Below are 41,672 nucleotides of genomic sequence, written 5' to 3' on the forward strand. Positions count from 1 at the left end.
CTTTGTCTGCCAAGATTGGATAGTTGACGTTGCAGCTTTGGGTTTCGTTGATATCACCGATCCAGCCTTGGTGGGATTCTGCATCATCCACGCTGAGCGCAATTACCTTCACATTGCGCTGGTCGAATTCGGGCTTGCGTTTCGCCACTTCACCCAATTCTGTAGTGCAAACTGGAGTGTAATCTGCTGGGTGAGAGAAGAGAACCACCCAGCTATCGCCTGCCCACTGATAAAAATCGATCGTTCCCTCAGAAGAGTCCTGAGTAAAGTTGGGAACGCTATCACCTAGTCGAAGAGCCATATCGCGTAATTTCCTTTTGAGTGTCTGTCGATCGCAAATAGTTACTGATCGATCATGCCATAAATCCCGGTTTCCCGGTCGGAGTTTAGATCTTTTAAAGATTCTATAGGTGATGAAGAACTTCGTAAAGATTTCAGACTGAAATATCAGAATTCAAGCTCAGAGCATTTACGCAGAAGTCCGATGGTACGGTACAACACTTCAGCTTCAAATTTCGAGTTTTCTCCGTACCCTCCTTGAAGATGCCGTGAAGTCCTATGGGATTTGGTTGAAATTGCGGACTCCAGAAGTGCAGGATTCTAGTTTAATCGCAGTGGTCTCGCGATCGCTAAGCTGTTCTTAACCTGTAGCAAACTTCTTAGGCGATCCGGGCGCGATACCATCGATTAGGACACCCGCAACAGATTACCCGTATGGAAACCAACACTTTTCTCACGATTGACGACGACTCACTCAGCCTGCGCGATTGCCTGCGTTATCTCCAAACCTCTGGAAAGCTCCAAGGGTTTATTGGGGATATTTTACGTCAGTACGTAATCGAGACTGAAGTAAAAAATCGCGATGACCTTGATATTAATCCAGCCGTAATCGAACAGGCGGTCGTTGACTTTCGGATTCAGCAGCAACTCACCGATCCGAAGCAGTTCCAAGAGTGGCTCAACCGCAATGGGCTGGATTACACAGCATTTCACCAGCAAATTTCAACCAACTTTAAGAACGAGAAGCTAAAGATCTTGGCGACCGAACCGCGCCTACAGGAATATTTTATTGAGCGTAAAGTATTTCTTGATCGCGTGGTGCTGTCTCGGATTATTGTCGAAAGCCAAGAATTAGCAGACGAATTGAAGCTGCAAATTAGCGAGGGAGAGCGGTTTGAGATGCTGGCACGGGAGCATTCGATCGCGGACGATCGGATCGCAAACGGCATGATGGGGCCTGTCAGTCGCGGTACAATGCCCGACGCGGTCAGAGCGGTGATCGATTCTGCCAATGTGGGGGATATTGTCGGCCCGATTGAACTCGAAAATCGATGGGCGCTTTTCCGGATTGAGGAAGTAATCCCTGCAACTTTAGATAATCAGCAATTAAAACAAATGCTGACGACGGAATTGTTCGATCGTTGGCTCGCTGAGAAAATTCAAAAGATGACCGTGAAACTGCAGGTAAACGATTAGACTGAAGAACGGCAACGCCTTTTCCGTATTTTAGCCCCCTAGTTTTCAACTGCCCCCATGCTAACGAACGACCTCGCGACAACTCTCCCCTGGGAATCGCCGCCCCTCTGTTTTCTCAGTCCTGAACAACAGGTGCAATTTAAGACCACCGCCGAAGCGCGTCGCTATAAGCTAGGCGAGGTGCTTTGGTCGAGTGAAGACGCTGGAGTGCAAATGATTGTTCTCAGCGGCAAAGTGCGCCTGGTCGGGGAAGATAACAGTTCCCGCGTTTTGCAGCCCGGAGACTGGATTGGCGATTTATTAGACTTACCCGGATGGAAAGCGAGAGCCGCTAGTGGTGATGTGCAGGCAGTACAGTGGCGCAGTGAACAGTGGATGACTGTACGTTCACCGGATGTTGATCGCTTTTGGGCAATTACGCGATCGCGATATCTGCCGCAACTGGATCAGTCGCCGCAGCCTGTGTCTGGATTTCCCTTTGTGTCAGGGATGAATAGCGCGGCAGCTTGTTTAACGATGGTTGCAAATCATCTGCAAAATCCCGTGCAGCTTGATTGGGTGCAGCGCCAATTGCGTGGACAGCGCCCGACGAATGTGGTGGATGCAGCCGAAAAGTTGGGGCTACAGTTGCGCCGAATTCAGACGACCTGGAAAGAGGCGCGGCTGCTGAATTTTCCGGCGCTGATGCTGTGGAATGATACGGCAGAGCCGCATTGGGTAGTAGCCTATGGAGTCAGGGGCGATCGCTGGATTATTTCTGATCCGCAAGATCCCATCATGACTCCGCAAGCGGTGCATCGATCTTTTATGGATCAGGTGTGGGATGGGCAACTGTGGCAGGTTGAAGCCGTTCAGAAGCAAGAGCGATTTAATTTAACCTGGTTCCTGCCTGCGGTGTGGAAATACCGCGGCTTGCTCGGAGAAGTGCTGTTCGCTTCATTTACGCTGCAACTGTTGGGACTGGCGACTCCGCTGATTACCCAGGTGGTGATCGATCGCGTCATGGTGCAGGGCAGTATTCCGACGCTGGATGTGATGGCGATCGCGCTCTTAGGGGTCGCTGTGTTTGAGGCGCTACTGGGGATTTTGCGGCTATTTATCTTTACGCATACGGCGCGACGGTTGGATTTGAGCCTTTCTGCCCAGTTGTTTCGGCATTTGATGCGGCTGCCGTTGGCTTATTTTGAGTCGCGGCGGGTTGGAGACACCGTAGCGCGGGTGCAGGAATTAGAGAATATTCGGCAATTCCTCACGGGAACGGCTTTAACCGTGATTCTCGACTCGATTTTTGCAGTCGTTTATCTAGCGTTGATGTTCTTCTACAGCATTCCGCTCACGGGTGTTGCCTTGGCGGTCTTGCCTTTGTATGCGGCTTTGACGCTGACAACCACACCGATTCTGCGGAATTGGCTGAATGAGACGTTTAACCGGAGTGCGGATAGTCAGTCCTTTTTGGTGGAGACAGTCACAGGGATTCATTCGGTGAAAGCGCACAGTGCTGAAAAGCCGTCGCGCGATCGCTGGGAGGGTCTGTTTGCTCGCTATATTCGCACCAGCTTTAAGGCTTCGACGACTTCTAATATCAGCAATAACTTGGGTGATTTTCTGACGAATTTCTCGTATCTGCTGATTCTGTGGGTTGGGGCGCACTTGGTGATCAAGCAAGAGCTAACCGTGGGTCAGTTGGTGGCGTTTCAGATGCTGTCTGGACGAGTAACGGGGCCTTTATTGCGGTTGGTGCAACTGTGGCAGAACCTACAGCAAGTGTTATTGTCGGTCGATCGGATCGGGGATATCCTCAACGTTGCGCCGGAAGCAGAACCTGGAACCGGATTGGTGTTGCCGCCCTTGAAGGGGCAGGTTTCGTTTGATCAAGTCTTTTTCCGTTATAGCCCGAACCAAGAACCTGTACTGAAGGGCATTTCGTTCGATGTGCAGCCGGGGATGCTGGTGGGCGTGGTTGGGCGCAGTGGATCGGGTAAGAGTACGCTGTCGAAATTGTTGCAGCGCTTGTATTTGCCGGAGTCGGGACAGATTACGATCGATGGCTTCGACATCAAGAGCGCAGATCTGCATTCGTTACGCAGCCAGATGGGTGTTGTGTTGCAGGAGGACTTTCTCTTTAATAGCAACATTATTGATAACATCAGTCTTGGTCGTCCGGACATTACAGCCGAACAGGTAGTTGAGGCAGCGCGAATGGCGGCGGCGCACGACTTTGTTAGCGAACTGCCTCAAGGTTACGAAACGAATGTAGGAGAACGGGGAACAGCCCTTTCTGGGGGGCAGCGCCAGCGGGTTGCGTTGGCGAGATTGTTTCTCTCGAATAGCCCGATTTTGGTATTAGATGAAGCGACGAGCGCACTCGATAGTGAGACCGAGCAACAGGTTTTACAGAATTTGCAGTCGATTTCAGACAATCGGACGGTGTTTCTGATTGCTCACCGCTTTGCACCTCTGAAGCGGGCAGATTTGATTTTGGTGATGGAGAAGGGATTGATTGCTGAGAAAGGAACACACGATGAACTGCTGCGGAAGAAGGGCTTGTATTGGTCGCTGTATCAACGTCAGCAAGCTTCGGTGTAAGCGGGATTAAACTTAGAGCACGATCGCTCAACAATCTAGGCTCACGAAAGGCGACTTTGATTCGCTGAACTTCGTGAGCTTTTTTGATCGGCTAGGATTTAGGCGTAGTGCTAGAAATGCGTGAGAGCGATCGGTTTTCTCACTGCGGTTTGGGCGGATGAATGCCCCCTAAATCCCCCACGAGTGGGGGACTTTGAAAGGTAGGGGACTTGTTTAGAGGGGGGAATTACTTGTCTCTGGAATCAGCATCGAAGCGATCACGGTGAATCGTCATTGCACAATCATGAGCAAAAATTACTCAACGTTGATCGGTAAACACGGGTGCGATGCACTGAAATAGCGATCGTGAGAGCTAAAACAGCGATCGTGAGAGCTAAAACAGCGATCGTGAGAGCTAAAACAGCGCTCCGGAGCACTGGAATAGCGATCGCGAGAACTAAAACAGCGATCGCGACCACTGATACCAAATTGATTTTTGAGTGCGACAGATCTTGGAAGCCCCCTAAATCCCCCACGAGTGGGGGACTTCAAGCCTAAATCTGTTTCGGATTCTCAAAGTCCCCCAGTATGGGGGATTTAGGGGGCGAAGGATCTATCGCATTAATAAATTGATTCGGTATGAAATAGCCCAAACCTAACCTTAAAAATGTTCGGTGTATCCTTGCGATTCTCAAAAGGTCATACCATCATATAGAGAGCCTTCTCTGAACATTTAGTGGTGTGGACGCGGTTATGAAGCTTGGATCTGAGGAACATAAGCAGCTTTTTTGCCAAGATTTTATGGCAACTCATCTGGAGTATGAGCCAGAGACAATGAGCTTTCCAGAACTCAATGAAGCCGAACTCGATCGCTTGCGGCGGATTCCGTTCTGGGGAATTGCACTCGACACCGAGCGAGAAGCGGGCATGATGGTTAGCGCCATGGCAGACACGATCGGCGATCCTGAGATTCGAGCCGCGATCGCGCTTCAAGGCGAAGAAGAATCCCGCCACGCTCGCCTAATCGAATGTCTGATTCGCCACTACGATTTACAAGTCGAAGAACCCCCCACACCCGTTCTACCGAAAAATATTACTCAAGCCTTCACAGATTTCGGATTTGGAGAATGCTTAGATTCATTTTTTGCCTTTGGAATGTTTGGCTTAGCTCGCCAAGCGAAGTATTTACCTGAGTCAATGTTTACGCTGTTTGATCCGATTCTGGATGAGGAAGCCCGGCACATTGTTTTCTTCGTCAATTGGACTACTTATGTTCAAGCGCAACAAGGACGATCGGACGTTTTACGAGGTGTGCATTCTGCTTTCCATTACGGACGTGCTTTGTTTAACTTAGGCAAAATGGTGCTGGCAAAGGATGGAAATGAAGGTTTTACGGCAACAGGCGCAAAAACTTTTGTCGATGATTTGACCTTGCCACAGTTTTTATCAGCAACCATTAGCGAAAATCAGCAGCGCATGAGCCGGTTTGACGATCGCTTACTCGAACCGAAATTATTACCGCGACTTGCCTCGATCGCGCTCCGAGCGACAACACTCCTGCCCAATCGCCCCACCGAGATGAAAGCAGAAGTGAGTCGTTAATGTTAAAGTCATCAACTCAAGTCGATCGTCGGTGGATGAGAATCAACGCCGACGATTTTGGCTTCTCAACCGGAGTCAATCAGGCAATTATCACCGCACATCAGCAGGGCGTTCTCACCAGCACCAGCATTATGGTGACGGGGGATGCCGCCGACGAAGCGATCGAGCTTGCGAAAGCCAATCCTTCTCTAGCGGTAGGATTGCATTTGGTGTTGGGAATGGGACGATCGGCATTGCCACCCGAACAGATTCCCCACTTGGTTGATGCTGAGGGGAACTTTCCTGATGATCCGGGCAGGGCAGGATTGCGATATCAATTCAGCGCCAAAGCGAGACAAGAATTACCGCTTGAAATTCGTGCCCAGCTTGAGAAATTTCGGCAAACGGGCTTAAAGCTGTCTCATGTGGATGGACATTTGCATTTACATGCTCACCCCGTTATTTTGCGGCATTTAGTTGATTTGGCAGAAGAATTCGAGATCCCAGAAATCCGCTTGCCTTCAGAAGAATTGAGCATTGCCCTAGAGATCGATCGCTCCGGTTGGATTGCAAAAACTGTAGGATCATTAGTATTTTCTGGATTGCGACGCTATGGAGAGAACCTTTTGAAGAAGCACCGGATTCAATTTGCCGATCGCGTTTATGGATTGCTCCAGACAGGACAAATCACAGAATCATATTTGCTCGAACTGATTCCAAAAATTACAGCCGATCGGGTAGAAATCTATTCTCATCCCGCCATTACTGTTCCTGGAGAGCCGAGTAATGCCCCGCTCAATCTGGGATTTATCGAGCTAGAAGCATTGCTGAGCGATCGTGTTCGCGCTGCCCTTGAAGCTCATGGATTTGAGTTAGCAGTAGGTTCTAATCCATGAATAGAACAGTCATCATGCTGCTTCTGGTTATCTGTCAGGTATTTGGAGATTTGTGGATCAGCCGGGGAATGCGCGAAATTGGGCCGATCAATTCTGTCGAAATTGGCGCACTATTGATGGTTGCAGTTAAGTTTTTGACGAGTCCTTGGATTTGGTTAGGAATTGCCTTTCTGATTTGCAGTTTATTGTTGTATCTGGCTGCGATGTCACGCTTTGATCTAAGCTATGTGATTCCGATGACTGCGTTTACTTATGTCCTCAGTACAGCAATGGCGATCCTGATTTTGCGTGAGCAAGTCTCTGCGATTCGGTTGTTAGGCACTTGTGTGATCACAGCAGGCGCGTTTGTGGTCGGTTGGGACGATCGGAAACATCAATCATAGCGGGGCATCATGGATACGAGAGTTTGGATTGCATTATTAGGGTTCGTCTTTGCAGACTCGATCGGCAATATCTTCATCAGCGCAGGCATGAAGCAGATGGGCGAGTTTCATCCATTTCCGTTGAAAACATTACCGCGCCGATTGTTGCATGTGTTCAATAACTTTCAAATTAGCTGTGGCATCTTTTCTACAGTAGTCGGCTTCTTTCTATTTATTTCTCTGTTGAGTTGGGCAAATCTGAGTTTGGTCTATCCCTCAACTTCTCTAACCTATGTGGTTAGCCTATTTGGTGCACGTTTCATTCTGCACGAAAATATCTCACGCGCTCGACTGCTTGGAACGATTTTAGTCGGTGTGGGTGTCGCGCTTGTGTCGATCGGTTAAATCCAGATGAATGACTCGCTTGTTCCAACCCTAATTCAGATTGCAGGAACTTTGCTTCTTGCAATCTTTTTTGTTCTGAGTCTATCAACCGTTATTTTTTATCTGTTTTCGATCGCGGCTGCCATACAGTTCTTTAGCGCTAAGCCCGAGCAGAATTTTGATTTTCAGCCCCCCCTTACAGTCCTCAAACCCGTCTGTGGACTTGATGAGAACACTTATGAGAATCTTGCATCATTCTGCACACAAGACTATCCGAACTATCAACTCATCTTTGGAACCCAAGATCCGAATGATCCTTGTATTGCGATCGTCCAGCAATTAATCCAAGACTTTCCCGACCAAGACATTCAATTCGTGATTGATCCAACCGCGATCGGCATCAATCCCAAAGTAAATAACTTACATAACATTGCCCTCAAAGCAAAGCATGACCTTTTAGTTCTAGCAGATAGTGATATTTGGGTTGATCCGAACTATCTCAAGCAAGTGATACAGCCATTGAGTGATCCAACTGTTGGAGTTGTCACTTGTATGTATCGATCGCGCTCTCAAAATCTCATTTCCGCATTTGAAGCCTTGAGTATTTCAACGGAATTCTTTCCGGGTGTACTTGTGGCTCGAAAGCTTGAGGGAATGGCGTTCGCGTTTGGCGCAACGATCGCACTCAGGCAATCTGTCTTAGCTGAGATTGGAGGATTTGAGGCGATCGTGAACTATATCGGAGATGATTTTCAGCTTGGCTATCTCCCAGCGAAAGCAGGTTATAAAGTTGTACTTTCAGAGTATGTCGTTGATCATGTTCTTTCAACGGCAACAATTTCAGAACTTCTAAAGCATCAAACACGCTGGTTTCGCAACACGCGATTTGCACGATCGTCGAGTTATTTTGGATTAATTTTCACTTACGGAACCATCAGCAGTTTGTTATTTTTCACAATGACACAAGCTTCTGCTCTCGGTTGGATTGTTCTAATTACAACTTGGACAGTGAGATACTGTGCGGCTTGGTTGATTGGAGTGCATTGTTTACAAGACGCGATCGCGAAACAACTTCTATTACTTGTGCCCTTGCGGGATGGTTTAAGCTTCTGTCTGTGGTGTTATAGCTTCTTTGGCAATACTGTAGAATGGCGAGGGCGGCGACTCGAACTTACAGCGGGGGGTGCGATCGTCAATGATGTACCACCCGCTATGAGCTAGTTTGCTTTCTCAATCACAGATTTAAGATTCGCTCGATCGCGATTGGACGCAAGCTCATTTGGAGCCGTTGGCACTCGTCCCCACTGATTCGCCAAGGTATTCAGCAATGATTCTTGCCCTGCCCGAAAGCCTTCTAAGTTTGCACCACCACCGTTCATGATCACAAACCAAACAATGCCTTTTTGACTGGTCGGTAATGCTCCTGCGAGTGCGCTCACTTCGTTTAAGCTACCGGATTTTGTCACTAATCCGGTTGGCAGCTTACGCCCGTCAAGAATGCCCTGATCATTACCCACGATCGCGAAAATGTCCCCGATCGTCATCTTGGCAGGCTTAAGCAACTGATCGATCGCAAGAAACATCGAACAGACCGCACGCGGAGAAATACGATTTTCAACCGCCAAACCTGAACCATTGACTAAAATGACTTCATTCTGAGGCACGCCTGCTGCTTGCGCTGCTTTGAGTGAAACAACCTTTGCACCCCCAACCGAGCTTGCAACAATTTCTGACATTGCGTTATTGCTGAAGCGATTCATCTTCTTCAATAGTTCAGCCAGCGGCAGCGATCGATGTGTCGCAATCTGTGTAAACTGCGGAGGATTCGCGGCGACTTTAACACGACCCGCGATCGCAATCTGAGGCTTCGGAGTCCCAGCAGGAAGCGTTTGATGTTGCGAGATCGCCTCACCCGACCAGGTTTTTGAATTCAATCCTTCTTTGAGCAATGTTCCTGCCTTGCCCAAATCCGTCTCGAAGTTCATAAAGAACTGTCCAGTCACTATCAGATCACCTGTGACTTGTTTAATGCCAAGCTGATTCAGCGCATTCCCCAGCGCGATCGCTTCTTCCCAAACAAAAAACGGATCACTCCCACCCCGAACAATCAAGTCTCCTTTAACAATGCCGTTTTCAACTGTTCCAGTTGTTCCAATCACCGTTTCAAACCGGTGATCCGCGCCAAAGGTTTGCAGTGCAGCCAGAGACGTTGCAACCTTGGTTAAGGAAGCAGCTGACAAAGGCTTTGTGCCCTGATGATTTGCCAGTAGGGTATCACCCGATTGAATCCAAATGCCTTGAGCCGCTTGCGAATACCCTTGAGCCGACAGCTTTGAGAGATATTGCTGAACGATCGCGCTGGTATTGGGATCAGGGGTAGTGGGTGCAAGAGCTAGCGGTGCCGTTGGCGCAGGAGGCGGAAATACAACTTTACGGCTAGCTTCTTCAGGTTTAGGGCTGTCAGCAGGGGGCGATTTTGCCGCTTCTAACTGGGTGCATCCAACCAGCAGCAGGCAAACAAGCAAAGCAGAGTGGCGCATGGAGAGAATCAGCAACAGAATCGGAATTCAGCTTAGCTTATTTTGGTGGCGTTGCTGAATTGGAGTGTGTTCTCTCTCCGTTTGCGTCGGTTGCTGCCCTTATCCCCTAACCCCTTCTCCCCCTAATTCCCCCATTCTGGGGGACTTTGAGGAAAAAAGAGGTTTCTAATGCGATGATTTCTTCAAGTTCAAAGTCCCCCAACTTGGGGGATTTAAGGGGCTGAAACCGATAACAACGAAGCGGGAAAGAGATGTGTGTATACAGTAGCGCCTCACCTATCGGGGAATCAAACGCTGCCGCCCACCCACTCCTGGATTAAACAAAGCCGCAAGCTCCGACGCAGGAAAACGATTGACCCACTCCTCCACCTCTGACTCAGTGACTGCATAACCGCGATCGTTAGCAATCTTGACAAAGGTTTCAGGATCGCTCGTTGCTTGTAACCGAACTTTGAGTACATGATCTTTTTGAACCGCTTTAAACAATTCAGCAGCATGGTGTTGCGACATAATACAGTTCCTCGCAAATATTAAACTGGCAAAATAGAGAAAGAACGTAGCGCTAAGATCTCTACCCATTCAGCCTAAAGAATCCTGAGAGGAGTGATTCAGACTGACATTAAAATTGATTAGACTGTAAATGAAGATTAACCCTATTCTTGCGTTTTTTGAACTTCACCTGTGAAAGTTATTTTGTTCGATTTTGACGGAACCATTGTTGATAGCGTTGAAATTGGGATTGCAATTACAAATCGTTTAGCGATTCGATTTGGATTTCCTCCTTTTGACGAAGAAACCTTAGAAGAACTCAAATATTTGGGATCAAGAGAAGCCCTCACGCGATCGCAGATTCCCGTCTGGCAGTTGCCTTTTCTGATTCGTCGCTTTACTCAAGAGCTGAATCAAGAAATCCCAAATTTGCAGCTCTTTCCCGGAATGCAAGAAACATTACTAGAACTAAAACAGCAAGGATGCTGTTTAGGAATTGTTTCAACCAATTCTGTTAAGAACATTCAAGAGTTTCTCAGGGTGCAAAACCTGACATCCACGTTTGATCTGATTTCTGCAAATTATGCCCTATTTGGTAAAAGTCGATTAATTCAGAAAATCATCCGACACAGAAAGTTTGATTCCAATCAGATTTATTATGTCGGCGATGAAACTCGCGATATTGAAGCCGCCAAAAAAAGCGGCGTTTACTCTGTTGCGGCAACTTGGGGATTAAATGCGGCTGAGATTTTGAGCCAGAACGATCCTGATTTTTTGATTCATCACCCGAAAGAACTCCTGCACTTATTAAACAGTTGACAGTCCCGTCGCTAAAGCAAGCGGGAGCGTCAACTGAACTCTAAAGTTGCATATCGCCTATCTAGCCAATATCGATCGCGTTCACCCATTCCCGATAGCGTTCATCCCGGTTTTCAGTTACAGCCGTTAGCACTTCGCGTAAGCGATCGGTGATCGGTCGAGTTGTGCCAAATTCAAACGTTTCAATCCGCTTCACTGGCGTAATCTTCGCGGCGGTTCCACTCAAAAAGACTTCATCGGCGATGAACAACTCTGATTTATCGACTGGGCGCTCCACAACTTTGATTCCCAAATCACGAGCGATCGTCAAAATACTGTCCCGCGTAATCCCTTCCAAAATATCTTGGTCGTATCCGGGCGTAATCAATTCCCCGTTTCGCACCACAAAAATATTCATGCCCGATGCCTCGCTCACTTTGCCTTGCGAGTTGAGCAAAATCGCTTCATCGAATCCAGAGGAAACTGCTTCAGTTTTGGCAAGCGAAGACGTGATATAAGCGCCGCTGATCTTGCCGCGTAACGGTAAACTGCGGTCTTCTTGGCGATACCAGGAACTAATTCGGCAACTCACTCCTTCTGGAGACAAGTAATCGCCTAACTCTAGCCCGTAAACAAAAAAGTCTTTCTCAATATTGTGCAGACGGGGTGCAATTCCCAGATCTGAAGTGTAGACAAACGGACGGATGTAGAACGATCGCTCCGGTCGATTCTTCTTCACAAACTCGGTGATGATGCTCTCAATCTTATCCGCAGGCAAATCGTAGCTCAAGAATTTGGCGCTGCTGCTGAGGCGTTTGCAGTGACGATCGAGCCGGAATAACAGCACTTGATTGGGATTTTCAGGATTAGGAATGCCGCGCAATCCGCCAAACGCGCCTGTTCCATAATGAAGTGCGTGCGTTGCGATCGACAAATTCGCCTCAGCAAACGGCACAAATTGATTCTTGAAATACGCAATGGGAAGAAAAGTGTGCATGGAAATTGGGTAAGACTTCAGAAAACGGCAATCGTACGCGCGATAGATTTCCTAGATTACCTTGAAATTTCAGTTCTCGACTGCCCGATCGAGCCCTAATCTAAATTATCTGCAATACGATATAACTAATTACTTGGAACTCCGGTTCTTTCTTGTCCCTCTAGTGATTTGTACGCGATCGAGATCGATATGCAGCCACCTATTCCAGCCTCCACGATTTTACAAAGCCGCTACCGCGTTCTCAGCGTCTTGGGACAGGGAGGATTTGGACGAACATACCTTGCAGAAGATCAAGGACGCTTCAACGAACTGTGTGCGATTAAGGAACTCACACCGCCGCAAGATAATCCTTACGCCCTGGAGAAATCTAAAGAACTCTTTCAGCGAGAAGCCCAAACGCTTTATCAAATTCAGCATCCCCAAATCCCGCAGTTTCGCGCCACATTTGAGCAGGATCAGCGCTTTTTTATTGTGCAAGATTACGTTGAGGGTAGTACGTATCGATCGCTCCTGGATGAACGCAAAGCGCGGGGCTATGTGTTTTCAGAAAGTGAAGTAACGCAGCTGATTCGGCAGGTTTTACCTGTGCTGGGATACATTCACGGCAAAGGCATTATTCACCGGGATATTGCACCGGATAATATTATTTTGCGCGATCGTGACAAGCTTCCCGTACTGATCGATTTTGGTGTGGTCAAAGATCTCGCCACTCGCATTCAGGCACAAGAAACCAATAAACAACATACAACGGTTGGCAAACTCGGTTATGCCCCAACCGAACAAATGCAGACCGGACGCGCTTATCCGAATAGCGATTTGTATGCGTTAGCAGTCACGGCAGTCGTGTTACTCACCGGACGAGAGCCACAAGATTTGTTTGACGAAAATACAATGACCTGGCGCTGGCAGCGATTCGTCAATCTAGAGCCAACCTTCGCGCAAGTGCTGAATCGAATGTTGAGTTATCGAGTCGGCGATCGCTTTCAGTCTGCAACCGAAGTGATTCAAGCGCTGCAATCCCCCGCAACGATCGCACCCTTGCCTGCAACTCCACCGCCCACCAACGTACCACCCACGAATATTTCTCGTGCTGAAACGGTAGCGGTTGGTCATCGCAATTCTCCCACCGTTGCGCCCACAAACTTACAAGCACGCGACTCCTCGGTTCCGACTCGCAGTTCTTTCTGGGATGATCCGTGGGCAGTGTTCGCGATCGGCACCGGATTAGTGCTGCTCACCGGATTAGGCGCTTGGACAATTACCCGCGCTTTGATGAACGCGAATCAACCGATCGCGTCTCCCACTCCGACTCCAACGATCACAACTTCTCCCACTCCGACCAAACCCCCCACGCCTCGCCCTTCACCCACTCCCACTCCCACTCCCAGTCCAGTCAGCTACAGTCAACAATTAGATTTATCGGGTGGAACGGTCAATCGGAGTGGAACTTTGCGATCGAATGAAACCTTAAACTTCATTGTTCCTGCGAATCAAGGACAGCGCTTGAATACCAGCTTGGGTAGCGAAGGCGTGTTGCTCAGTGTGTTAGCTCCGAATGGTGATCCAGTCGATAACGCTGCCAGTCGCGTTTCTAACTGGGCTGGCGAACTTCCCTTTACAGGAAGCTACACGGTACAACTCAGAACCGTTAAAGGAATTCCTAAGAGCGACTTTAAGCTGAACGTGACGCTGCAAACGCCCACGCCTCCGTCGCCCTCAGTTCCTCCATCTCCTAATCCTATTGTGACCGAAGAAGTGATTACGATTCCTCAAGGTCAAACCGGAACCCAAGTGAGTAATACGGCAGATGCGAATACAACGCGCCGTTATTTAATTAATGTTCGACCCAACCAAGCTTTATCGCTGAATATTTCTCAAGGTGCAAGGTTTACAGTAAGATACCCCAGTGGGGAGCCTGTTGAAGATGCAGTAAATCTGCGATCGTGGCAGGGTATTGTCCCGCGGGGTGGTGCTTATCAAGTGGATGTCACCAGCGATCGCGAAACTAATTTCACATTAAGTGTGGATGCGAAATGATTCCGAATGCACTTTTAATCACGGGAACGGATACTGATGCCGGTAAAACGGTATTAACGACTGCGTTGATTGCATATTGGCAAAAGTATTGTCAATCGCGTTCTCTAGGCGTAATGAAACCGTTGCAGACGGGAGTGGGCGATCGTGAACTGTATCGTCAATTATTTGAGTTGGATCAAACCCCGGAAGAGTTAAATCCACTGCATTTTGAGGCTCCACTTGCGCCCCCGATCGCAGCCGATTTGGAGGGCAAGCGAGTCGCCCTTGAGCCTGTCTGGAAAGCGTTTGAGGCGTTGCGGCGCCAGCGTGATTTTGTGCTGGTTGAGGCATTAGGCGGATTAGGATCGCCTGTGACGCATGAAACCACCGTTGCAGATTGGGCTTGGGATTGGCATTTACCCGCTGTATTAGTGGTGCCTGTGAGATTAGGCGCGATCGGGCAAGCGGTGGCGAATGTGGCACTGGCGCGACAATCAAAAGTTCACCTCAAAGGAATTGTGTTGAACTGTATTCGATCGAGTTCCGATGAAGAAATTGAAAACTGGGCATCGGTCAGCTTGATCGAACGATTAACCGGAATACCCGTTCTCGGATTGCTGCCTTATTTAAGTGATCCAACTGATGTAGAAAAATTGGCTCAAGCGGCGGCAAATTTAGATTTAGAGCGGCTCATCCCTGACATGGTTAAAGGATTCGCGTAACTGTATGTTCTGCTCCGATTTCAAGCACTAAGTCTACATCCCTCGATTGTTCCACCATCGGTGTAATAAACAATTTGGGATGCAATGCTTTCCAGAAATATTCAACAAATTGATCAATCTCTGCATCACTCATACCTGGTTTGCCCTGAGCGACCATTTGATGTTCTGCTTGTTTACGCCATTGCTTGCTGAGTTGATAGTCTGGAACATACAAAACAATTAACCGATCGAGCAATTCCCATAGGGGTACATAGTTCCTCAACTGCCGATTCATATCTCGCGCAAACTGGCGATCGTCCTCGGTGACGATCGGCGCAATCCTAAATTCAGACTCAATCGGACGCACTCCAACAAACCAGCCTTCAAACAATACGATATCTGCATGATCAATCATTTGCGGCTGAGTGCGATCGCCTTCTCCACCAAAGGCAGACTTATCAAATCGGGGCAGCGCGATCGGAAATTGACCTTGCTGAAATTGGGTCAGAATCTCGATTCCGAGTTGAACATCATGCGTTCCGGGTGGCCCTCGCCGCACCATGCGCGGATCACGAGTTCTGAGGGCAATCCGATCGACATACGGCAAATATAAATCATCGATCGACCAGCTAACCGCACGCAGTCCAAGCTGACTCAAAATCACAGTCAGCATTTGCGTTAAGGTCGTCTTTCCCGTTCCCTGCCCACCTAAAAAGCCTTGAATTAAAGCGCGATTACTCGGTTTCCAGCCGGCAATCTGCATAGCTAGGGGTAGCCATAGATTCCAGAGAGTATCGATCGCAGGAGGTAGTTTTAGTTCAGTGCAAAGCTCAACGATCGCACTATAGCTCCGATCAAACAGTGCCAAGCGCGACTGAATGCGATCGTGAACATTGCTTGCATCAATTCCAAAAGTAGGATCTTGTAGTGCAAAGGATTCTAAGCGCGATCGATCATGAGAGCGAATTAGTTCTTCTAGAGTCATAAGATGATTATCTACAGAAAATCGGGAGGCTGGCAACCAACCCCCCGATTTAAAACCCCTTAAATCAAACCCTGATTTAGAAGACAGTCATTACTCAAACTACATGCCCGCAGCTTGACGTTGAACTTCGCTCTTCTTCGCCTTGAACTCAGAGGCGATTTGCTCCAGTTGCTGATCGCTGAAGTTATCGCGCAGTGCAGCAAAGAAAGTGCTTTCTTCTTGGCGGACGTGATCCATGATTTCGTCCATCAAGCGGTTCAGCGAGGACATAAACTCATCCGACGCCATATCCATTTTTTCCATCGCATCGAGTGCGGGGAACCAGGAATTTTGCTCATCATACAGTTCTTGCAGATCGCTTTCTGCATACTTACCGCGAACTGCCGGATAAGCCACTTCGTTTTCTGCGATCGCATGAGCGCGAAGGTCGCCGCTCAATTGCATGAAGAATTCTTTGCGCTTTGCAGGATCTTGAGTGCCTTTGATTTCAGCAAACAGAACATTCACCTTTTGGTGATCCATGCGGAGCACGTCTTGAATGTTCATGTCAGACTTGTCGGTGGTTTGAGTAACCACGCTACCCACAACACCCGTCAACGCAGCAACTGAATCTTGAACTCGTGCCCACAGCCCTTGATCTGCATCCATTCCGGTGAGTTCACGCACACCCAACAGTTCGATTACGCCTTTCAATTGCTCTTGGTGAGCACGGTTTTCAAAGTTAACGGTGTTGAGCGGAGCGATTGCAGCTTCGATGTCTGCGCCAACTTTTTGAGCCGCTTTATGAATAACAATTCCCGACATCACTTGTTGGTGCTTCAGCAGTTCATGCTGGAAGACCTTTTCAAACAAGGTAAGTTCAGAACCCGACATCATTTCATCAAGCTTCTTCACCATTTCGGTGATCGTTTCTTTCGGCTCAGACTGAACGCCGTATTGCACAATTACTGTATCCAGGATGCCCAGGTTCTTCTGGTCGTCCTTCAACATATCTTGAAAACGCTTCACCAACTCAGAGTCAGTGGTTGCCGAGATGAATCTTTGTTCGTTTGCAATAAGAAATTCTTGGACAGCTTTGATGTCTGCAAGCTTCATCGCGATCGCTAGACGCTTGGTATCATCCATTGTTGCTACCATTTTGTGTTCTCCACTTGTTTAATTATTCTCAGGATCGGCATCCATTCAATTCTGAGTTTGCCGCACCCACCCGAAAGCAACATCTTTCCGTTGGTTGACTTAAAAGTGCGCTAAGTTACCTCACAAAGGACTAAAAGACTGACCTTTGGATAGTAAACTTCCCGCGCGAATTGCTGCAATTGGGCTGGATTCGTGGCGGCGCAGATAAGGCATCCCTTCATCGCCATCGTTCTTTGCAATGAAAACACCAATAGTTGTATATTGGATAAATCGAATTTACGCTCTGTTGAAGAAATAGATATAACCAACACCGCTTTCAAGTTTCTGCCAACCTATTTCATTAATTGGTATACCTGCTTCCCCTGAAAAAACAGCCTTTGCTCCTGTCTTCTCAAAGGCCTGCAAAACTTTGCTTCGGGATGCAGCATCAACCGACCAGAATCTGGTTGCATTAAGAGCGTCAGCAATAATTCGTATTCTTCCTAACCTTGCCCAGTAGCCACTCGAATTAGCATGAGCCCTACCAATTACAGCAATGGAATCCCCTGACCTTAATCCTAACTGATGTAACTCTTCTACAACCTGTGAATAAATTGGAGTTTCACTCCCAGTTATAATACGCTGAACCTGAAGAGCGGCGTTCGCAAAAATTTGTATGTTCATCACTATGAGAGCAATGCCCAGAAAACTAATGAGCAATCGTTTGGCGGTTTGTGAATAGCGCAGACATACACTTGAAAACACCCCAGCATAAATTAAGACAACAAATGGGGCAACATATCGAGAGCCAGGTGCCGCCCGCAAATCTATGACCAGTGTGTAAATCACTAAGGCTGCCAAACCTGGCAGCCATAAAAACCAACGAGCAGCTAGCTGTTGTAATGAAGTTCGGACATAGCCGCCTGCATAAACTACAAGCCAATAGCTCAAGAGCAGACCACCTAGAAATAGCCGCCAATAATAAACTAAGTTGATCCCTGCGACTTTAAGCTGTTGCAATAGATTAAAGTTGGGCTTTATTCCTTCCTGCCAATAGGACGCGTCCGTCCAAGGTGCATATGTGCCGCCAACGGGCGTGGCAAACTCATAGGCAGCCGGATCGTCGAGGATCTGCCGCACCGGATGTTTAGGGATTCCTGAATTTGGCTCTTTACCCTGCCAATGTTCGATAGAAGACGGGTTATAAAAGGTTCTCTCATGCCAATTAATAAACCAGACATAGTTCAGTCTTCCTGAATCGCCGAAAGTCAGTCGTCCTTTCGACAAGGAAAGCGCCGTTATAAAGGGTGCAACAACCAGGATGAACACGAGTATTGATGCAGTCAGCTTGAGAACAAGGGAGCGATCGATCTTTAATCGATTCTGCCAAATTCTCCATGCCTGCCTAGCACCATCCTCCTCAAACAGGCTGACCACAACGGCAACAAAAAAGAAAACAAACGCTAGTGGAAACATGACGGCTTTGGAGAGATAGCCCAAACCCAGCACCATTCCAAACAGAAGATACGTTCCCCAATTCGCCGTCCGATTTCGCATTTGCAGCATGAAACCACTAGCCGCATAAACACAAGCGACTGTTAGAGCATCTGGTGAAACTAAATGAACCGGTGTCCACTTTAACGCTGTCAATAGAAATAGAAAATAGCCCATCACAAGCCACATCCACTCTGGTATCTCAACGGCTTGCCCTGCGTTCTTTTGATGCGAATTCTGTTGCCATTTAATCATCTGTCTTAAAAAGAACTCAAAGCTGATGAATGCAACAACAAAGATGCCGAGGTTAACCAATTTAACAACAAAGAACTCCCAGTAAGGGGAGGGATGAAGAACAAAAATTGCGATGCCTAGCAACCAGGAATATAACGGACTCCAGTAAGCGTTGATGGCAGATTGCCAATCACCCCTCATGTAGGCATCCCCAATGTCCAAATATGAAACCCCATCTGGATTATTAATATTGAATCGCTGTGACCAGGCTTGCAATGAACCTAGGGACAGCCCTAGAATCCAGAATGCTGTCCTTAGTGGTATGGTTTTCCCAACTAAGCGAATTACCTTTGTAGAAAAGCTAACAGTCTTAGTCATGCTTTGGAACCTCTATCTACCGAGTCCTGTGTTTGATTGTTAGAAGAGAACGAGTACAATTCATGCCCGACAAAGCTGAGCAGCGCCACACAAGCAGAATTTGCTAAACGAGCCAGATGGGTTGCCATTGAGCTTGATTAATCAGGAGCTGCATTATTAGTCTGCTGAGGCAGACTTCCTTTGTCTAGCCCCGAATTCCACCCGGAAGGCATTCGTGCAGAAGGTCTATTGAAGAAATAGACATAGCAATTACTGTTTTTCAGTTTTTGCCAACCCGTTGCTTGAGCAGGTAGGGGTGCATCCATTTCCTGCACAACGACCTTTGCCCCTGTTTTTTCAATCGCCTGCAACACTCGATTTCGAGATGCAACATCAGATTTCCAAAACTCACTCACATTGGGGATTTGAGCGATGATTCGGATACGTGCCAATCGTGCAGAATCATCCATGACACTGCTCTCACCGAGCACAGCGATCAAATCTCCTCGCTTCACGCCGAGCCGCTGCAAGTCTTCTGCAACCTGTGCAAAAATTGGCGTTTGTTGAAACCCGATCGCAATGCGAGCCACACTAAAAGAAGTTTGTAACGCCAACTGTCCAGCCAGCGCGCTCAGCGCAGCCGCAGCTAGCCCAACAATAAGACGTTGAGTTGTGCGCACATTCCGTAAGCATACACTTGAAAGCACACCCATACAAACAAGCACCACAAATGGCGCAACATACCGAGACGACACATATGCCTTTGACATATCCATTCCCAACAGGTAGACAGCCAAACCTGCTACACCCGGGCACCACACATACCAACGCACCGCTAGCTGTTGCAACGAAGCCCGAACGTAGCCGCCTGCGTAAACCAAAAGGCAATAACTAAGAATCAAGTGACCTAAAAATAGCTGGTAGTAATACCGTAAATTTGCAGCTAAAACTTTACACTGTCGCTTCAAGTCAAATCTGACGTTCCAACCGTCATTCCAGTAGGACGGATCAAACCAGAGGGGGAGTGTGCCGCTAATCGGGGTTGCGAATTCATAGGTCGCTGGGCGATCCACAATCTGTCGTGGCGGGTGCTTAGGGATGCCTGAATTCGGCTCCTCACCCTGCCAAAGCGTGTGCTTGGGACTGGTACTACTCACGTACCAAATATAGTTCAGTTTTCCACTATCGCCAAAGGTTAAGCGCCCCTTTGTCACAGACAGTGCTGTAACAAAGGGTACAGCCACCAAGATAAATGCGAGCATTGCTGCAATCAGCTTCAACGCGCGCGATCGTCGTACTCTTAATCGCTTGCCCCACACCGTTAATCCTTGTCCTGACTCTTTATTGTCTTCAAACAGACTGACCACAATGGCAACCAAAAAGAAGACAAACGCCAGGGGAAACATGACAGCTTTAGACAGATAGCCCAATCCCAGCACCATTCCAAATAGAAGATACGTGCCCCATGTCGCTGTCCGACTGCGCATTTTTAGCAAGAAGCCACTCGTGGCATAAACACACGCGCTGGTTGCATTATCCGGTACATCTAGCTGTACCCCTGTTAGTCCCAATGCCGCCCACAGAAACAACGAGTAGCCCACTGTCAGCCATGCCCATTCTGGAATCTGAATGGAGCACTCTTCACTCAGTTGCCGCGAGTGCTGACGGCCTTCAGTCCATTGCTGCAAGAAGAATTCAAAGCTAATGAACGCGATGACAAAAATACCAAAGTTGACTAACTTAACTACAAAAAATTCCCACTCAGGCGAGGGGCGAAGCACAAGCAGTGCTATCCCCAGCAGCCACGAATACAACGGACTCCAATAGGAGTTGATAGCAGTCTGCCAAGCACCGCTGACATACGCATCGCCAATGTCGAGATATGAGACTGCATCTCCTGCAGTTAAAGCGAATCGATACGCCCATGCCTGAAATAGACCCAGAGACAACCCTAAAATCCAGAATGCCCTCTTCAACCGATTTCCTTGCTGAATCGGAGAACGAACAGTCCTTGGGGGGAAATGAACAGTTTTGATCATGCCTTATATGCCTTTTCTGTAGCGTCCTGGACTTGTTGATTGGAGGAGAACGAGTACAATTTATGCCCGACAAAACTGAGCAGCGCTACACAAGCAGAACTGGCTAAACGCGCCAGGGTAGGATGCCATTGAGCCTGATTAATCAAAAGCTGCATCAATCCGAGATGCGCCAAAAAGCTATTGAGTGCGACAGTCGTAAAGACGGCAAACTGAATCATCCAGTTATTCCAATACACCCCAAACACTAACTGTCGAGTCAGCAGGAAGTTTACAACTAAGCCGATCGAATAGCTGATACAGATCGACGGAAGATACCACAAGCCCGATGCAATCAAGAATGAGAACACCAGCAGATCCACAACCGTCGCTGAGCCTCCTGTAAATAAGTAGCCAGCAAACTGTTGAAAGACTTGAGCGACCCGTCTACGACTTGAAGAGCGTCGTCTTGTCCGAACTGGAGTTGTCACAGTATTGTCGCTTGCTTCTTCTTGATACTCGCTGTCTGCGTTGACCGCCCATAGGTCGTGCTTCCCAGGCAACAGCACGTTTTCTGCTGCCATAATTCCCATCAACAAACTGTGGTCTTGGTTATTGTATTTGAAGGCACCATAGCGACCGATCAACTGCAAATTCTCGAATCGGCTTAAGTACGATTGGATCTCTGCTAAAGCCTCCTTATACTGTCCGGCATAGATTGGATAGGTTTGGGGCAGCCGTACGACAAATCCATCAGATACCTTTTCACGTCGTAACAATCCAATTTTGCGTAATTCCTGTTCAGCCTGTAATACAAGCTGCTCTTCATCCTCAGTCCACATCGGTTCATCGGTGTTGCACCAGTATTCACAACACAATGGTGTTTGGTGGGAATTCGGCAACATTTTACTCGACCAATTGGCAAAGTTAGTGACCCGTCCAACCTGCACACTGGGTTCGTTGATATACAACCAGTTGTCAGGAAAAAGATTTTCTCCTTCAACGAGCAAATAAACTAGGACTGTGTTGCGGAACTTGAGCGATTTGGTGGCGGCAATGACCTGCTCAGGCGGAGGTGAATCCATCTGCTGCACCAATCTTGTGAGTGGGATCGAGGAGATCACACCTCCACAGGGGATGGTTTGCTCGACCTTAGTTTTACGGTCTCTCAGCGTAACATGCGTGATATCGGTTCCATCATGATGAACCTGAACGACCTCGGTGTTGAGTAGAACGGTCTGGTTGTGCTGTTCAAGATAATCCTGGATTTTGTCGTAAAGCTGTCCCGATCCCAAGCGAGGAAATTGAAACTGATCAATTAAGCTTTTGACTTTGCCATTGTTGCCCAATAGAGCATTTCGCGCTGCTTTTGAGAGCGATAAACCTTTGATTCGCTGTGCTGCCCAATCTGCACTAATTGCAGTACAGGGAATCCCCCAAAGCTTTTCTGTATAGGCTTCAAAAAATATCTCGAATAGTCGCCGACCAAAATTATTCGTCACCCATTCGGCGAAGTTTTTGGGCTTGTGATTGGGAAATGCTCGGACGGTCAGGTATGACATGATAATCCGAGCACTTTCAACAATTCCCAAAGTCAACAGTGCTTCAAATGCTTTTAAGGGGTAGCTGAAATATTTACCACCATAGTAGATTCGAGTTAAGCGATTCACTGTAACCTGATCATTGCCTAACACCTCATTCCAAAGTTTGAGCACCGGTGGAATCTTGGTGAAAAAGCGATGAGGACCGTAGTCAAGAATAAATCCTTTGTATTCAAAGCTTTTGGCTAAACCACCGACTCTAGCATCGAGTTCTACTACGACGATCGGCTGACCTTGTTTTGTCAGATGATAAGCCGCAGCTAGCCCGGCGGGACCTGCTCCAAGAATATAGATGGGCGCGGGAGTTTGAGAAGAGTTCATCGGAGATTCCTGAGAAGATGGCAATCACGTTTACACGGTCTTAAGCCGATTTTGACTGCTGTACGATAACGTCATCTTCTCCGTACAGATCTCGTATAAATACTGAATTCCTACATCTTCTTTCCCAGAGTTTTCGCTGACATATCGCTGATTTTTCGGTAGCAGCTACACAACCCTCAGGGAAAGTGCAGATTTAGCTGGATGATTAATTTATGTGATAATAACTACTTTCGGCAAGCAAAATTATCGGCTGAATCAAAAGGTTCTCGACATGGCGGACAATTCGCTCTACCGTCGTCTTATCTATATCCCAGCTTTGTTCGATGTGAAACTGGGTGCGATATTTCTGCTAGTATTTCATCGCCCTAGCTTCGATAAGACGTAGCCACCAGCCGGGGAAGATTGGCTCTTCGTACTAGAAAATTAACAATAGGCAACTTGTCGATAGATTCTTCTAAGCTAGGATCTAGCGATCGGAGAGAGCCAGGATGTCTAATTACGATGTGATCATCATTGGTGCAGGTCATAATGGTTTGGTCTGTGCTGCTTATTTGCTCAAAGCGGGCTACACAGTTCTGTTATTGGAAAAGCGTCCGGTTCCGGGAGGAGCGGCAACGACTGAAGCACTCATTCCAGAGTTGCCAGAGTTTAGGTTTAATCGATGCGCGATCGATCATGAGTTCATTCATTTAGGCCCGGTGGTTGAGGAACTAGAACTCACGAAGTATGGATTAGAGTATCTTTACTGCGATCCAGTTGTCTTTTGTCCGCATCCTGATGGAACTTATTTTCTGGCGCATCAATCCGTTGAGAAAACTTGTGCAGGAATTGCTCAATATAGTGAGCGAGACGCTAGGAAGTACGCCGAGTTTGTGGATCTATGGCAGCGCACGATCAATGCCATGATTCCGATTTTTAATGCGCCGCCAAAGTCAATTATTGATATTGCCCGGAACTATGACGTTAAGAAGGTCAAAGATTTTCTATCCGTTGTGGGTTCGACAAACAAAGCTTTAGATTTTGTCAGAACGATGCTGTCGAGTGCAGAAGATATTCTGCATGAATATTTTGATACCGAGACTGTAAAAGCTCCTCTGGCTCGGCTTGCCGCAGAAATGGGGGTTCCACCCTCGCAGAAGAATCTAGCGATCGGAGCGATGATGATGGCAATGCGACATCATCCCGGAATGGCACGTCCGAAAGGCGGAACAGGCGCACTTACCGCAGCATTGGTGCGATTGGTAAAAAGCTTGGGTGGAGAGATCTTGACGGAACAAATGGTCAAGCAGATTTTGATTGATGACGGTCGCGCAGTTGGAGTCCGAGTGGCGACAGGTCAGGAATATCGCGCAAAACATGGTGTGATCTCTAACATTGATGCCAGAAGAGTGTTCTTACAGTTGATTGATCCAAGCGAGGTCGATGCTGCTGATGAACATTTGCGAGAACGGCTTGATCGTAGAATTGTGAACAACAATGAAACGATATTGAAAATTGATTTAGCAATGACAGAACCGTTAAAGTTTATTCATCACGATCACAAAGATGAATACCTGATCGGATCAGTGCTGATTGCAGATTCAGTCAAGCACGTTGAGATTGCTCATACTGATCCGGCGATCGGTCGAATTCCCGATGCTGATCCATCGATGTACATTGTTCAACCAACAATGCTCGACCCCACAATGGCTCCCAAAGGACATCACACGGTTTGGATTGAGTTCTTTGCACCGTATCAAGTCGAAAATGCGGAAGGAACTGGATTGAATGGCACAGGTTGGACAGATGAACTCAAGAACAAAGTTGCCGATCGTGTGGTTGATAAACTAGCGGATTATGCGCCGAATGTGAAAACGGCAACGATCGGACGCGCTGTTGAAAGTCCGGCTGAACTTGGTGAACGGCTCGGATCATATAAAGGCAACTACTATCATATTGATATGACGCTAGAACAAATGGTGTTCTTTCGACCGCTGCCGGAGATTGCTAACTATAAAACGCCGATCGAGAATCTTTATCTCACAGGTGCAGGAACACATCCAGGCGGCTCGATTTCGGGGATGCCCGGAAGAAATTGCGCTCGCGTGTTTCTTCAGTCTAAGCAGTCTTTCTTGCAACCGTTTCGTGATGCTGGAAGCTTTGTGAAATCTGCGTTCAATCGATAAGAAATAAAGGATTCCGAGTCAGATCGGAATCCTTTGCTATCAATTAAGCATTCTCTTTCTTGGTGTCAGAGAACAAGCATTTGTCCGAATCACAGCCTGCTGGGCCTGCCTCGATCAAATCTCCGCCATCATGCCGCACTAACGCTGCATAAAAGTCATCGATCGATCGACGCTCTACCACTTCCGCTTGTAAACGATCAAAGGTCGCCTTATCAATCTTCTCAAACGGCAGTCTGGGGAACGGTGCATCAAATCGCGCTAACAATGCCGCACTGATATAGCCTTCATTGTTCTCGATCGCTTGATGAATCCGAGTTGCAAGACCTTCAATCTCATCTTCACGAAGTTCGATCGTCGCACTGGTATTGTGAGCCGTGTAGTATTTCTGGACTTGGAGATAGAAATCCATCTGTGCCAAAGCCGAGAATTTCTCAATCTCAATCTGATCAGCTCCTGGAAGATTTGCCCAGGGCACTTCAACCGGAATCTCAACCAGCCATTCTGTACAGCGCGGATCAAACGGATCATTTAACAGATTGCCGTTTTCATCTTTATCCGACTGCGACGGAACAATGCTGTACCCATAGTCCAAACAAGCTAGAGCAACCGGGTCATTCTTGCGGAACGTAATCCGACGAATGAAGCGTTGAGCCTTCGGAGGATGCCAGCCAGAACTTGCACCCGTTAACAGAGACTTCGTTCCCGCAGGTTGAACAGTCGTACAGCGATTCGGACGACGGATACCGTGTCGATCGCAATATTCACCCACAACCCGATGAACGATTTCTTTCCAGCGCGATAGATACTCTTGCTCTCGCGCTTTGAACTGCAATCCGGTGACAGTATCGGGTCTACCTGCCTCCCACCAGCGCAACCATTCCACACCAAACGCATGAACAAAGAAATCAAACAGTCCGGTGAACGAGACACCGACGATCGGATCAAGCTCACGCGAATATTGATAGCGCGGTTCATTAAACCGATGATTCAACAATGCTGCAACCGAGAGCGCACCTGCCGTAAACGCCTGCTCTTGAGCTTCGTAATCCAACGGATCAATTTGATTTAAGTGGACTTCAGACAAATTGCAGTGAAAGTCTGCACCTAGAATTTCCAGTGTTGTTATCCCAAAGGCTTTTTATCCTCTGGTTCTACTGCTTCTTGATTCGCAGTAGCTCCGCGTACATTTTCTACAGAGGCTCTGAGAAAAAACAGCAACTCCTTTCTGCTACAAGGCTTTCCTGTGACAGCATGGCAGATCGTTCTAATGTCGATGATGCCATGCTTTTGTGCGATCGAGTCATACAGAGGTTGGAACAACGGTTTTAATCGATTCAACCGGACTGCAAATAGCTCATCTCGGTGCTGTAGAGCAAAATCAAGTGCTGCTTGTCGAATTTCTAGTTCAGTTGTTGCCGTTTTGCCGTGTTGAGCATTTACAGAGCAAGTGTAAGAACAATACTTCTTATCTTCTCGCTTCGCCATGAAAGGCATCGTCTTGAAACTTACACCGCAAAACTGGCAAATTAATGAAACCTTTTCGACCGTCGAACCGATTTTTACTCCTCGGCGCGACTCGTGGTAGCACCGCCTCTTTTCACTGTTGATGAACTTCTCTCTAAACACAGGATCTTGAAATCTAGCTTTCGCTTTCGCAGCAATTTTCGCTTTTGTACTTTCAGATTGAGTAACACCATACCTTGGGTTTCTCTCTCCAAAACTGTGCATTCCACGAACTTTTGCTTGAGATTTCCACTCCTGTTTCAGATGCTCGAACACAAAGGGGATTGGCTTAATTAACTGCCTGAGATCTCTCTCTTGAAGAATCAAAACTTTTACGTTGTAATCAGACTCAAATTGATGGATTTTCGGCAAGTCTTGATCAAAGTTGAATGTTCCTTTAATCTCAACAAATTCCCCAGATTCTAGAAAAAAGTCTGGTTTGTACCTGACTCCATTTGACAGAGTATAGGTTTTGCTTTCGTAAGTCCACGCAATTCCCTTGTAGTCTAAATACTTTGCGTAAATGTATTCAAGACTTGACCTTAAACAGTAGCCTTTATATAAGCTGGAGTAGCCGTAAAAGGTGCTTGCCATCTGTAGCCCCGCACTCTTGGGAGATTATAGTCTGGTGTTCTAAAATCTTACAACCAAAGAAAACCAGGTTCACATCCTACGCTGTACGGTGGTAAAGGGTCTTTAATTCCTTTACTTACCTCGGTGTTAGCGTCGCAGCTTCCACCGATTTTGCGGGGTTTTTTACGTGAGGCAAAATTACTTACCACACGGGTTTAAGCCATAGCGTGAGAGCCGATGCTCTAACTCTTGTTCGATCGCATCCATATCCAGTACAGTCATGAGTTTCCTCCGGTGGTTAGGTTCAAAGTTGTGATTGCTTTTGCTGAATTAACAGCGATCGCAAGTAGTCTTTTGCTTGTTCTCTCGATTCCAAGTAGAGCGAAACAAATTTCTCTTTTTTTTCTGGAGTGTCGAGCAAGTCTGCATTCGATCGAGCAATTGCCTCCGGTGCATATTGAATTGCGCCTTCACCCGAATAGAACTGTTTACGAACCGCATCGATCGATTCTTGCAGCGTCGGTTTGTGGTGATAAACGCGAGTATGATTCGCCATCCGCAACACATCACGATCGGGATCAATCCGCCAGTTGCCTTGATCGTCTTGTTGCCACAAGTTATCTTTTGCAACCGCAAACTCAGCATCGTCACTGCTGCCCTGACGCATCCCCGCACTGCGACGAATGTTACCTGCCACCACGCAAGCCGCAGCTTCATCAATCAACAAGCAGCACTCAATCGGAGAGAGTTTACGCCCGATCGCGCGATTCAACACTTTGGCGCAGCGCTCATACAAAGCAGGCAATCGAATCGGATTCGCCACTCCGCCAAAGCCCTTCAACCGCTCACCCGCAGGACGGACGGAACCCAAGTCGATCGAAACTTCCACATCCGCGGTAAAACGATCGTCGCTCGATAGTTCCAATAAAGTCTGATACGACTTCACCCAACCTTGACGACTATCTCCAACCGCGATCGTCACCGAATTACCCTCGATTTCAACCCCGGTCTGATCGGCTCTAAGGAAATCCGGCACTTCGCCAATTTCTCGCGTGATCGTCACATGCAACCGATTGCGAATTTCGGGTAAGCGATCGGTATATTTGTGCTCCAGCACCGCACCCGTACCGCTTCCCATCATGGCGAGATCCATCATCAGACCAAACGCTCGCCAGTCGGTTAAATTCGTGCTGGTGCAGTTATAAGAGCCAGAAAAATTCTCTGAACGATTAATCCAAGCCGTGCCACCGACCCAGAGCCAACGACCCGACGGCAAACAGCGCATCGATCGCTGCATTAATTCAATCAATGCCTGCTCTTTTTCTGTAAACCGTCCAAGGTCAGCGAGTCCTTGCATGGTACGCTGGCTCACTTGCGCCCACGACTCGCGCCGAGTTTCGCTCAGCTTGCGGCTGTAGGTTCTGTAAAACACCGGATTCGCAGCAGGAGCCGAAGCCGGAAATTGACTGCTATTGTCGTCATCTGGCACACTAGAGCCAGAGAACTCTTTTGGACGGGTGATATCCTGAACCATGTGGGACTCCTTTCGTGGACTTGGCGCTAAATGAAATTTGATTTAAGAGCGCTACGAGTAGTGTTTACATAATAGCCACTACTCTACATCTGGTACGAAAAATGATCAAGTGATTTCCAGTTAGCCCGAACGTACTAAATCGTTGCTAAAGTATAGCGGTAAATTTGCACTACTCGTTTCACAATGGCAGGGAATTTACAATTCTCACTCCCCCAAAAGTTTGTTTATACGAGCAGCAGATCGCGTTTCTATTTCCAGAACCAACCCCCAATTCCGCTCACCCTGTCCTAAAATGCTGAATAACTTCGAGCGACGCACGCCTTCAGCGCAGCGAAGCTGACCGCCCAACCTCAGCTTTAACTATGTCTTCTTTTGCAAGCTTCTTTCGCACCCTGCCGGACACCCTTCAGCAACCTACTGCACTCGCAATGTTGGGATCAGTCGGGGCGCATCTTCTGATATTTGCCACCTTACCTGCCTTTACGTCCTCAAGCGAACCGCGCCCAGAAGCAGAAGTTCGACGAGTCCGCCTACTCGAACCGTCTCAAGGAAGCAACCCTCAAGCCTCGTCGCAGCTTGCCCTGCCGCCTGTGCCGAACCCGCCGAACAGCAAAACACAGCTTCCTATCACGGCACAAGGCAGATCCGCCATCCCGAATCCGCTCTACACGATTCCCGACTTAAACTCCCCGGTGACCCTGAATCCGCCGCCGCCGATTCCGACTCCCACGCAACCGCAGATCTCACAAGCCGATCGCTTTAATGAACTGCTGCGCCGACTTGCCGCCCAACAGCCGCGAATTGTACCGCCGCCTAAGCCTCCTGCACCCACACCTACGACCCAACCGTCACCGCAACCCAATATCTCGATTAGTCCTAATTCATCGATCGCGGGCTTAACTCCAGCCAATCCGAATGATGTTGCCAAAGTCACACCACCATCGACTGAAGCACCGTCCCCCGCACCCACCACAACTCAATCTCCCGCACCTGCGATAACTCAATCCCCCGCACCTGCGACAACTCAATCCCCCGCACCTACAACCTCAAACGATCAGCTTCTTGCTGCAACTCGCTACAATCCTGAAGGTACATCCCAGCAGGACAGCGTTCAAGCGGCTCAAAAGCTCACCGAAGAGTTGACGGCAAAAGATACGCCTTGGGAGTATGTTCGCCTGCGTCAGCCTCAAGAACCGCTCAAAGAGGTTGACTATCCGTTAGCATTTCCACTGAGCAACTACAAACAGCATCCCATCGCGATCGCGATCTTCATCGGCAAAGATGGCAAGCCTCTCGCTGATCGCAAACCGCAAATTCTCAACAGCACAGGCTACCCGATTCTCAACGACAAAGCGATCGAGTACGTGCAGAAAGACGCGAACCAACCAGATCGATTTCCGGCGATCGCTGAAGATAAGATTCGAGTGTTTGTTTACGAATTTCAGTTCAAAGCACCGAATACGGGAACGGCTTCGGCCCCGCAACCACGGGGTTAAGGGTTACGATCGACGCACATTCAAGCAGCACCAATCTCCCCGTTTCCAGAGTGCGGCGACGATCCAACCATTTGCTTCTAAGGTGTCCGCAACAGGCTTTGCTTGATCGAGTAAAATTCCGCTTAAGATTCCCCAACTGCTTGGTTTAACAAGCGGTTCCCATTGTGGAATTAAATCGATGATTACTTCTGCCAAAATATTGCACACTAAACCATCGACGGGCTGATCAATCATTTTCACCAATTCTTCAATGCTGCCTTGAGCCGTGATTAATCGGCTCGAATCGATGTGATTGAGTTCGATATTCTCTAGGGTTGCTTTTACTGCCAGTGGGTCAGTATCAACCGCATAGGCTTTCTTTGCTCCAAGCAACAATGCGCCGACCGAGAGAATACCCGATCCACAGCCAATGTCCACGATCGTCACATTCTCCGAATCAGCACCCACCCGCATCTCCAACGCTTCTAAGCAGAGTTGCGTGGTGGCATGATCGCCAGTTCCGAAGGCGACTCCGGGTTCGAGCTGCATTATAATTCGATCGCTCTTTTCGGGCAGGGGCAACCAAGCCGGATTAATCAAGAATCGATCGCCGACTTCCTGCGGTTTCCAGTAGGTTTTCCAGCTACTTGCCCAATCTTCTTCGTCGATGATGCGCCACTGCACGATCGGCGCTGACAACTTCATACAAAGCGCATCCTGTTTTAGCAACAATGCCAGCGCCGATAGATCTAATAGCTGTACCTGTTGCTGTGGTACATAGGCGGACACCAAGGACGATGATCCTTTGCTTTGGCTCGAAGCACCCCGACAACCAAAGTTATCAAAGCGCCAGATCACGGTTTCTTCTAATGCTGTATCACAGAGAACTTGAATTTCCCACCAACTGTTTGACATAGAGTGCGCGATTAGATGAAGGATAGGGAGGTGGGGAGTAGGGAGTAGGAGAATCAAGCCAACGATCGATTGGATGATTCCGGGCAACCGACTCCCTCTCACAATGACGATCGCTTACAGCGTGACCGTGTAAGCATCGCGAATTCCAGATACTTCCTTGATTTGATTCAGAATGTTCTCTGGTAGCGGATCATCAATGCTCAGAACCATCACGGCATCACCCCGCACAATCTTGCGTCCCACCTGCATACTGGCAATGTTGACGTTAGATTCACCCAGCAATGAGCCAATCCGCCCAATGATGCCCGGTGTATCGCGGTGTAAGGTGAACAACATATAGCGATTTGGCGGAACGTTGATCGGAAAATCATTGATACTGGTAATCCGAATCTCATCGTCACCCAGCAACGCACCCGTCACTGAATGTTCTCCGAGTGTTCCTTTGGCAGATAGATGCAGCGAACCCGCATAATCTTTGACCGAAGCATCACGAGTTTCAATCACGCGAATTCCCCGCTCTTTTGCTTCGATGCTGGCGTTCACGTAGTTGACGCGCTCTTGCAGAGCAGGCGATAACAATCCTTTCAGCGCTGCAATGACGATCGGCTGACTTTGATTGGTTGCTAGATCTCCACGCAGTCCGATGTTCAGCGATTCAATCCGACCTCCTGCCAACTGTCCAACCATCTTGCCGAGCGTTTCCGCAAGCTGCAAGTATGGCTTCAACTGCTCCATAATTTCAGGACGCAAGCCCGGAATATTCACCGCCGATCGCGCAGGCTCACCCAGCAAGACATCCCGAATTTGCTCTGCCACATCGATCGCCACGTTCACCTGAGCTTCCTCGGTTGATGCACCTAAGTGCGGTGTTAACACGGCTTCTTTACCCAACGCTTTGAGCGGCGATTCTCCGAGCGGTTCCGCTGCAAACACATCGAGCGCGGCTCCGGCAATCTTTCCAGCTTTCAGGGCTTCAGCGATCGCGGCTTCATCGATAATGCCGCCCCGCGCACAGTTAATGATCCGAACATTCGGCTTCATTTTGGCGATCGAATCTGCGTTAATCAGATTCGTCGTTTCTGGAGTTTTGGGGATGTGCAGCGTAATGTAGTCCGCCGATTGAAACAAGACATCAAGTTCCACCAAGCTACAACCTAATTGTTCTGCACGTTCGGTCGAGATAAACGGATCATACGCAAGTAGCTTCATCCCCATTGCGCGTGCCACAGTTGCCACGTGAGCACCGATTTTACCTAGACCAACGACACCCAAAGTTTTGTTGTAAACTTCGTTCCCGGTGTAGCTTTTACGATCCCATTTGCCTTGTTTGAGTTTTTCATTCGCTTCGGGAATGTAGCGAGACAGGGACAGCATCATTGCAAGCGTGTGTTCTGCCGCCGCGATCGTATTCCCTTCGGGCGAGTTCACAACGATTACGCCTTTTCGGGTTGCTGCCGGCACATCGACGTTATCGACCCCGACTCCCGCGCGTCCGATAATTTTGAGCTTCCGTCCGGCTTCGATTACTTCAGCAGTCACGCGAGTCCCAGAACGAATCATCAGCGCATCATATTCTGGAATCATCTCAACAAGCTGCTCTTTAGTCAGATCAGTTTTGATATCAACTTGAGCAACTTGCGACAGAATATCGATTCCAACTTGGTCGATCGGATCAGAAACAAGAACCTTGGGCATAACAACGGCGAAAGGCAGAGTGAGTAGGTGTGGAGATTTGCACAATGATTATTTTGAGCCGTTTTCCACAGATAGTCATTCTAGTAGATCCCGGTATCGCCCCTCGTGCATTCTTGGAAAAGTTTTCGATTTGCGCTGCGATCGCCACCCGTTAAACTAAAAACAGCGTTACTGGAGCCTGCCGATATGGTTCAACTCGATGCGACTCCTGCCCAATCTCGTCAAGAGACTCCCCCGCTTGTGGACGAAACTCAAGCACCAGATTTACCGGAGGATATTACTTTTCCTCCGACTAACCTCTACAGTGATGAGCCGCCCTTGGAAACTGATTTTCACCGCCGTCAAATTGATCTGCTGATTCGGTTACTCGAATTCTGGTGGCGCGATCGCTCAGATTTTTACATTTCAGGCAATCTGACCGTTTACTACAACGAACAGCAATTAAAGAAGCGAGACTTTCGCGGCCCTGATGTGTTTGTTGTGTTAGGAGCCGAAAAGCGCGATCGTCGCAGTTGGGCGATTTGGGAGGAAGGCGGCAAATATCCAAACGTGGTAATCGAGTTACTGTCGAGCGCGACTGCTACGGTCGATCGCGGCAAGAAAAAAGACCTTTATCAAGATGTTTGGCGCGTTCCAGAGTATTACTGGTTTCACCCAGAAACAATGGAGTTTGCCGGATTTCGCTTAATCGGCGGAACTTACGGCGCGATCGCACCCAACGAGAGCGGGAGATTACCGAGTGAGCAACTAGGGCTAGAACTGGGCATTCACGATCACCAATTGCGCTGGTTCACTGCAGAAGGCGAGTTGATTCCCTTACCCGAAGAAGCCGAGCGCCAACGAGCAGAACAAGAACGCCAAGCACGGGAGCGATTGGAAAACTATTTGCGAACCCAAGGCATCGATCCGAATCAGCTACCAGAGTAGAAATCGCATCACCGCCTGATAAGATGCCTAATACCGAATCAATTTGTTGATGCGACAGATCCTTCGCCCCCTAAATCCCCCATACTGAGGGACTTTGAGAATCCGAAACAGATTTGGCGTGAAGTCCCCCACTCGTGGGGGATTTAGGGGGCTTCCAAGATCTGTCGCACTCAAAAATCGATTTGGTATAAAACGGGTTATGGGAACGTGACAAGCATGAGTACCGAAAATCAAAGTACAAAAGATCAAAATACAACAGGTGCAGACGCGATCGATGTTGCGATCGCCAAAGGAATTGATTTTGATGGCTCTCCGATTCCGTCTGAGAAGTTGGACTTATACAACAAAGTCATGGCGCTAGAAGCGGGACGGCAACGCAGTGGAGTGTCAAACACGATGCGATCGCGGATTGTTCGCATCGGAGCAAAGCACATTCCTCAAGCTGAACTGAATCAAATGCTGGAAGCCGCAGGATTCGCACCGCTGAAAGAGAAAGAAATCGCCTTTTTCTACAACAAGTAATGTCTGTCACTTACTCGGATATCTTAGCGGCTACCGATCGTCTCGCAGGTGTTGCCCACCGAACACCCGTGATCACTTCAAACACAGTGAATCAGCGCACTCGCGCTCAGGTGTTTTTCAAGTGCGAGAACTTTCAGCGATCGGGGTCGTTTAAGTTCCGAGGTGCTTACAATGCAATCGCTCAACTGAGCGATGAACAACGCAGGCGCGGCGTGATTGCGTTTTCATCGGGCAATCATGGGCAAGCGTTAGCCTTGGCAGGTCAAATTCTGAATGTTCCTGTGACGATCGTCATGCCAAACGACGCGCCAGAGGTAAAGAAAGCCGCAACTCAAAGCTATGACGCTGAGACAATCTTCTACAATCGCACTCTACAAAAGCGAGAAGAAGTCGCACAATCGATCGCAGACGATCGTGGCTTAACCTTAATTCCACCCTTTGATTTTGCGCCAGTGATCGCAGGGCAGGGAACCACTGCAAAAGAATTGATCGAAGAAGTCGGCAACTTAGATGTCATGCTAGTCTGCTGTGGCGGAGGTGGATTGATTTCAGGCTGTGCGATCGCTGCCGATACTCTTTCTCCGAACTGTCAGACCATTGGAGTTGAACCCAAACGTGCAGATGATGCCACGCGATCGTTCTACAGCCGCACCCTGCAAACCGTTGAGCATCCGAATACGATCGCAGATGGTGCCAGAACAGCTTCGCTCGGAGAACTCACCTTTCCGTTAATTCTGGAGTACGTTGATGAGATGGTTACAGTGTCCGAAGCCGCAATCTTACGCACGATGCTTTTCGTTTGGGAGCGGCTCAAGATTGTGGTTGAACCCACAGGCGTTCTAGCAGCAGCAGCATTGCTCGAAGGAATTGTTTCTTTTCCAGATGCCAAAATTGGTGTGATTATTAGCGGCGGTAATGTCGATCTGAAAGAAGCTGGAAAGCTCTTTACTAAAGCAACCGCAAAAGAGAAATCCTCACAGCGTCGTCCGCTCGCACCAGAAATGAGCTAGGGCTTTCGGAGTAAAGACGATCGTGCTTGTAGAGGCTTCATAGAAAGCATCTGATCGCTTTTGGGCAAGCTAACTCTATCCAACTCATAAAAGACAATTGATATGCAAGCATTTGCGCTGAATCGCAAAACAATGATTCCGATGCTAGTTGTGTCTGGTTTGCTTGGATTTGGTGGACTGGTTGCCCTTCTACGCTGTGTGACGGTGATTAAAACTGGAGAAATTGGCATTGTTGATCTTTACGGTCAAGTGTCAGCTCAACCCCTCACTCCAGGCATTCACCTCAAAAATCCACTGGCTCGGTTAACCAAGTTTTCAACACGAATTCGCGAAGTCAAAGAAACCCTGGAAACTCCAACCAAAGAAGGCTTGATGGTGAATGTCGATGTCAGCGTGCTTTATCGTATTGACTCTGAAAAGGCAAAACAGCTTTATCAAACCGTGGGCACGAATTACGAAGAGGTCATTCTTACCCCTCAGATCCGATCGCTGATTCGAGGTGCAACTGCAACTTATGAACTGAAAACCCTTTACACCAGCGATCGAGAAAAACTTGCACAGCAGCTTCGCGACAATCTGAACAAGAGCTTGCGCGATCGCGGCATCATTATCGAAGAAGCGCCCCTCCGGAATGTCAAGCTTCCTGAAGCGCTAGAACGATCGGTACAGGAAAAACTCAAAGCTGAGCAAGAAAGCCAGCGCATGAAGTTTGTTCTCGACAGAGAGCGGCAAGAAGCCGATCGCAAACGCATCGAAGCTCAAGGAAACGCAGATGCACAGAGAATTCTGTCGCAAGGATTGAGCGATCAAGCCCTGCGATTTAAGCAAATTGAAGCTATGCAGCAACTGGCGACATCTCAGAATTCAAAAGTGATTGTGTTGAGTGGGGATCAGAAAGCGCCTGTAATGTTGCAGCCTTGAGAATTGGCTAGGCTTTGAACTGCAATCGATCACCGCTCGTGTTAAAGCAAATCTTCGAGGACTCTCTCAAGAGAGGCTTCTTCACAGAAACTTGGCAATACGATCGACCGCTTCGACTAATCGCTCCGGCTCATGCACCAGCGCAAATCTTACATATCCTTCGCCGGATTTACCAAACCCTGCACCCGGAGAGACTGCAACGCCTGTAGCTTCTACAAGTTTGACCGCAAAGTTGATCGAATCCTTCACCCAAGGTTCCGGCAGCCTTGCCCAAACATACATTGCCGCTTCAGGCATCGGCACCTTCCAACCGATCTGATGCAAGCGATCGACAAACACATCCCGCCGCTGCCGATAAATTTCAACCGCTTTTTGCACTCCGGATTGATCTCCGGTTAGGGCTGTGATCGCCCCATTCAAAATGCCTCGATATTGATTAAAGTCGATCGCTGCTTTAACTTGTCTCAATGCTCGAATTAAGTCTGCGTTCCCGATCGCATAACCCACGCGAAAACCGCCCATCTTATAGGACTTTGAGAAAGTGAAAAACTCGATTGACACTGATTTTTCTGGATCAGCTTGCAGCACTGAGGGCATCGGATCAGAGCCGAGATAAAAATCGGCGTAAGGAAAATCGTGAACTAGCACTAAATCGTGAGTTTGGCAGAATTGCACTGCTTCTTGGAAAAAAGACAGAGGCGCGATCGCAGTCGTCGGATTGTGCGGATAGCTCAAAACCATCATCCGAGACTGAGCCAACACAGCAGACGGAATCTCTTCAAAGACTGGAAGGAACCCCTTCTCAGCCCGAAGCGGCATCGGGTAGATTTGCCCACTCGCTAAATAAACTCCGCCCGCATGAGACGGATATCCGGGATCAAGCAACAGGGCAAAATCACCCGGATTTAACACAGCTAAGGGTAAATGAGCTGTTCCTTCCTGCGATCCAACCAGAGCTAACACTTCAGTCTCTGGATCAACCGCAATCCCAAACTTATCGATATACCAACGCGCTGCAGCTTGTCGAAACGCTCGTGTGCCGTGAAACAACAAATAACCATGCGTCGAAGGATCATGCAAGGACTGTTCGATCGCCTGAATGACGTGCGGTTCGGTTGGCAAATCAGACGATCCCAGCGATAGATCAATAATGTCCTGTCCTGCAGATAACGCCTTCGACTTAGCACGATCCATATCTGCGAAAACATTAGCTTGAAGCGGCTCTAAGCGTTTGGCAAACTGCATTTTTCCCTCTTACGCGGTAATCAAACTTTGATTTAAAAGGTCTTTGATTTTCTCCTTGTTCATCGCACCTTCTGCCGATTGTGTAATCTCACCTTTTTGCACAACCCGAAACGCCGGAACGCCTTCAATCTTGCATTTCGCCACGCTTTCAGGATTGGGATCAACCTCCATCTTGATCACTTTTAAACGATCGCCATACTCCGCCGCGATCGCATTCATCACCGGAGCCATCAATCGACAGGGGCCGCACCACTCTGCCCAAAAATACACCAGCACAGGCTGAGCGGCGTTCATTACTTCAGTTTCAAACTCTGCGTCACTAATCACAAGAACGCTACTCATCTCGACAGTCACAAATAACGACTTATCAATTTTAAAGCCCTGCGCTCCCTTCTGCCGATCTGCCATACTGAAACAGTACGGTACGGGTCGATTTGACTATGTTTGGCACATTTCAGCAAAGCAGCCTCCGCATTGAACTCGAAGCCTCGGAAGAAGCGCTGACGAAAAGTTTGACTCAAGTGAAAGAATTACAGAACTGGCTGTGGTTTGAGCGGTTCTCGATCGGTATCTCAGATACGCTCACTCCCGGCACAAAGTTAACTGGACGAATTGGGCTTGTTACCATTCAGCACGAAGTCGAACTTGCAGAACCAAACCGGATTCGATTTCTTCTGAGTCAAGGAATTGATGGCTTTCATGAATGGGCATGGGGCAACGGTTGGGTACAATCCCGCCTCGAAGGAATTTCGCTTTTGCCGATCAGCCTTGGACAAACGGCAACGTTATTGAGCTTGAAGCAGTACCTAAAATCCCAATAATTTCTAGAGCATACGGTTTTCCGATCTTCCGAGTCTTTAGCACTCTGTCCCAGTGAGTGCTAAATTTCTAGGTGGAGAACTGGCTAAAATTTATGGCAAAGATTGTTGTCTTTGATGAAGAGTCCCGGCAGGCGCTAGAGCGCGGCGTAAACGCGCTCGCGGATGCAGTGCGCGTCACGCTAGGGCCACGGGGTCGGAACGTCTTATTGGAAAAGAAATTCGGCGCACCTCAGATTGTGAATGACGGGGTGACGATCGCAAAAGAAATCGAACTCGAAGACCCACTCGAAAACACGGGAGCCTCTTTGATCCGCGAAGTTGCTTCTAAAACCAAAGATTTAGCCGGAGATGGAACCACAACCGCAACGGTTCTCGCTCAAGCCATGATTCGCGAAGGCTTAAAGAACGTTGCCGCAGGCACAAACCCGATTAGCTTACGGCGCGGCATGGACAAAGCGATCGCTAAAATGGTCACTGAGATTCAAGCAGCAGCGAAACCCGTTGAAGGCACCGAAATTGCTCAAGTGGCAACCGTTTCGGCTGGAAACGACGAAGAAGTCGGACAGATGATTCAGTTTGCAATGGATCAAGTCGGTCGCGATGGTGTGATTACGGTTGAAGAATCGAAATCCTTGGCAACTGAACTCGAAGTGGTTGAGGGGATGGAAATCGATCGCGGTTATCTTTCGCCCTACTTTGTCACCGATACCGAACGCTTGATTGTCGAATACGAAAACGTGGCAATCTTGCTGTGCGACAAGAAAATCAATTCGATTCAAGAATTGGTTCCGGTATTAGAGCGAGTCGCAAGAGCGGGTCAACCCCTATTGATCATTGCGGAAGATGTGGAAGGAGAAGCACTGGCAACGCTGGTGGTGAACCGTCTGCGCGGTGTGTTAAATGTGGTGGCGATCAAAGCACCGGGCTTTGGCGATCGCCGCAAACAAATGCTGCAAGATATTGCGGTTCTCACCGATGGACAAGTGATTTCAGAAGAGATTGGTCTCAGCTTAGATGCAGTTTCAGCAGAAATGCTAGGAACAGCCAGAAGAATCATCGTGACCAAGGATGCGACCACGATCGTTTCTGATAATTCCAGTGGTGAGAATGTGCAGAAGCGTGTCGCTCAGTTGCGTCAAGAAGTTGAGCGCAGTGATTCTGAGTACGACAAGGAAAAGATCGCAGAACGGATTGCTAAGTTATCAGGTGGGATTGCTGTCATTAAAGTTGGAGCCGCAACCGAAACCGAACTAAAAAATCGCAAACTCCGGATCGAAGATGCGCTGAACGCAACTAAAGCGGCGGTCGCTGAAGGGGTTGTTCCGGGGGGTGGCGTGTCGCTGATCCACCTAGCGAGCAAGCTGCAAGAGTTGAAAGCGAGTCTTAATCCGGAAGAGCAAATTGGTGTTGATATCATTGTGCGATCGCTCGATGCTCCATTGCGCCAAATTGCCGATAACGCAGGAGTTGAAGGATCTGTCGTGGTTGAGAAAGTGCGAGAAATGAGCTTTAACCAGGGCTATAACGCGCTGACCAACCAGTACGAAGATCTTTTAGCTGCGGGGATTGTTGATCCGGCAAAAGTGGTGCGATCGGCACTTCAAGATGCAGGTTCGATCGCGGGAATGGTGCTGACAACTGAAGCACTTGTGGTTGAGAAGCCTGAACCGAAGTCTGCTGCTGCGCCTGATATGGGCGGTATGGGCGGCATGGGTGGCATGGGCGGTATGGGCGGTATGGGCGGCATGGGAATGATGTAGTCTGCCAACGCTTAGATTTTTGAGGCAGTTGATCAAAACGGTCAACTGCTTTTTTTTACGTGATACCGAATCAATTTGTTGATGCGACAGATCCTTCGCCCCCTAAATCCCCCATACTGGGGGACTTTGAGAATCCGAAACAGATTTGGCGTGAAGTCCCCCACGAGTGGGGGATGTAGGGGGCTTCCAAGATCTGTAGCACTCAAAAATCAATTTGGTATGAGTCTCCAAGGAAGGCGTACATTAATTGAACGTAAGTTCGACGAGTCTCCTCGCTGCGTTGCTGACTCACCCCAAATTCTATTCCAGGGCAAGTGAACAACGAAGCGCAAAAAATTATCGAATTCGCGTTAATTGAATGTTATTAGAGACGATCTAAAAAGCCCTTTCTGCATCTTGAAAGGGCTTCTTCTAATCTCAGCTTGTAATGCTTGCAGTCTGCGATAAGCTATCGCGGTATTCTTGAACAATCTTGCGGAATTGGTCGCCTTCGATCGTTTCCTGCTCCAGCAGCACATCAACTAAGCGATCGACTAGAGGGCGATTCTCCCGCATCAGTCGCCGCGCTTCTGCGTAGCAGAACTTCGCAATCTCGCGCACCTTCTGATCAATCTTGCTAGCAAGCTCTTCAGAATATTCGGATTGTGGCATCATGTTCCGCCCCAAAAATACTTCGCCGCCTGAACTTTCCAGGGCCACCGGACCTAAATCCGACATACCAAACATCGTCACCATTTGCCTAGCGATCTGAGTGACTTTGCCAATGTCGCTTGCCGCTCCAGCGTCGATCGCGTCTTCACCAAACACTTCCGCTTCGACTGCCCGACCCCCTAAAATCACTTTGATCCGATCAAGCATCCAAGCGCGAGTGTATAAGCCGCTATCGATCGTTTCTTCATTGGGAACCGTCTGAGAAAATCCTTCAATTCCACCCGCCCGCGGAATGATGGTCACTTTATTGAGCGGATCAGCATTATCTAAAATGGTCGTGAGTAAAGCGTGTCCGATTTCGTGATAGGCAGTCATTCGCTTCCGAGTCGAATCCAGCAGCGGATTTTTCGCAAGCCCGATCGACACGCGATCAATCGCATCATCCATCTCCAGCATCGTCACCGCATCTTTACGACGACGTGCAGTAAGAATCGCAGCTTCATTCAGCAAGTTAGCTAACTCAGCCCCCGAAAAGCCGGGAGTTTGACGTGCAATTTTTTCTAAATCCACTTCATCTGAAAGTTTCTTGTTGCGGGCGTGGACTTCGAGGATTTTTAGTCGTCCTTTGCGATCAGGTAAGTCAACCGTAATTTGGCGATCGAATCGTCCTGGACGCAGTAAAGCAGAGTCTAGAACATCTGGGCGGTTTGTCGCGGCGATGACGATAATTCCAGCGTTGCCTTCAAACCCGTCCATCTCGGTTAACAACTGGTTTAGGGTTTGTTCACGCTCATCGTTGCCGCCCCCAATTCCGGCACCCCGTTGTCGTCCTACTGCATCAATTTCATCAATGAACACGATACAAGGTGCGTTCTCTTTCGCTTTCTTAAACAGATCGCGGACGCGGGAGGCACCCACACCCACGAACATTTCGACGAACTCAGAACCAGAGATCGAGAAGAACGGAACACCTGCTTCACCTGCGATCGCTTTAGCCAGCAACGTCTTTCCGGTCCCGGGTGAGCCA

35 protein-coding genes and 2 pseudogenes (1 of these 37 running past the window's edge) are annotated in these 41,672 nt (G+C 48.4%); 18 read left to right on the forward strand and 19 right to left on the reverse strand.

Annotated elements, in window-relative coordinates; genetic code table 11:
* A protein-coding gene (locus tag H6F51_18425; protein MBD1824448.1) for a peroxiredoxin crosses the window boundary here: on the reverse strand, positions 1 to 301 show its beginning. The gene continues 341 nt to the left of window position 1, outside the view; 301 of the gene's 642 nt are visible here — the first part of the coding sequence; it begins with the start codon at positions 299 to 301; its stop codon lies off the left edge, out of view.
* 413 nt (positions 302 to 714) lie between these two features.
* Between H6F51_18425 and H6F51_18430 the strand changes: the two genes are divergently transcribed.
* Together H6F51_18430 and H6F51_18435 are read left to right on the forward strand one after the other, a co-directional pair.
* Positions 715 to 1,476: a peptidylprolyl isomerase gene (locus H6F51_18430; GenBank protein MBD1824449.1), complete on the forward strand. Its 762-nt coding sequence runs from the start codon at positions 715 to 717 to the stop codon at positions 1,474 to 1,476.
* A gap of 57 nt (positions 1,477 to 1,533) precedes the next feature.
* Entirely contained in the window at positions 1,534 to 4,062 is a 2,529-nt protein-coding gene (locus H6F51_18435; protein MBD1824450.1) for a peptidase domain-containing ABC transporter, read from the forward strand.
* 294 nt (positions 4,063 to 4,356) lie between these two features.
* Here H6F51_18435 and H6F51_18440 read toward each other — a convergent pair whose 3' ends face one another.
* Positions 4,357 to 4,593, reverse strand: a complete 237-nt coding sequence (locus tag H6F51_18440) for a hypothetical protein (protein ID MBD1824451.1) — start codon at positions 4,591 to 4,593, stop codon at positions 4,357 to 4,359.
* 201 nt (positions 4,594 to 4,794) lie between these two features.
* Here H6F51_18440 and H6F51_18445 point away from each other — a divergent pair, with 201 nt between their 5' ends.
* Genes H6F51_18445 through hpnI form a run of 5 tightly spaced genes read left to right on the forward strand, consistent with a single transcriptional unit; the run spans position 4,795 to position 8,485 of the window.
* The gene (locus tag H6F51_18445; GenBank protein ID MBD1824452.1) at positions 4,795 to 5,643 is read left to right on the forward strand and encodes a ferritin-like domain-containing protein; all 849 of its coding nucleotides are present in this window, start codon (positions 4,795 to 4,797) and stop codon (positions 5,641 to 5,643) included.
* Complete coding sequence (gene hpnK / locus H6F51_18450; GenBank protein MBD1824453.1) at positions 5,643 to 6,518, forward strand: hopanoid biosynthesis-associated protein HpnK; 876 nt, start codon at positions 5,643 to 5,645, stop codon at positions 6,516 to 6,518. The genes H6F51_18445 and hpnK overlap by 1 nt, the downstream gene beginning before the upstream one ends.
* Positions 6,515 to 6,901, forward strand: coding sequence for a hypothetical protein (locus H6F51_18455; GenBank protein ID MBD1824454.1), 387 nt, complete (start codon positions 6,515 to 6,517; stop codon positions 6,899 to 6,901). The genes hpnK and H6F51_18455 overlap by 4 nt, the downstream gene beginning before the upstream one ends.
* A 9-nt stretch (positions 6,902 to 6,910) precedes the next feature.
* Positions 6,911 to 7,285, forward strand: coding sequence for an EamA family transporter (locus H6F51_18460; protein ID MBD1824455.1), 375 nt, complete (start codon positions 6,911 to 6,913; stop codon positions 7,283 to 7,285).
* A gap of 6 nt (positions 7,286 to 7,291) precedes the next feature.
* Positions 7,292 to 8,485 (forward strand): bacteriohopanetetrol glucosamine biosynthesis glycosyltransferase HpnI, encoded by a 1,194-nt coding sequence (gene hpnI, locus H6F51_18465; GenBank protein ID MBD1824456.1) that lies wholly within the window; start codon positions 7,292 to 7,294, stop codon positions 8,483 to 8,485.
* On the opposite strand, the gene H6F51_18470 is transcribed toward hpnI, so the two are convergent.
* On the reverse strand, positions 8,482 to 9,804 hold the full coding sequence (locus tag H6F51_18470; protein MBD1824457.1) for a D-alanyl-D-alanine carboxypeptidase: 1,323 nt from the start codon (positions 9,802 to 9,804) through the stop codon (positions 8,482 to 8,484). The two genes, hpnI and H6F51_18470, sit on opposite strands and share 4 nt — an antisense overlap.
* Positions 9,805 to 10,080: 276 nt before the next feature.
* Entirely contained in the window at positions 10,081 to 10,314 is a 234-nt protein-coding gene (locus H6F51_18475) for a Nif11-like leader peptide family natural product precursor (protein MBD1824458.1), read from the reverse strand.
* Positions 10,315 to 10,497: 183 nt separating this feature from the next.
* Between H6F51_18475 and H6F51_18480 the strand changes: the two genes are divergently transcribed.
* Positions 10,498 to 11,112 (forward strand): HAD hydrolase-like protein, encoded by a 615-nt coding sequence (locus H6F51_18480; GenBank protein MBD1824459.1) that lies wholly within the window; start codon positions 10,498 to 10,500, stop codon positions 11,110 to 11,112.
* Between the two features lie 61 nt (positions 11,113 to 11,173).
* Here H6F51_18480 and H6F51_18485 read toward each other — a convergent pair whose 3' ends face one another.
* The gene (locus tag H6F51_18485; GenBank protein ID MBD1824460.1) at positions 11,174 to 12,088 is read right to left on the reverse strand and encodes a branched-chain amino acid transaminase; all 915 of its coding nucleotides are present in this window, start codon (positions 12,086 to 12,088) and stop codon (positions 11,174 to 11,176) included.
* A gap of 189 nt (positions 12,089 to 12,277) precedes the next feature.
* Between H6F51_18485 and H6F51_18490 the strand changes: the two genes are divergently transcribed.
* Together H6F51_18490 and bioD are read left to right on the forward strand one after the other, a co-directional pair.
* Complete coding sequence (locus H6F51_18490; protein MBD1824461.1) at positions 12,278 to 14,125, forward strand: serine/threonine protein kinase; 1,848 nt, start codon at positions 12,278 to 12,280, stop codon at positions 14,123 to 14,125.
* Complete coding sequence (gene bioD / locus H6F51_18495) at positions 14,122 to 14,826, forward strand: ATP-dependent dethiobiotin synthetase BioD (GenBank protein MBD1824462.1); 705 nt, start codon at positions 14,122 to 14,124, stop codon at positions 14,824 to 14,826. Before H6F51_18490 ends, bioD begins: the two co-directional genes overlap by 4 nt.
* Here bioD and H6F51_18500 read toward each other — a convergent pair.
* The 6 genes from H6F51_18500 to H6F51_18525 all read right to left on the reverse strand — a co-directional run bounded on the left by H6F51_18500 (position 14,810) and on the right by H6F51_18525 (position 23,253).
* A complete protein-coding gene (locus H6F51_18500) occupies positions 14,810 to 15,685 on the reverse strand; it encodes a glycerate kinase (GenBank protein ID MBD1824463.1) in 876 nt (291 codons plus the stop codon). The two genes, bioD and H6F51_18500, sit on opposite strands and share 17 nt — an antisense overlap.
* A gap of 204 nt (positions 15,686 to 15,889) precedes the next feature.
* Positions 15,890 to 16,927: a hemerythrin domain-containing protein gene (locus tag H6F51_18505; protein MBD1824464.1), complete on the reverse strand. Its 1,038-nt coding sequence runs from the start codon at positions 16,925 to 16,927 to the stop codon at positions 15,890 to 15,892.
* A gap of 276 nt (positions 16,928 to 17,203) precedes the next feature.
* Positions 17,204 to 19,012 carry a hypothetical protein gene (locus tag H6F51_18510; GenBank protein ID MBD1824465.1) on the reverse strand — a complete coding sequence of 603 codons (1,809 nt, stop codon included), beginning with the start codon at positions 19,010 to 19,012 and terminating at the stop codon, positions 17,204 to 17,206.
* Positions 19,013 to 19,149: 137 nt separating this feature from the next.
* A complete protein-coding gene (locus H6F51_18515) occupies positions 19,150 to 21,030 on the reverse strand; it encodes a hypothetical protein (GenBank protein MBD1824466.1) in 1,881 nt (626 codons plus the stop codon).
* Entirely contained in the window at positions 21,027 to 22,928 is a 1,902-nt protein-coding gene (locus H6F51_18520; protein MBD1824467.1) for an FAD-dependent oxidoreductase, read from the reverse strand. Before H6F51_18520 ends, H6F51_18515 begins: the two co-directional genes overlap by 4 nt.
* A gap of 205 nt (positions 22,929 to 23,133) precedes the next feature.
* The gene (locus H6F51_18525; protein ID MBD1824468.1) at positions 23,134 to 23,253 is read right to left on the reverse strand and encodes a hypothetical protein; all 120 of its coding nucleotides are present in this window, start codon (positions 23,251 to 23,253) and stop codon (positions 23,134 to 23,136) included.
* 163 nt (positions 23,254 to 23,416) lie between these two features.
* Here H6F51_18525 and H6F51_18530 point away from each other — a divergent pair, with 163 nt between their 5' ends.
* On the forward strand, positions 23,417 to 25,093 hold the full coding sequence (locus H6F51_18530) for an NAD(P)/FAD-dependent oxidoreductase (protein ID MBD1824469.1): 1,677 nt from the start codon (positions 23,417 to 23,419) through the stop codon (positions 25,091 to 25,093).
* A gap of 43 nt (positions 25,094 to 25,136) precedes the next feature.
* Here the strand turns inward: H6F51_18530 and nrdJ are convergent.
* The 3 genes and pseudogenes from nrdJ to H6F51_18545 all read right to left on the reverse strand — a co-directional run bounded on the left by nrdJ (position 25,137) and on the right by H6F51_18545 (position 28,703).
* Positions 25,137 to 26,207 (reverse strand): annotated as a pseudogene (gene nrdJ, locus H6F51_18535) (ribonucleoside-triphosphate reductase, adenosylcobalamin-dependent).
* A gap of 8 nt (positions 26,208 to 26,215) precedes the next feature.
* Complete coding sequence (locus tag H6F51_18540; protein MBD1824470.1) at positions 26,216 to 27,190, reverse strand: hypothetical protein; 975 nt, start codon at positions 27,188 to 27,190, stop codon at positions 26,216 to 26,218.
* Between the two features lie 364 nt (positions 27,191 to 27,554).
* Positions 27,555 to 28,703: pseudogene (locus tag H6F51_18545) on the reverse strand (ribonucleoside-triphosphate reductase, adenosylcobalamin-dependent).
* Positions 28,704 to 29,065: 362 nt separating this feature from the next.
* Between H6F51_18545 and H6F51_18550 the strand changes: the two are divergent.
* Positions 29,066 to 30,199, forward strand: a complete 1,134-nt coding sequence (locus H6F51_18550; GenBank protein ID MBD1824471.1) for a hypothetical protein — start codon at positions 29,066 to 29,068, stop codon at positions 30,197 to 30,199.
* Between the two features lie 3 nt (positions 30,200 to 30,202).
* Here the strand turns inward: H6F51_18550 and H6F51_18555 are convergent, their stop codons facing one another.
* Positions 30,203 to 31,093: a 50S ribosomal protein L11 methyltransferase gene (locus H6F51_18555; protein ID MBD1824472.1), complete on the reverse strand. Its 891-nt coding sequence runs from the start codon at positions 31,091 to 31,093 to the stop codon at positions 30,203 to 30,205.
* 114 nt (positions 31,094 to 31,207) lie between these two features.
* On the reverse strand, positions 31,208 to 32,788 hold the full coding sequence (locus tag H6F51_18560) for a phosphoglycerate dehydrogenase (protein ID MBD1824473.1): 1,581 nt from the start codon (positions 32,786 to 32,788) through the stop codon (positions 31,208 to 31,210).
* A 186-nt stretch (positions 32,789 to 32,974) separates the two neighbouring features.
* Here H6F51_18560 and H6F51_18565 point away from each other — a divergent pair, with 186 nt between their 5' ends.
* From H6F51_18565 to H6F51_18580, 4 genes are all read left to right on the forward strand, one after another.
* Positions 32,975 to 33,715 (forward strand): Uma2 family endonuclease, encoded by a 741-nt coding sequence (locus H6F51_18565; protein ID MBD1824474.1) that lies wholly within the window; start codon positions 32,975 to 32,977, stop codon positions 33,713 to 33,715.
* 216 nt (positions 33,716 to 33,931) lie between these two features.
* The gene (locus H6F51_18570; GenBank protein ID MBD1824475.1) at positions 33,932 to 34,237 is read left to right on the forward strand and encodes a DUF4090 family protein; all 306 of its coding nucleotides are present in this window, start codon (positions 33,932 to 33,934) and stop codon (positions 34,235 to 34,237) included.
* Positions 34,237 to 35,247: a threo-3-hydroxy-L-aspartate ammonia-lyase gene (locus H6F51_18575; protein MBD1824476.1), complete on the forward strand. Its 1,011-nt coding sequence runs from the start codon at positions 34,237 to 34,239 to the stop codon at positions 35,245 to 35,247. The genes H6F51_18570 and H6F51_18575 overlap by 1 nt, the downstream gene beginning before the upstream one ends.
* Before the next feature lie 102 nt (positions 35,248 to 35,349).
* Positions 35,350 to 36,168: a prohibitin family protein gene (locus H6F51_18580; protein MBD1824477.1), complete on the forward strand. Its 819-nt coding sequence runs from the start codon at positions 35,350 to 35,352 to the stop codon at positions 36,166 to 36,168.
* 81 nt (positions 36,169 to 36,249) lie between these two features.
* On the opposite strand, the gene H6F51_18585 is transcribed toward H6F51_18580, so the two are convergent.
* A complete protein-coding gene (locus H6F51_18585) occupies positions 36,250 to 37,413 on the reverse strand; it encodes an LL-diaminopimelate aminotransferase (protein ID MBD1824478.1) in 1,164 nt (387 codons plus the stop codon).
* A gap of 9 nt (positions 37,414 to 37,422) precedes the next feature.
* On the reverse strand, positions 37,423 to 37,755 hold the full coding sequence (locus H6F51_18590; protein MBD1824479.1) for a thioredoxin: 333 nt from the start codon (positions 37,753 to 37,755) through the stop codon (positions 37,423 to 37,425).
* A 98-nt stretch (positions 37,756 to 37,853) separates the two neighbouring features.
* Between H6F51_18590 and H6F51_18595 the strand changes: the two genes are divergently transcribed.
* Together H6F51_18595 and groL are read left to right on the forward strand one after the other, a co-directional pair.
* Positions 37,854 to 38,234, forward strand: coding sequence for a hypothetical protein (locus H6F51_18595; GenBank protein ID MBD1824480.1), 381 nt, complete (start codon positions 37,854 to 37,856; stop codon positions 38,232 to 38,234).
* 92 nt (positions 38,235 to 38,326) lie between these two features.
* On the forward strand, positions 38,327 to 39,994 hold the full coding sequence (groL, locus tag H6F51_18600; GenBank protein ID MBD1824481.1) for a chaperonin GroEL: 1,668 nt from the start codon (positions 38,327 to 38,329) through the stop codon (positions 39,992 to 39,994).
* Positions 39,995 to 40,411: 417 nt separating this feature from the next.
* On the opposite strand, the gene hflB is transcribed toward groL, so the two are convergent.
* On the reverse strand, positions 40,412 to 41,672 hold a 1,261-nt coding region (gene hflB / locus H6F51_18605), incomplete at its 5' end, for an ATP-dependent zinc metalloprotease FtsH (protein ID MBD1824482.1).

Source organism: Cyanobacteria bacterium FACHB-DQ100, from assembly GCA_014695195.1.
Classification (GTDB): Bacteria; Cyanobacteriota; Cyanobacteriia; order Leptolyngbyales; family Leptolyngbyaceae; genus Leptolyngbya.

Excerpts from the sequence above, each read along its gene's own strand:
- H6F51_18430 (MBD1824449.1), top strand. The coding sequence starts at position 715 with ATGGAAACCAACACTTTTCTCACGATTGACGACGACTCACTCAGCCTG.
- H6F51_18435 (MBD1824450.1), top strand. The coding sequence starts at position 1,534 with ATGCTAACGAACGACCTCGCGACAACTCTCCCCTGGGAATCGCCGCCC.
- H6F51_18445 (MBD1824452.1), top strand. The coding sequence starts at position 4,795 with ATGAAGCTTGGATCTGAGGAACATAAGCAGCTTTTTTGCCAAGATTTT.
- hpnK (MBD1824453.1), top strand. The coding sequence starts at position 5,643 with ATGTTAAAGTCATCAACTCAAGTCGATCGTCGGTGGATGAGAATCAAC.
- H6F51_18455 (MBD1824454.1), top strand. The coding sequence starts at position 6,515 with ATGAATAGAACAGTCATCATGCTGCTTCTGGTTATCTGTCAGGTATTT.
- H6F51_18460 (MBD1824455.1), top strand. The coding sequence starts at position 6,911 with ATGGATACGAGAGTTTGGATTGCATTATTAGGGTTCGTCTTTGCAGAC.
- hpnI (MBD1824456.1), top strand. The coding sequence starts at position 7,292 with ATGAATGACTCGCTTGTTCCAACCCTAATTCAGATTGCAGGAACTTTG.
- H6F51_18470 (MBD1824457.1), bottom strand. The coding sequence starts at position 9,804 with ATGCGCCACTCTGCTTTGCTTGTTTGCCTGCTGCTGGTTGGATGCACC.
- H6F51_18475 (MBD1824458.1), bottom strand. The coding sequence starts at position 10,314 with ATGTCGCAACACCATGCTGCTGAATTGTTTAAAGCGGTTCAAAAAGAT.
- H6F51_18485 (MBD1824460.1), bottom strand. The coding sequence starts at position 12,088 with ATGCACACTTTTCTTCCCATTGCGTATTTCAAGAATCAATTTGTGCCG.
- H6F51_18490 (MBD1824461.1), top strand. The coding sequence starts at position 12,278 with ATGCAGCCACCTATTCCAGCCTCCACGATTTTACAAAGCCGCTACCGC.
- bioD (MBD1824462.1), top strand. The coding sequence starts at position 14,122 with ATGATTCCGAATGCACTTTTAATCACGGGAACGGATACTGATGCCGGT.
- H6F51_18505 (MBD1824464.1), bottom strand. The coding sequence starts at position 16,927 with ATGGTAGCAACAATGGATGATACCAAGCGTCTAGCGATCGCGATGAAG.
- H6F51_18510 (MBD1824465.1), bottom strand. The coding sequence starts at position 19,012 with ATGACTAAGACTGTTAGCTTTTCTACAAAGGTAATTCGCTTAGTTGGG.
- H6F51_18515 (MBD1824466.1), bottom strand. The coding sequence starts at position 21,030 with ATGATCAAAACTGTTCATTTCCCCCCAAGGACTGTTCGTTCTCCGATT.
- H6F51_18520 (MBD1824467.1), bottom strand. The coding sequence starts at position 22,928 with ATGAACTCTTCTCAAACTCCCGCGCCCATCTATATTCTTGGAGCAGGT.
- H6F51_18530 (MBD1824469.1), top strand. The coding sequence starts at position 23,417 with ATGTCTAATTACGATGTGATCATCATTGGTGCAGGTCATAATGGTTTG.
- H6F51_18540 (MBD1824470.1), bottom strand. The coding sequence starts at position 27,190 with ATGGCAAGCACCTTTTACGGCTACTCCAGCTTATATAAAGGCTACTGT.
- H6F51_18550 (MBD1824471.1), top strand. The coding sequence starts at position 29,066 with ATGTCTTCTTTTGCAAGCTTCTTTCGCACCCTGCCGGACACCCTTCAG.
- H6F51_18555 (MBD1824472.1), bottom strand. The coding sequence starts at position 31,093 with ATGTCAAACAGTTGGTGGGAAATTCAAGTTCTCTGTGATACAGCATTA.
- H6F51_18560 (MBD1824473.1), bottom strand. The coding sequence starts at position 32,788 with ATGCCCAAGGTTCTTGTTTCTGATCCGATCGACCAAGTTGGAATCGAT.
- H6F51_18565 (MBD1824474.1), top strand. The coding sequence starts at position 32,975 with ATGGTTCAACTCGATGCGACTCCTGCCCAATCTCGTCAAGAGACTCCC.
- H6F51_18570 (MBD1824475.1), top strand. The coding sequence starts at position 33,932 with ATGAGTACCGAAAATCAAAGTACAAAAGATCAAAATACAACAGGTGCA.
- H6F51_18575 (MBD1824476.1), top strand. The coding sequence starts at position 34,237 with ATGTCTGTCACTTACTCGGATATCTTAGCGGCTACCGATCGTCTCGCA.
- H6F51_18580 (MBD1824477.1), top strand. The coding sequence starts at position 35,350 with ATGCAAGCATTTGCGCTGAATCGCAAAACAATGATTCCGATGCTAGTT.
- H6F51_18585 (MBD1824478.1), bottom strand. The coding sequence starts at position 37,413 with ATGCAGTTTGCCAAACGCTTAGAGCCGCTTCAAGCTAATGTTTTCGCA.
- H6F51_18590 (MBD1824479.1), bottom strand. The coding sequence starts at position 37,755 with ATGAGTAGCGTTCTTGTGATTAGTGACGCAGAGTTTGAAACTGAAGTA.
- H6F51_18595 (MBD1824480.1), top strand. The coding sequence starts at position 37,854 with ATGTTTGGCACATTTCAGCAAAGCAGCCTCCGCATTGAACTCGAAGCC.
- groL (MBD1824481.1), top strand. The coding sequence starts at position 38,327 with ATGGCAAAGATTGTTGTCTTTGATGAAGAGTCCCGGCAGGCGCTAGAG.